The sequence below is a fragment of the Candidatus Baltobacteraceae bacterium genome, from assembly GCA_035502855.1.
In the GTDB taxonomy this organism is placed as follows: domain Bacteria; phylum Vulcanimicrobiota; class Vulcanimicrobiia; order Vulcanimicrobiales; family Vulcanimicrobiaceae; genus Aquilonibacter.
This window is the reverse complement of sequence record DATJTX010000022.1, coordinates 56,828-107,925: the sequence shown is the minus strand read 5'-3', so window position 1 is coordinate 107,925 and position 51,098 is coordinate 56,828. Positions and strand designations below refer to the sequence as shown.

Sequence of the window (51,098 nt, the reverse complement as noted above, 5' to 3'; positions counted from 1 at the left end):
GGGCATTTTCCGGTGCGGGTCTTCGTTGCATCCTCGGTCACAGAGCGCGTTGCTATGCTCCCTCGGATGCGCCTCGATTCGCACCGGAAAATGCTCCTTGCGATCGGTACAGCGACTTTTTCAGAGCTTCCCTCGTTTCCTCATAATCAGCCGTTAAGCAGCGTAGCGTACACCTCTGGGTAAGAGAAAGATACAGGAGCGCGAATAACTCGCTCCCGCCGTTTCTTACGAAGGAGCAGGCCGTGCCGAACACGCCAGCCGACGAGCAACGCATCAATACGATCCGGTTTCTGGCAGTCGACGCCGTCCAAAAGGCCAACTCGGGTCATCCGGGGATGCCGCTGGGAGCCGCCGCGATGGCGTACACGCTCTGGACCCGGCACCTGAAATTCAATCCGAAGGATCCGCACTGGTTCGATCGCGATCGCTTCATTCTCTCAGCCGGACACGGATCGATGCTGCTCTATGCGCTCCTCTACCTGACCGGCTACGATCTCACGCTCGACGACCTCAAGTCGTTTCGCCAGCTCGGCAGCAAGACGCCGGGGCATCCGGAAGCCAATCACACGCCCGGCGTCGAGGCCACGACCGGACCGCTCGGTCAGGGATTCGGTAATTCCGTCGGCTTTGCAATCGCCGAAGCGCATCTGAGCGCCGTCTACAATCGCACCGACGCGAAGATCGTCGATCACTACACGTACTGTATCGCCGGCGACGGCGATCTGATGGAAGGCATAAGCCAAGAAGCTCTTTCGTTGGCGGGGCACCTCCAGCTCGGCAGATTGATCGTGCTCTACGACGACAACCGCGTTTCGCTGGCCGGTCCGACCGACGTCACCTATACCGATGACGCGTGCGCGCGATTCGACGCGAGCGGCTGGCATACGCAACGCGTCACCGTCGATCACAGCAACGACGTGGCCGCCATCGATGAAGCGATCGGCATCGCCAAAGGCGTCACCGACCGGCCCTCGCTCATTGCGGTGCGTACGCACATCGGTTTTGGATCGCCCCTGCAAGACACGTTCAAGGCGCACGGCGAACCTCTCGGCGCCGACAACGTCAAGAAGACGAAAACCGAACTCGGCTGGCCGCTCGAGCCTGATTTCTACGTCCCCGACGACGTGCTGAAATTTTTCCGGGAATGCGGCGCGCGCGGTGCGCAACTCCAAGCCCAGTGGCAGACCCGTTACGATTCGTGGAAGGCGGCCAATCCGAAAGCGGCTGCGCAGCTCGAGCGCGCGCTCGCGGGCAAACTGCCGGAGAATCTGCCGTGGCCGACGTTCAACGCCGAGAACGGTGCGGTTGCGACCCGCGATGCCGGTGGGACGACGATGAACGCGATCGCCGGCGCGCTTCCGGAACTGGTCGGCGGCTCGGCTGATCTCGATCCCTCGACCAAGACCTATCTCAAGGATCAGGGCGATTTCCAACCCGGAAACTACGCCGGGCGCAACATCCATTACGGCGTTCGCGAGCACGGCATGGCGGCGGCGACCAACGGCATCGCGCTGCACGGCGGCTTGATGCCGTTCTGCGCCACCTTCTTCAATTTCGTCGACTATATGAAACCGTCGCTGCGTTTGGCCGCGCTGACGCGTCTGCACGCGATCTACGTCTTCACCCACGATTCCGTGTTCCTCGGCGAAGATGGTCCGACGCACGAGCCGATCGAGCAGCTCGCTCAACTCCGTGCGATGCCGAACATTCGCGTCGTGCGGCCCGCCGATTCGCTCGAAACGTGTGAAGCATGGAAGCTGGCGATCGATCCAACCAGCGGGTGTCCCTGGGCGTTGGTTCTAACGCGGCAAAAACTGCCGTTCCTCGGCGACCGCGTGGCCCACGTCGGCCGCGGCGCCTACGTGCTCGCGGAAGCGTCGGGCACGCCCGACTTGATTCTGATCGCAACCGGTTCGGAGGTATCGCTCGCGGTCGAGGCGCGCAAAGTGCTCGAAGCAAAGGGCGTGCGAACGCGCGTGGTCTCGATGCCCTGCTGGGAACTCTTCGAAGCCCAGCCGCAAGCCTATCGCGACGACGTGCTTCCGCCGAACGTGACCGCACGAATGTCGATCGAAGCCGCATCGACCTTCGGCTGGGAGCGCTGGACCGGCGATCGCGGCGTGACCTACGGCATCGATCGCTTCGGCGAATCGGCGCCGATGGCGGCGATCGCCGCGAGCCTCGGCTTCACGCCCGAGCGCGTCGCGCAAGCCGCACTCGACGAATTCGCACTCGCATCGCGTTAATCGCTCAACATCCTGCAGGAGAGACACGTGAGTAACCAATTGCAACAACTGCTCGAGGCCGGTCAGAGCGTGTGGCTCGACAACCTTCGCCGCGGCATGTTCGCATCCGGCGAACTGAAACGGCTGATCGATCAAGGGCTGCGCGGGATGACGAGCAATCCGACGATCTTCGAAAAGGCGATCGGCACCGGAGACGATTACGACGAACAACTGCGCTCGCTGATCGGCACCGAGAAAGACCCGGACGCGCTCTTCTGGGATCTGGCCGTGGCGGACATTCAGCAAGCGTGCGACGCGTTCCGCGGCGTCTACGATTCTTCGGGCGGCAACGACGGCTTCGTCAGCCTCGAGGTCTCGCCGCTTCTCGCGCACGATACGGCGGGCACGATCGAAAATGCCAAAGCGCTCTGGACGCGCGTCGATCGCCCGAACCTGATGGTGAAGATCCCGGGGACCAACGAAGGCATTCCCGCCATCGAAGAGTGCATCTACAGCGGTCTCAACATCAACGTCACGCTGATCTTCTCGATCGAGATGTACGAAAAGACGGCCGGCGCCTACATTGCCGGCCTGAAACGCCGCCTCCTCGAGGGCAAGCCGATCGATCGTATTCGTTCGGTCAATTCGGTCTTCGTCAGCCGCATCGACACCGCCATCGATCGGCTCCTACAGGCGAAGATCGCCAAGGGCGAAACCACATTGCAATCGCTGCTGGGCAAAACCGGCATCGCCAACCTCAAACTCACCTACCAAAAATTCGAGGAACTCTTTGAGGGCGATGAGTTCGCTCCGATCGTCAAAGCCGGGGGCGCGGTGCAGCGGCCGCTGTGGGCCAGCACCTCGACGAAGAATCCGGCCTACCCGGACTTGATGTACGTCGAGACGGTCGTCGGCAAACACACCGTCAACACGATGCCGCCGAACACGCTCGAAGCGCTGCTCGACCACGGCAGGGTGACGCCCGACACGGTCGAGACCGGCTTGGATGAGGCGCGCGCCACGATGCGTGCGCTTCAAGAGGCGAAGATCTCCCTCTTCGAGGTGACGCACGACCTCCAGGTCGAGGGCGTTTCGTCCTTCTCGGATTCGTTCGCCGCACTGATGGGCGCGATCGTCTACAAACAGAAACAACTCGCCGACGGCCGCGAGCGCGTCGCGATCTCGTCCGCGCCGCCGGGAGCACTCGAGAAACTCGCAAGCGCCGACTTCCTCAAGAAGCTCTGGGCCAAAGATCCATCACTCTGGACGAGCGATCCCCAAGCAGCCGACATCGTGAAGCATGCGCTGGGATGGCTCGACGTTCCGCAGCACCTGATGGAACACGTGCCCGATCTGCTCGCGTTCGCCCGTGAGATCACGGACGAGTTCGATCACGTGGTCGTTTTGGGTATGGGGGGCAGTTCGCTCGCACCCGACATCATGGCCGAAACCTTCGATGAGGCCACCGACTACCCGACGCTCCACGTGCTCGACTCCACCGATCCGGCGCAGATCCAGGAACTCGACGACGCGATCGAACTCGACACGACGCTTTTCATCGTGGCAAGCAAGAGCGGCTCGACCACCGAGCCGAACGCGTTCTTCGCCTACTACTACGAACGGGTCGCCAAATCGGTCGGCACGACGCACGCCGGACGGCAATTCATCGCGATCACCGATCCCGGCACCCACATGGTAGAGGTCGCCAAGGCGCACAACTTCCGGCGTATCTTCGAGAACGATCCGAACATCGGTGGACGCTATTCCGCGCTCTCATACTTCGGGATGGTTCCCGCGGCGCTGGCCGGCTACGACGTGCAGCTTCTTCTCGACCGTGCGCTCGGCGCGATGCACGCCAATGACAAGACGGTGGATCCGCGCGTCGCGCCCGGCGTGCGATTCGGCGCGGCGATCGGCGGCTACGCGCTGGCGGGACGCGACAAGCTCACGATCGTCACCCATCCCGACGTCGCCGCGTTCGGCGCGTGGGCCGAGCAATTGATCGCCGAGTCGACCGGCAAAGAGGGTAAAGGCATCATCCCGATCGAGGGCGAGGCGCTCGGTCCGCCGGCGGACTACGGCAACGACCGCGTCTTCGTGTACGTCGGCGCAAATCTGCCGGACCCGGCAGGCGGCGTCACGCAGGGGCTGCAAGCACTCCAAGACGCGGGTCATCCGATCGTTCGTTTAGCGATGAACGACGAGTACGATCTAGGCGAGCAGTTCTACCTGTGGGAGATTGCGACGGCGGCGGCAGGCAGCTTGCTCGGAATAAACGCCTTCGATCAGCCCAACGTCCAGGAGTCGAAGGACAACACCAAGGCGCTGCTTGCGCAGTATGAGGCGAAGGGTACGATCGACGAACCGGCAGCCGACGTCGAAGGCGCGTCCTTCGATATCACCTATCTGTCCGGCTCGAAGGATTGTGCCGGCGCGCACACCGACGTCGGGGCGCTGGCAGCGGTCTTCAAGCAGCTCGTTCCGGGCGACTACGTCGCGATCTGCGCGTACATCGCGCGCGATCCCGCGCACATCGCCATACTCGACGAGCTGCGCCTGAAGATCCGCGACGCAAGCGACGTCGCAACGACGGTCGGCTTCGGGCCGCGCTTCTTGCACTCGACCGGTCAGCTGCACAAAGGCGGACCGGATTCGGCCGTGATGCTCCAGATCGTCGGCGACGAACCCAGCGATATGCCGATTCCCGGTATGAATGTGGGCTTCCGCACGCTGCTCGCGGCGCAGGCGCTCGGCGACTGGCAATCACTCGACAAGCGTCATCGTCGCGGCGTTCGCGTTCATCTCAAGGGCGATATCGACGAGGCGCTGCGCGCATTGATTGCCGCCGTCGACGACGCGATCTCGGCACGCGCATAGTTCGGCCGCCCTGCGGGCGGATCGCACATCCTGTGCTCCGAACCAGCAGCTGCATCGTGCAGCTGCGCATGGTTTACGATATTGGGGGATTTGAATGAAACTCGGGATGGTTGGACTGGGCAAGATGGGCGCGAACATGACGACGCGTCTGATCGAAGGGGGACACGAGGTCGTCGTCTATGACCGCAGCGCGGACGCGGTGGCGCAAGCGGCCTCGGGCGGCGCGGTGCGCGCGAGCGGTTTGGCCGACCTGTGCGCCAAGCTGAGCGCACCCAAGATCGTGTGGATCATGGTGCCCTCGGGCAAACCGACCGACGACACGATCGACGAACTAGCCGGCATCCTGAGCAAGGGTGACATCATCGTCGACGGCGGGAACACGAATTGGAAGGACGGCCTGGCTGCCTACGATCGCTGCAAAGCCAAAGGCGTCTCGCTGATCGATGCCGGAACGAGCGGCGGCATTTGGGGTCTCAAGGAAGGCTACTGCCTGATGGTCGGGGGCGACGATTCCGCCGTGAAGACGTGCGAGCCGATCTTCCGGACGCTCGCGCCGCCCAACGGATACGCGCACGTCGGCCGCGCCGGCGCCGGCCATTTCTCGAAGATGGTGCACAATGGGGTCGAGTACGGCATGATGGAGTCCTACGGAGAGGGCTTTGAAATCCTCGAGAAGTCGCCGTTCGATTTCGACCTCGAACAGGTCGCCGACGTCTGGTGCTACGGCAGCGTCGTGCGCTCGTGGCTGCTCGAACTCGCGGTGCTGGCCTTCAAAGCCGACCCGGGCCTCAAAGACATCCGCGGCTACGTCGACGACACCGGCGAAGGACGCTGGACCGTGCAGGCTGCGATCGACGAGAACGTGCCGGCACCGGTCATCACGCTTTCGCTGATGCAGCGCTTCGTGTCGCGCCAACAGGAATCGTTCAGCGCCAAGGTGATCGCCGCGCTGCGCAATCAATTCGGCGGCCACGCCGTGAAGACGGAGACGCATGCCTGACGCAGTTGCCACCGTCTCGGTCGACGGAAAAGCGGAGAACCCGCTGCGCGCGGGCCTCCAAAGCGAACGGATCGGCGATCCGTGTTCGCTCGTGTTCTTCGGCGCGAGCGGCGATCTGTTCAAGCGCATGCTCCTGCCGGCGATATACTCGTTGCGGCTGCACGGTATTCTGCCCAACGACTTTGCCGTCGTCGGGTTCTCGCGCTCGGAATACACCGACGACGAATTTCGCGCGTACTGCAAGGAGCAGCTCGACCAATTCGCACCCTCCGATCAAAAACCGCAAGGCGCGATGTGGGACGACTTCGCGAAACGCCTGAGTTACGTCAGCGGCGATTTCGACAACAACAAGTGCTACGGTCTCCTGGCCAAGCGGATCGCGCAGAACGACAAGGAATTGGGCACCAAGGGAAACCGGCTCTTCTACCTCTCGACCCCGCCCTCGGTCTTTCCCACGATCATCAATGCGCTCGGTGAAGTCAATCTCAACGCGCAGCAAAACGGTTGGGCACGCATCGTCGTCGAAAAGCCGTTCGGCACGGACCTGGCGTCGGCGCGGGCGCTGCAAGCGGCAGTCGATCGCGTCTTTCGCGAGAGCGAAGTTTACCGCATCGACCATTACCTGGGCAAAGAGCCGGTGCAGGACATCATGGCGTTGCGCTTTGCAAATACGATCTTCGAACCGGTCTGGAACCGCAACTACGTGCAATCGGTGCAGATCACCGCGGCCGAACAGCTCGGCGTCGAGCTTCGCGGCGGGTACTACGATCACGCCGGCGCGCTACGCGACATGATTCAGAATCACGTGATGAATTTGCTCGCGCTGGTCGCGATGGAGCCGCCGTCGAGTTCGGATGCCGACGCGATCCGTACGGAAAAGTTCAAGGTACTGCAGTCGATCGAGCCGCCGCAGCTCAGCAAGGTGCTCGAGATGGCGGCGCGCGGACAGTACGGCGCCGGATCGATCAACGGCAAACCCGTTCCCCCCTATCGCCAAGAGCCCGACGTGAACCCGCAGTCCAATACCGAAACGTTCGCGGCGGTACGCCTCGAGATCGAGAATTGGCGCTGGGCCGGCGTCCCGTTTTATCTGCGTTCCGGCAAACGGCTCGCCAAGAAGACTTCCGAGATCGCGGTAACGTTCAAACCGATCCCGCACCGCATCTACGGCGAACGGACCGACACGATCGAGCCCGACGTGCTCGTGATGAAGATTCAGCCGGAGGAAGGCGTGGCAATGCGCTTTTCCGCCAAAGTTCCCGGGATGAAGGCGCATATCCGCAGCGTCTTCATGGATTTCAATTACGGCACGGGTTTCGGCGTGCAGTCGCCGCCTGCGTACGAACGCTTGATCGGCGATGCGATGCGCGGCGATCAGACCCTCTTCACGCGCTGGGACGCGGTGGAACGCGCATGGGAGATCGTCATGCCGGTGCTCGAGGTGTGGCAGAACACCAAGGATTTCACGTTTCCGAATTATCCGTCCGGTTCCCAAGGTCCGCAGTCGGCGTTCACGCTCTTCGCGGATTGGCGTCCGTTGTGAGCCTCGACATCCATCCGATCGTCGACGCGCTCGCCGCCGCTCGCCACGAACCCGGCTCCATGAAGGCCGCGACGATGACGTTCGCGGTCTTTTTGGGCGACGCGGCTTCGTCGGGCTGGGTACGCGACCGCACGCGCGCGCTCGCCGACAAACATCCTTCGCGGGTCGTGATCTTCGATGCGAGCAAGGACGGCCGCGAGCGATTGGTTGAGCCTTCCGGATCGCGCGGCGAGTGGATCGAGATCGGCGTGAAGGAAGCCGACGCGAGCGAACTCGGCGCGGCGCTTGCCATGCTGGAGCTTCCCGAGGCGCCGGTCATTCTGCTTTGGATCGCCGACGGGCTTTCGACCGACGAGCGCTTTCTCGCGCTGGCGCGACGGGCAAATGCTACGATCTGCAGCAGCTCGGTGACGCATACCGACGAGCGTCCCTTGCGCGATCTCATCGGATTCATCGATCTGCATCCGGAGATCGTCATTCACGACATCTCATATCTGCGGCTTGTCTCGTGGCAAGAGCTGATCGCGGAATTCTTCGATGAACCCGAGTGCCGCCGGGAACTCGCGGTGCTGCGCAGCATCGAGGTCACGGCCGGTTCGGACGCGGAGATGTACTACCTGCTCGGGTGGCTCGCCAGCCGTTTGGCCTGGACGCCGGCCGCAAGCGGAGTGTTGGCATCGTCCAGCGGCCCGGTGAAGTTCGAATTGGTCCACGATGGCCCACCGCGCCGTCTCTCGAAGGTGGTGCTCGCGTCCGAGCACGCGACGTTCAGCGCCGCCGTACAAGCGAACGATCTGAACGCGATCTGCCTGGACGTAACCGGGACGACGACGTGTGGTTCGCGCTGCACGCCGGTCCACACCGTCGACCTCGCCTCGTTGGTCGAGCGCGCGATCTTGAGCCGCACGCGCGATGAAGTTTTCATCGAATCGCTGACGATGGCCAAGCACATCATCGATCGCCAGGCCGTATGACGCGCGAGCAGGGACATCTGCTGATCTCCGATACGCCCGCGCAGGTTGCGCGCGCGCTGGCCGAAACCTTCGTCGGTCGCGGCCGCGGCGCGATCGAGGAACGCGGGCGCTTCGCGGTATCGCTCGCCGGCGGAACCACGCCGAAAGCCGCGTATGCGTTGCTTGCGCAGCCCCCGTACGCGAACGCGCTCGACTGGAAGGCGATTGAGGTCTTCTTCGGCGACGAGCGCTGCGTACCGCCCGACCACGATCAATCGAATTACAAGATGGCGAACGACGCCTTCATTCAGCCGCTGCACATTCCGCCGGAGCGCGTGCATCGCATGCGCGGCGAAGACGACCCGCGCCGCGCCGCCGCCGCGTACCGCGTCGAGTTGATCGGCACGCTCGGACCGCAGCCGCGCTTCGATTTGGTGATGCTCGGCATGGGTCCCGACGGTCACACCGCCTCGCTCTTCCCCGGAACCGATCCGCTCACCCACGACGAAGAGCTGGTGCGCGCGGTCTACTCGCAGTCCCAAGCGCAGTGGCGCATCACGCTGACCCCGCAGGTGCTCAATGGCGCGCGCACGGTCGTCTTCGCGGTCGAAGGCGCCGCCAAAGCCGCCACCCTGGCCGCCGTCCGCGAGGGTCCCTACGACCCGACGACCTATCCGGCGCAGATCATCGCGCCCGCCGACGGCGAACTCATCTGGCTCGTCGACAAAGCGGCGGCGGGGGTTTCGTGAATTGAGCCGCCGGTTTATCGACTCGCTTCTTTGGTCGTCTTGGCGTGATGCGGCGGTCGGAGCGGGCCTTGCGAAGCGAACGTAACAAGCAAAAGCGAGCGGAGCAAGGCCCCTCCGAGCCGACGCGACGCCGTAAAGCAACCAGTGCGCGCGGGAGTTGAGGCGGATCAGTGAGCGATCACGGTGTGATCGCTCCCGTTCCGAGCGTATTCAGCGAGACGCCGTTCCGGCTGAGAATCGAGCCGTCGACGCGTTGCAGCTCGACGACGGCTTTGTTGAGCGAGGTCTGCGCTTGGAGTTCGAGCCCCTCGTTTTGCACGAACGTGATCTGGCGCTGGTCGACCAGAAACGTCGTCGACTCGCCGTTGCGGTACTTGCGAATCTCGCTCGCCAGCACTTGTTCGGCCGTTTCCCGCGCTTGCCGCGCCGCAAAGAGCTGGGCGAGCGCGGCCTGGTAGTTTTGGACGGCGTTGCGCACTTCGTATTGGATGCGCTCGGCCGTGCTCATCGATTGGATCTTCGCGATGCGTTCCTGTTCGTTCGCGACCGCGAGCGCGCCCTTCGCGGTGTTGTTCCCGATCGGGTATGAGATCTGGATCCCGGCGCTGTATGTCGGGAAGCGGCCAATGTTGCCGTACGCTTGCGGGAACGTACCGCCGTAGTACGGCGGCGGGGTCGCCGTGCCGAAAACACCGCCGAGCGGCGGCAGCGCGTTCCCCGCGAAGCCGTTGCCGTTGTAGGTCAACTGGAGATCGGCCTGCGGCAACATCTGATTCTTCGCGTACGCGAGGTTGACGTTGGCTTGCCGTTGCGCGTCGAACGCCTGGCGGACCTCGGGCCGGTTCTTCATCGCCGTATCGAGGAGCGATTGAAGCGTCGGCGGCGGCGGAAGCTGCAAGGCGGGTGAAGTGGGGACCAGATTTGCGCGCCAGATCGGATCGCCCGGGTCGGTGACGATCATGCTCTTGAGCTGATTTTGCAGTTGCGAGACGGTCTGCAGCGCGGTAAAGACGTTCTCCTGATAGATCGCGACTTGAGTCGAGGACTCCACCGCGTCGATTGGAGCGGCCGCACCTTGCTTGGCCTGACGGACGTTGCTCTGCTGTTGCAGCACGCTCTGGCGTAGTGCGTCTTCCTGAATCGCCACGTTGCGCCAAGCTGCCAGCAAATCCCAATACGCGTCCTCGACGCTCGAGATCGTCGTCGAAACCGAGGCGAGCGTGGAAGCCTGCGTCGCGTCCGCGTTGACGACCGAGAGTTCGAGCTGGCGTTTGGTGTCGTTCATCGCCAGGCCCTTGAGCAACGGCTGAGTGATCGAGACGTTGAGCGAGGCCAGGTAAAACGGATTGAACGCATCGATAAACGTGTTGTCGTTCACTTTGGTCTGCGAAAGGTTGATGTTGTACTGCGTTCCGATCGGCGACTGCCCTTGCACGCCGGCTTGCGCCGTTTGATAATTTTGCACGATCGGCTGAAAGTCGGTGCCGCCCGAGAAAAATGCGTTCTCGGCCGCCGTCGTATCGTGCTTGACCGAGGGCTGGACGAAGAAGTGGACGTCGTACGCGCCCTTGGCTTCGCGCACTTGATAACTCGCGACGTGCGTATTTGCGGCCGCAACCGAAAGATCGGGGTTCTTGAGCAGCGCCATGCCGATCGCGTCTTCGAGTGAGATCCCCACGAAGGGCTGCTGAGTGACGCCGACGATATTGGCCGAGGTCGGCGGGATGTCCGGCGCCTTGTAACCCGGCGCAACCGTCGGCACCGGCGGCGTGATCGGCGTCGGAACCGGCGTCGGAATGCTCGCGGCCGCCGGCAGCCTCGGTTTGGCCGACGCGGCTGCGAGCGGCGTCGCAGCGATCATCGCACCGAGCGCAAGAGAGGAAAGAATACGTACGTTCACGTGAGCGCTCCTATTCGACCGCGACTGCACCTTGTAGGCGCGGCTTGTTGAGTAGCAGGACCAGCGGCGCGAGCGCGATCGTAATAATCGCGGTCCAGCGCGAGGTATCGGCATATGAGAGCACCGCCGCCTGCGCTTGCACCAATCCGTCGAGATTATTCAGTGCCGACGTCGAATGCTCGCCGCCGTTCTGCTGAAGATAGATCGCGGTCGGCGCGCTGTGGAGGTTGACGGTCGCCGCGAGCTCCGTTTGGTGGACCGTTATTCCGCGCACCAAGAGCGTGACCAGGATCGCGGTCGCGATGCTGCCGCCGACTTGACGCGAGAGATTGAAAAATGCCGAGGTCGAGGGCACTTCCCGGTCCGGCACGCCGCCGAGCACGGCAATCGAGAGCGGCACGAAGATCTGCGAGAGGCCGATGCCGCTTATGACCAGGCAGAGAATGAAACTCCCGAATTCCGAGTTTGGCGTGGTAACCCCGGCGAGAAGCCAGTTCGAGACGCCGAGCAAGACGAAGCCGATCGCGGTCGAGAGCCGCACGTCGATTATGCCTCGGGTCGCGAGCATCGCCGTGATCGGCGTGAACGTCATGACGGCGAGCGCCCGCACGAAGACCGTCAACCCCGAGAGCGTCGCGGTGAAGCCGAGCGAGTTCTGCAGATATTGCGGTAAGACGAGAATCGAGCCGTAGAGGCTGATGCCAAGTACTGCACCCAGGATGCTCCCGGCCGCGACTTGACGCAGCCGCAACACGTGCAAATCGACGACCGGAATGCCCGAACGCAGCGTCCACCACACGAATCCGCCGATTCCCGCGGTCGCAAGTGCGGTGAAGAGCCGGATGTTCGTATCGCTGAACCAGTCGTACTGCTGCCCTTGGTCGAGCACGTATTGCATCGATCCAAGGCCGATCGCGAGCAGCGCCAAGCCGACCCAATCGAGTTTCTTCGCTTGCGGTTTGATCGGATTGCGCAAGAAGTTCCAAATCAGGGTGGCCGCAGCGATCCCGACGGGCAAGTTGATGAAAAACGCCCAGCGCCAGGTGAGATTATCGGTGATCCATCCGCCCAGGACCGGCCCGAGCGCCGGACCGACGATGACGCCCATCGCGAAGATGCCTTGCGCTTTACCCTGCTCCGAGAGCGTGTACGTGTCGCGCAGAATCGCCTGCGAGGTGGAAATGAGACCGCCGCCCCCCAGCCCTTGGACGATGCGCCAGAACACCAGCGAGCCGAAGCTCGGCGCAAGCCCGCACATCAGCGAGGCGATCGTGAATATCACGATCGACGCGAAGAAGTATTGCCGGCGTCCGAAGCGAGCCGCGAGCCAGGGCGTAATCGGAATCACGACCACGTTGGCGATGATGTACCCGGTCACGATCCACGCGCCTTGATCGACGGGCACGCCGAAGTTGCCTTGAATGTTCGGAAGCGCCACGTTGACGATCGTCGTGTCGATGATTTCGAGGAGCGTGGCCGCAATGACCGCGGCGCTCACGATTCCCCGACGTAGGCCGTGTTCGACTACGTTTCTTGGTTCCATGATCTCTACGCGTTTAGTGAACTTTTACGTAGGTTTCGACGCTCATACCCGGCCGCAGAGGGAGACTGGGATTGGGGTCGTCGATCGAGATACGGACGGGGATTCGTTGCGTGACCTTCACGAAGTTGCCGGTCGCGTTTTGTGCGGGTACCAGCGCGTAGGTATTCTGCGAAGCCGGATTGATCGACATGACGTGCCCGTGGAACGTATGGCCGGGGTACGCGTCGACGTTGATGTCGGCCGGCTGTCCCACGTGCATGTTCCCCATCTGGGTTTCTTTGTAATTAGCCGTGATGTAGATCTGGCCCGGACCGCTCGGAATCAACGTCATGATCGTCAATCCGGCCGAAACGGTCTGCCCGACTTCTGCGCTCTTCTCGCCGACGTACCCCTCGATCGGCGAATAGATGTGCGTATACGCCAGATTCTTCTTGGCGATCGCAAGCTGCGCGGCGGCCGCTTCGACTTGGCTCGGGTCCGAGGACTGGGCGAGTTTGCCTTGCGCCGTCGTGACGCCGCCTTGCGCCGCCGCAACGGAGGCTTGCGCGGCGTCGACTTTTTGCTCGGCGGCGTTGAGGTTGGCATCGGCCGAGGTCACGTTGTCGCGGGCGCTTTGAAGCTGCGCAGCGGCCGCGCGATAGGTTGCGCGATCGGCATCGAGCTGCGAGCGAGCGACGTCGCCGGTCGAAACGAGCGACTGCGTGCGGCGAAAATCCGCGAGCGCGCGCTGATACGCAGCCTGCGCCGCGGGCACTTGCGCGTCGGCAGCACGCAACGATGCCTCGGCCTGCGCGACGCCCGCCTGCGCCACCGGCACATTAGCCGCATCGCTTTGCGTCTGGGCCAGCGCTTGCGTGACGCCGCCCCGTCCCTGCTGCACGTTGGTGCGCTGGTTGGCGACGGCGAGATCGTATTGGGCACGCGCGTTGCGGACTTGATCCTGCTCGACCGCATTATCGAGTACGACCAGAAGCTGGCCCTTGTGGACCGGGTCATTCGTATCGACCAGAATCTTGTCGATGCGCTCGTTGATTTTGCTGGTCACCGCCACCGGATCGGCGTCGACCCGCGCGTCGTCGGTGCCTTCGTGCACGCGTGCGTACAGGAACCACTTCACCCCCCATATCAGGAGGAGGATGACGACGATCGCTCCGAGGACCCCGAAGATCACCCGCTTGCGCGGACCGGTGCGCCCGTTCAGTTCGGTCGCGTTTTCGCTCCGCCCGTTGTGGGCTTGGCCGGCACTGCCTTGCTGTGCCTCGCGCGTGTCCATTATTTGCTCCTTACGCCGTTGAGGAAGACGTCGACGATGAATGAAAGTGCGTAGTCGGGATCCGAGGAGAGCCGGCTGTCGGGGAACTTCTCGCGCGAGATGACCCGCGCGAAGACTATACCTAGGAAAAACGCCGCCAGGTCCGCAGGGTTGCCGTTGAGGGCACCGGAGGCCGTCTGGGCGGCCATGTACTCGATGACAGCCGCGCGCACGGCCGTCTGGGGGCGCCAGGTCTCGCGGGCAAAGATGCTGTTTTCGTAGTCGGTCTCGACCAGCGACCAACGGATCATGTCGATCATCGACTCCATGTGCTCGTTGATCGATCTCGCGATGACCAGCAAGTCCGCTTCGACCGGGCCCTGCAGGGTGGCGATGACCTCGCGTAGTTTGGTGTCGGGGCACGAGTGCTTGGCGACCGCGATGATCAGCGCGTCCTTGTTGCCGAAGTGGCGAAAGAGCGTGGCTTCGTTGACGCCCGCGACGTCGGCGATCTCACGCGTCGTCGCTCCACGCTTGCCCTTGCGCTTGATGACCTCGCGCGCGGCAAGGATGATACGTTCGCGCGTATCTTCTGGTGCGGCTTTATCGGCAGCTGCGTGCTTCTGTGCTTCTATCATCATGGTGTTTTCGTAAAGACCGAGTTACTGACGGCGACGTTGGTTTGATACGGGCCGAACTGCGAATCGCCTATGGCATGTACGTGCGGAATATCGATCGTCACGTGCTGCGACCCGACGAACGCATAGCCGTCCTGCTCGCGATATTGCTGCGTCATGACGATGCTTCCGCCGCTGGTGTAATGCCACTCCATTTGCGTCAGCTCGTAATTTTGCGGATCGACGTAGACCAGTGTGTGGTCGAGAATGTCGCTATGAATCTTCTTCGTCAGCCAAAGCACGTACATGGGATGGCCGTCGAGCGGCTGCAGGCCCTTGAACTCGATGTTCTGATCTTTCGACCAGCTCTGCGGGTCGCCGACGTCGTTGAAGATCTTCTCGAAACCCTTGGCGTAGCTCGGTACGCGATCGAAGACGATCTCGTATTTGTCGGGCCGCTTGTAATAGTAGGTGCCGTCGAGCACCGGCGCCAGGAACGGGAAGTTGAGCATGCGCAAACTCACGTGCACGCGCGATTCGTACGAGGCAAGCGATGTGTCGCGTGCGAGCATCCGTGCGATCACCTCTTGCGCGCTCGTCGGAGCCGAGGCACTGCTTTGGGCACTCGCGTACGAAACGCAGAGCACGGCTGCGAGCGCAGCCAGGATCAAAGCACGCCAGCTCATGCCGCGATATCCCTCACCATCGGGAACAGCCGATCGAGCGCCATCACCTGAAGGGAGCGCAGCAACTCGGGCCGCGTGACCTTGAGGGCGAGCTCGCCGCCGACTTCGCGCGAGCGGCGCAGCAGCGTGATCAGGCCGCGTACGCCCTCGGTATCGAGGCGGGTGAGCGTGTCGAGATCGAGCACGACCCGGTGCGCGCCGTCCGCAAAGGCAGCAAGCATCGTGCTGCGCACGGAGTCGAGCGTATCGGGCCGGTAGACGAGCGTTGGCGGATGCATGATCTTCCTTGGTGCAAGTGGGTACTTGCACGCAGGATACCACACCCCGGCCCCGTTGTGCAAGTGGGTACTTGCACGCGTCTTTTCCCTAATCCGAAGGGATCGGAGCCGGCGCCCGATGATGCCGGCGCGGCTTGGCCAAGCGATACCCCTCACGCAGCGCGTCGGCGACGCACATGTAGTGGCCGTGATGGGTCCGCCCATAGAGCGGATCGGACGGGAGGTGATAGACCCGCGAATGGGGATTGGCCCAGACCGGCGCCGCCGTGCCGCAATTGAGTTTCGGCGGCACGGTCGCAAACGTGCCGGGCGCCATCGCCTCGCCGTTCGCCTTCATCCCTCCGGCGGGCGGATAAGCCGCGGCGCTCCCCGAGGGCTCGACGCTTTGGTTGGTCATGATGCCGTTGGTGCTCGCCGTCGCGCTCGCACTTTGGCTGCCACGCGAGCAGGCCGCGAGCACGATCGCCAAGACCGTCGCGGCGATGAGCAATTTATGGAATGACACGGTCGCTTATCTCCTTGAGTTTTTCGCGCGCCAGCCGAGCCGCCGGGGCGGGCTCGCCCGTGTAGACGCGCGTGCCGCCGACAAAGCTTGCTTGCACCCACGCATCTTCTCCCCGGTAGACTACCCCATTTACCTCCGGCGTCCACGGATCGATCGCACTCGCGTCGAGCACGACGTAGTCGGCAGCGTTGCCGGAGACGAGATCGCCGGTCTGCAATCCCAGCGCGAGCGCGCCCTGAGCCGTTCCGAGATCGAAGGCCGCGCGCGCACCGAACGCGCTCCCGTCGGTTCGTGCGATCTTTTGCAGGAGCGTGGCCGCGCGCATTTCGTCGATCAGCGACGGCTTCACGTCGGCGTCGGTGCCCAATCCCATCGGCACGCCGAGCGCCTGCAGTCCGCTCGCGTCGCAGATGCCGTCACCCAAATACTGGTTGGTCATCGGATTGTGAATCACGCGCGCGCCGCGGTCAGCCAGCAAACGCTTCTCGTCCTCGGTAACGTAGATCGCATGCACGGCGATCGTGCGCCGGTCGAGTGCGTCGAGCCGGTCGAGAAGGCCGACCGGTGTCGTGCCGAAGCGTTCCGAGGTTTGTTCGCCCTCATACACCGCCTCGGCGACGTGAACGTGCATCATGCAGTCGTAGGAGCGCGCAAAATTCGCTGCCGCGCGAATCATCTCGGGTGAGGCCGCGTGCAGGGAATGCGGCGCCACGCAGACGTTGGCCCACGGATACTTCTCCATCAACTCGAGCGTGCGCGATTGGGCCAGATCGATGCTCTCCCGAAACTGCGGCGGTGCGTACGGAGCGTCCATCCACGTGCGCGCGAGGACCAGGCGAATTCCGGTTTCCTGCGCGGCCGCGATCGCCGCCTCGGCGTGAGCGTTGCCGCCGCCGTTGAGATAGAAGAATTCGGCAACCGTGGTTATGCCGGCCGCCAGCATTTCGGAGAACGCGGCGACGAACGTCCAATACACGTCCTCGGGCGTCAGCCGCGGAACCACGCGATAGAGCGCGTCGCTGCGCCAGCGTGCGAACGTCCGATCGTCGGCCCATCCGCGGAGCAAAATCTGATACCCGTGGCTATGACCGTTCACGAAACCGGGGACGACGAGTCGGTCTTGCGGAAAGGCGCGTACCGGACGATCGCCCGCGTTTTCCCGAACGATCGAGTAGTCCCCGGCAAAGGTGATCGTTCCGTCGTCGACCACGAACGCGTAATCGCGGCGAACCTCTCCACCGATCAGCGCGCGCGCGCAGCGCACCACTTCGTTCGCTCCCGGCTTCATTCGATCAGCATGCCGCGATGCACGACCGCGGCCGCCAGGTTGCCGCCGAACAGCCAACCGAATTCGTCGGGTGATTCGAGCGCAAGCGCCACGAAGTCGGCGGCGCCGCCGGCGCGAAGCACGCCCGCGTTCCGCCGCAGCGAGCGCGCGGGGGCGCGCGTCACGCCGTAGAGCGCCTCGGGAGCCGAGAGTCCGAAGAGCGCGCGGCCGAAATACGCAACCGTCTGCACGTTGAAGCACGGCGAGGTGCCGGGATTGTAGTCGCTGGCGAGCGCGACGTCACCGCCGCGCTCGAGGAGGGCACGCACCGGCGTGCGGTTTGCCAATCCGAGATATGCGATCGTCGCGGGGCAGGCGACGGTGACGATGCCCGCTTCAGCGATCGCCCGCACGTCCTGCTCGCGGATGTAGTTGCAATGATCGACGGCGTCGACCCCGAGGCCAACCGCCATCTCGGCGGCGGCGCCAAAGCTCATCTCGTCGCAATGCACGCGCAGTCGCATGCCCGCCGCCGCACACGCTTCCAGATAGCGCCGTGTCGCATCGGGCGAGAAGAAACCGGGCTCGCAGAACGCGTCGGCGTAGACGGCTCCGTGGGCCGCGGCGGTCGGAACGATCTGGTCGATCAAGTAGTCGACGTAGTCCCCTTCTCGGGTGAACTCCGGCGGCAGCGCATGCGCGCCCAAAAACGTACCGATCATCGCGGGAACGTCGGCATCGTCCCGGTGCGCGGCGATCAGGTCGAGCAGTGCGTCTTCGCCCGGCTTGTGCAGCGCGTAGCCGGTCTTCGTTTCGAGCGTCGTCGTTCCGTGCGCGAGCATCGTTTGCAGGCGCGGCCGCACGACGCCGTCGTAGAATGATTCGGGATCGAGCAGCGCATCACGCGTGCGCTCGACCGTGTAGAGCATGCCGAGCTGCGGTGTATCGCCGCGCAGGCGCGAGGCAAAGTCGGGTTCGCGGTCGCCGGCGAAGAGCGGATGCGCATGCGCGTCGACGAAGCCCGGTACGATCACGCAATCGCGCAGATCGAGTTCTTCGACCCCACCGTGTACCGAGCGTTCGATCTGCGCGCGCGGACCGACGGCGGCGATGCGTTCGCCCTCGATCAACAGCGCCGCGTCGTCAATGCGCCCCAAATCGGCAAAGGTGACGCCGTTTTGAGGGGCGTCACCGTCACATGGAACGATCGTCCTGGCGCGAACGAGCGTCAGCACGCAAGTGCGCGGCTTAGAGGCGCCAATCGATGCCTTTTTCGTCGGCCGTTTCGATTGCGAGTTCGTAACCGGCGTCGGCGTGGCGCACGACGCCCATGCCGCAATCGGTCGTGAGCACGGTCTGCAGGCGCTCCCGCGCGTCGGCCGACCCGTCGGCAACCACGACCATCCCCGCATGCAAACTGTAGCCGATGCCGACACCGCCGCCGTGATGGAAGCTGACCCAGTGCGCGCCGGCCGCCGTGTTGAGCAGCGCGTTGAGGATCGGCCAGTCGGCGATCGCGTCACTTCCGTCTCTCATCGCTTCGGTTTCCCGATAGGGCGAAGCGACGCTGCCCGTATCGAGATGATCGCGTCCGATCACGATCGGGGCTTTGATCTCGCCTGCACGCACGAGCTCGTTGAACCGTACGCCGGCCTTCGCGCGGTCTCCGTATCCGAGCCAACAGATCCTGGCCGGCAAGCCTTGAAACGCAATGCGTTCGCGAGCGAGCGTGATCCAGCGTTGCAACCCGGCATCGTGCGGAAAGAGTGCCAGCAGTTCGCGATCCAGCCGCGCGATGTCCGCCGGATCGCCCGAAAGCGCCGCAAACCGGAACGGCCCGGAGCCTTTGCAAAACAGCGGCCGGATGAAGGCGGGCACGAACCCGGGAAAATCGAACGCGCGCGCGTATCCGGCGCGCTGTGCCTGCGCGCGCAGGTTATTGCCATAATCGAAGACCACGGCGCCGGCGTCGAGAAAGCGCACCATTCCCTCGACGTGTTTACCGCAGCTCTCGAGCGCGCGGCGTTCGTACTCTTGGGGTGCGCTCTTCCGCAGCGCGGCGGCGTCATCCAACGAGAGGCCCTCGGGAACGTATCCGTCGATCAGATCGTGCGCCGACGTTTGATCGGTCACGGCATCCGGCCTGAATCCAAGATCGTAGAGCGCCCAAAATTCGGTCGCGGCGTTGCCTTCGTAGCCGATCGAGAGCGCGGACCCCGCTTTGCGCGCGCGCTCGACCTCGCGCAGCGCCGCCTCGCGCGAGTCGGCAACGGCGTCGAGATAGCGCAGCTCGCGCCGTCGTTCCAAACGCGCGCGATCGACGTCGACCAGCAGCGCGACGCCCTCGTTCATCGTGATCGCGAGCGGCTGCGCGCCGCCCATGCCGCCGACCCCTGCGGTCAAACACACCCGGCCGCGCAAGCTGCCGCCGAAGTGCTGCCGCGCGAGCTCCGCAAAGGTCTCGTAGGTCCCTTGCACGATGCCTTGCGTGCCGATATAAATCCACGAACCGGCCGTCATCTGTCCATACATGGTGAGCCCTTGCGCTTCCAACTCGCGGAAGGTTTTCCAATCGGCCCACTTCGGCACGAGATTCGAATTTGCGATCAGCACGCGCGGTGCGCGTTCATGCGTGCGCCAGACGGCGACGGGTTTGCCGCTCTGCACGATCATCGTCTCGTCGTTCTTCAGACGCTGCAGCGTTCGCACCAGCGAATCGAACGCCGCCCACGAGCGCGCGGCCTTGCCGTTGCCGCCGTAGACCACGAGATCGTTCGGGCGTTCGGCCACTTCCGGATCGAGATTGTTGCAGAGCATGCGCAGCGCAGCTTCTTGCGGCCAGCCTTGCGCGGTCAACGTGGTTCCGCGCGCCGCGCGCACGATTCGCGGGCCGGAGATCGTGGTAGCCATACCGGAATGTTATGGAATGGGCCGCATCGCTCTTGCTCGGCTCGGACGCTCCTCGCGGCGCCTCCTGCGCCGCTCCTGCTGCGCGAGTTTTGCGCCACGCCCAAAGGAAGTTCGCCTCCTGCGAATGGCGCAAAACTTCGAGCCCTCGCTCACAAGAGCGATCCAGCCCATTCCACGCCGTCCGGCCTTAGGTGGTCAGGGGGTCTTGCAGTTATTCGATATATCGAGTAAATTACTCGTAAGCACGACGACATACTCGAAAGGACCCTCCCATGGACTACGCCATCTTGGCAACCCTCTGGAACGGACCGGCTACGTTGCCCGAACTCGTCGGTGCCGTTTCCGACCGCACCGGACGCCCCGTCACCCCGTCCCTCGTCGATAGCTATCTACGGCTGCTCGAGCGATTTGGGTTCGTGGAGCGCGCCGACGACGGGGAATCTCCCTACACACTCGCGGAGCGCGGCTCGGTCTATTTGGCGTACGCCGCCACCGCATAGGACAATGTTTATGAACTTCCATTTCAGACCCGGACGCGAAGGCTTCGAAGGCCACTTTGGTATGGGCTTCGGCCCGGGCCGGCGCGGACGCCGCGGATTCGGCGGCGGCTGGGGCGGCCGCGGACGCGGCGATCTCAAGTATGAGATCCTCGAAGCGCTGCTCGAGGGACCGCGTCACGGGTATGACATCATGCTCACGATCGAGAGCAAGCGCGGGCTGCGTCCCAGTCCCGGATCGATCTACCCCGCGTTGCAGATGCTCGAGGACGGCGACTTCGTGCGCAGTCAAGAGCGCGACGGCAAGCGCACGTACGAAATCACCGATAAAGGGCGCGAGCTCTACGCGCAACGCGAACCCGCCGGCGAAGAAGGCATGCCGTGGGGCGACCCGGCGTTCTACGCGACGGTCGCTGAAGCGATGCGGCAAGTGCACGGCATCAAAGACGCCGCCAAACGCATCGCGAAGAGCGGCAACATCGAACTCTACAAGAAGGCGATCGAGGTACTCGATCGAGCCCGCCGCGAACTCTTCGATATTCTCGCCGACCACATCTAGTGTAGTGTCTCGTAAATTAGTTGAATAATTCTGCACATCGTGTTAGAGTTACATCATGGGTCGTCCTCTTCGTGATCTGAACATGACGGATGCAGAGCGCGCGACATTGCAGAGCTGGGCGCGTCGGCCGAAGACATCGCAACGCCTGGCGCATCGAGCGCGCATCTTGCTGCAATGCGATCGTGGTTTGCCGAACGACGTTGTCGCCGAACGCGTCGGGACGAGCAAGCAGGCAGTCTGTAAGTGGCGAGAGCGCTTCCGCCTCGATCGCCTCCAAGGGCTGAGCGATGCTCCTCGCTCGGGCCCTCCGCGCCAAATCACCGATGACCGGGTCGATGAGGTCGTCCGGAAAACACTCACGGCTCGCCCAAAGGGTGCGACGCATTGGAGCGTGCGCGAGATGGCCGCGGAGACCGGCCTTTCCCGCGCCGCGATTCATCGAATTTGGCAGACGTTCGGACTGCAGCCGCATCGCGTCGAAACGTTCAAGCTTTCTACGGATCCGCTCTTCGTAGAGAAAGTTCGTGACGTTGTTGGACTGTACATGGCGCCGCCTGAACGCGCGATCGTTCTGTGCGTTGACGAGAAATCTCAAGTGCAGGCGTTGGACCGAACGCAGCCGATCTTTCCGATGCGACCCGGCGTGCCAGAACGGCAGACGCATGACTACACGCGACACGGCGTGACATCGTTATTTGCCGCGCTCAATGTCGCGACCGGAAAGATCATCGGGGCTTGTCATCGCCGTCACCGGCATCAAGAGTTTCTGCGATTTCTGCGACGCATCGATGCGGAAGTTCCCAAAGCGCTGACCGTGCATCTCGTACTCGATAACTACGGAACCCATAAGACGCCGGCGGTTCGTCGCTGGTTTGCCGCACATCCCCGTTTTGAACTCCATTTCACACCGACGAGCGCCAGTTGGCTCAACCAAGTCGAGCGATTCTTCGGGGAGATCACGAGACGCCGGATTCGTCGTGGAACGTTCACGAGCGTCGCGGCACTTGAACGAGCCATTATGGAATATCTCAACGCTCACAACGCCAAAGCCAAGCCATTTGTCTGGACCGCGACCGCCGACACCATCTTCGACAAAATCACTCGCGGTTATTCGCGCAACTCGTGAGACACAACACTAGATCGGCAGCTGCCAGATTCCGCGGCCGTTCGTTGCGGCGAGTATGACATGGTTCGCTTCATCGAGCAGCAACTGGTTGATTCCGGCGTTCGGTAACCCGTCGGAATTGCGCGACCAGGTCGCTCCGCCGTCCGTGGTCGTGTAGATGCCCAAGTCCGTTCCGGCAAAGATGGTTCGACCATCGACGGCAAGGGCGGTGGCGGGAGAGTTCGGCAAAGCTCCGGGACCAACGCCGCTGATATTGCTCCATTTCGCCGTTACCGGCGGCGGCGTGATATCTGCGCGCCATACGTGCGGAGTGTCGTATCCGGAAAGCGCGATGATGAACGAACTTCCGTCCGGCGTGAGCGGCTTGATGTCGCAAACCCAATTTGACACCGGATTCAGCGGCGGGGAAACCGCGAGCGCGTCCCACTTACCGGCATTCTGGTTCACGTAGTACACTTCGCACGCCGAGGTGCCGACGAGAATCAAATTCGAGTTCACGAACGTGAGCGCAGTGATGTCGCCCGTGATACCGTCAAGCTCGATGTTCGTTGGCCACGAATTTGCGCCCTTCGCGGGATCGACATTGACAAATGGTGCAGCGCCGAACGCGATGTTGTTCGAGTTTGTTGGATCGATATCGAACGGCGGGTAGAAAGCCGTTTTCCCTTTGAGCCCGTCTTTTAGGGCGACGAACGAATCCCAGGCAACACCCGCATTCGTAGACTTGTACGGTACGTCCAAGACTACGTAAGCGAGTTGGGCGTCGTACGGATCGACGGCTACGGCTCCGAAGTCGCCGTCGCCGACCGCGTTGGCAGTCACCCCTTGCAGCAGTTGCGCGCCGTTGTCATGTGTGCCGAGAATGATCGTCTGCGCCTTTGGAAAGCGCGCAACCGACGTGACTTCCAACGTACACAGCCCCTTGTTGATAGAATCATTGGTCGTCTTTCCGCCGTCCGTCGAGCGAAAGATTCCGCCGTCGTTTCCGAAATAGATCGTGCGCTGGTCATGTGGGTCGAAGACAACCGCGTGGTGATCCTCGTGCAAGTCGTTTCCGATGTCACCGGATGTCCACGTATTATGCGCCGGGTCAAACGAGAAGCTGCGTAGGTTTACCGCGCCCGCATAGATCGTGTTGGGATCTCTCGGATCTGGGGCGAGGACAAGGCAATAGTATGCGAAATCTTCGAGAAAAGGCATCGCCTTCGGTAGCACCGACGTCCACGTGCCGGGACTCGCCTTCGGCGTATGCAGGAGTGCCGCGACGTTCCCGCCCTCGGAATCGGCGAGCAGGCACCACAACCGATCCTGGCGCGGCGTGGCTGCAAGCGCAATCCGGCCGAAACCACCGCGCACAGCGCCTGGCCCGAGGATGCATTCCCATTGCGGCGCGTCGTCATACGCGTTCGTCGTTCGGTAGATTCCGTTGGTCCAAAAAGCAGCGTACAGCGTGTGCGAATCGTCGGGATCGATGAGAATATCCGTCGCGGCCGGAGTCGTCGTTGAAATGTCGGGCAGTCCGCCCATCGGCAGCCATGTCTCTCCGCCGTCGCTGGAGCGGTGAATGCCCAGCGTGCTCGCCGCATAGACGAGCGCGGAGTTATCGGGGTCGACCGCGAGCCTAAAGAACGCGCCGCGGGTGAAGACATCAGCGGCGTATTCGGTCCACGTATCACCCGCGTCACGGCTTACGAGCAGTCCGTTCCCGTAAAGACTTTCCGGCCGGACAAATGAGTCGTTCGCGCCCTTTGTGGCGAGCTGACAGGAGACGCACAGGTTGCCTTCGCCGGTTCCCGCGTAGAGGGTGTGCGGGTCCGATGGGGCTGCGGCCAGCGCTCCGATTGCAAGCGATGTGTGACCGTCGCTCGTGGGCTCCCACGTGGCGCCACGGTCTTTCGATCGCCAGACGCCGCCGCGCGCGGTGCCCACGAAAAGAGTGTTTGCGTCATCGCCTTTCACGACGATCGCCGTCACTCTCCCGGTAACGTTGACGCGCTTTTCGCCGGCGAAGGTCTTGCCGCCGGTGGTCGCTGACGGGCCGACTTGCTGCCAGCGCACGGGATTAGGGTTCTAGCTTACGGTCCGGGCAAGGATCGTTTTGTATCTGGGTCGCGAGCACTCCGTTGAGAAGATCGCGAAATTCGAGCGTTTCTTTGTCGGTGGCTCCTTTGAAGTTGCTGACCACCTGGTCCACGTCGTCGGCGTGAATCGTAATAGCCATCTCGGCGTCAGGCCCGAGTTCGAGCACCGCGAACACCATGCGTTTCGCGCCGATCTTGCGCAGCGCAGCTCTTAGCAGTTTGTTCTCGGATGTTCCGCGGTCGTTGAGGTCTTCGCAAAGCCTCTTTGCGTTCCTGACACTATTCGGCGCCTTAGAAATATTCAAATACTTGGTGTCCGTCTTCATAATCGCCTCGCTTTCAGAAAGCAAACAAATGTTCGCTTAGGAATTGACGATGGTTCCTGGGGAGGCTATGATGCAACCACGCAAAGACTGGAACAGGCGCGTCAGATATGAAATCACCCGATGACACGCTGCGTGTTCATCTTTTCAAGGCGCTGCGTATTTCCTTTGGTGGACACGAAGTTCGCTTCGCTGCGCCTCGGAAGACGCAGGCGCTTCTGGCCTACCTCCTGCTCAATCGCGCTGTCGCGCTTTCGCGCGACGCCGTTGCCTTCGACCTGTGGACAGATGAACTGGAGACGGCCGCGCGGGCGAATCTTCGGCGGCACGTCCATCTGCTGACGCGCGCGCTTCCCTCTGCGCAGATTCCTTGGATTCTCAGCGGGATGAAGAGCATCCAATGGAACCCGCAGGCTCCGGCCTGGGTCGACGCCGGCACGTTCGAGGACGCGTGCGTGACGGGTGAGGCGGACTCTGACACTCTCCGCCTCTACTCCGGCGATTTGCTGGCCGATCTCGACGAAGAATGGCTCGCCCCGCTGCGCGACCGGTTTCGCGAGATGTACGTAGCAGCAGCTCTAAGCGCCCTCCAGCGGTACCAGTCTGCGGGGCGTCCGCGAGAGGCCATTGCGCTGGCCCAGGAATTGCTTCGCCGCGACCCACTGCAGGAGGAAGCGATTCGTGAGCTACTGCGAGCCCGCGTGGAGACCGGCGACCGCGCCGGCGCTATTCAAGATTACCGGAAATTCGAGCTGCTCTTGCGTGCGGAACTCGGCGTGACGCCGGACCGCGAGACGGCCGCTGTGTTCGAGGCGATAACCCGACTGCCCGAGTCGCCACGTCAGCCGGCTGCGGTTTCACCGCTGGTCGTTCCGCAGCGGCGCACGCACTTCGTCGACCGTGACGTTGAGCTGGAAGTTGCCCGCGACGCCTGCCGGCGTTCCGCCGGCGGCAGCGGCGGAGCGTTGTTGATCAGCGGGATGTCCGGTATCGGGAAATCGTCGCTGTTGAAAACGATCCTGACTGACGCGAAGGCCGACGGATTCGAGACAATAACGACGACGTGCTTCCGATACACGCGCTCGCCGCTCGCACCGCTACGCGACGCCCTTGCCCTCCTGAGCGAGGCGCTGCCGGATGCATTTCACGCGGCTCCGCGCTTGAAAGAGGAGCTTTCGTTCTTTTTGGACGATCCTCGCGCCCGCTCGCATGCGACAAAATCCCTCGTAACCGATCAGCGTTCGCAGTTTCATATGATCGCGCTAGCCATTCAAACGCTTTCGGCGGCGCAACCGCTCGTGATTGCTATCGAGGACATTCAATGGGCGGACCTCTCCACACTCGAGTGTCTTCGCTACGTCGTCGGCGCGATCGAACGCGCGCGCGTCATTATTGCCTTGTCCTACCGGTCGGATGCGGTTACGTATCAGCAGCCGGTGGCAACGTTGATCGGGGCCTTGAGGCGCATGGAACAGGTCGCAGAACTTGCGCTCGAGCCCCTCACCGACACCGAAGTTCGCTCGATGATCGATCAGGCGATCGGCGAAACTTTGCCCAGCCGGGAAATCGCGGATCGCATCATCCTGCTCGCCGAGGGCAATCCGCTCTTTGCCGATGAGCTGATTGGTTACGCGGCAAGCGGCAGAGGGCCGGCCGCTGATCCTATCGAGACTTTGCCGGCGACACTCAAGGCCGCTGTCTTGGAGCGTTTCGACGAATTCGATGATGGCGATCGCACGCTGCTGACGCAGGCTGCGGTTTTCGGACGCTCGTTCAATAGCGAGTTTCTTGCGGCGGTTAGCGAAACGGACCCAAAGCACGTCGCGTCGACCTTGCGTCGGGCGCGTGACCGGCAACTCGTTATTCCACTGCGCGAATCGCGCGGAAGTTACGAATTTCGCCATGCGTTGACCCAAGAAGTCTTGTACGCCGAGCTCTTGCCGGAAGAGGCGCGCATCTTACACCGGGCGGCAGCGATCGTGCTCGAGTCCGCAACGCTCGCATCGATCAGTGCGAGCGAGCTGGCAGCGCATTGGCTGCGAGCGAACGAGTTGGAAAAAGCCGGCCATTACTTCGAACTCGCCGGCGATCAGGCGATGCAGCTCTTCGCGCACCGCGATGCAGTGCAGAATTATTCACGAGCGCGTGAGTTCGCGCTATCCGACGATAAGACCGCGACGCTGGACGACAAGCTCGCGAGCGCATACCTTGCTGGCGGCGACCTCGCGCGAGCGAAGGAGTGCTTGAACCGTGCTATCGCACATTACGAGATTTCAGACCAAGGGCGTCTTGCCGAACTGTATTTGAAGATGTCTGTTGCTTCAGGGTACGGAGTGGAACCCGGGACGGCCCTCACATGGGCGCAGCGAGCACTCGAACAGAGCAGCGCACGCGGCGAAGCGCGCCTGAGCGCCGAAGCATCGCTGTACCTGGCGCGGATATCGTTTATGCGCGGCGAGCCGGTCGACGCTATCCGCTATCTGAGGAAGATGCCGCGATCGGCGCTGACGGCGGGGTCGTTGCGACTGCAAGCACGGCGATTGCTCTTCCTCGCTGTGGCTCAAGCAGAACTCGGCCGGCGTCCCAGGGCATTTGCGAACGTCGAGGCTGCGCGCTCGATTTTACGGGGCGAGAGCGATCCTGCGGTGCTTCGCGATCTTTATCACAACCACGCCGCAATCAGCGCATGGTTTGGCAAAATGCAAGCTTCAATTAGTACGTACCATCTGGCCATCGAAAACGGCCGCAGAGCGCTCAATTCCATCTACGAGTCGTACGCGCTCGCCTCCACGGCCTACATGCACATGTTCGCTGATGACGTCGATGTGGCTCGAAGCCTGCTCGATCAAGCGATCGAGGTTGGAAGAGGTGACCCACACGCTGCGATGCTGATCGCTGGTGCCGGCATTCCTATTGCTTTGCGCCAGCAAGATGACGCACTGCTCGCACGGGTTGCTTCGGTCGATGCGCTGAACGCTGCGCTGGCATCCGGTGACGCGTTGTTCACCAGCCCCATCTGGACCGCTTTCATCGAATACTATGTGTCGATCGGGGAGATAGGCCGAGCCACAGAGCTGATTCACCGGCTGGTTGCCGGCGCCGGATGCGGCATCGTCGTCCTGCAACCGGCGTTCCTGATCGCGTCTCACGGCGCGGCTGACAACGTTGCCGCGGCCCGGACGGTGTTGGCGGCGTGGGGAAATCAGCGCGACAACGTGTTCGGTCGCGGCGTTCTTGCTCTCTTCGAAGCGATTGCTGCATCGCGCTTTGAGCAAGCAAATGCTGTGGGCTTTGCAAGCGAGGCATGTGCGATTCTCGCAGATTGCGAGGTTCGCTATTTCTACGCGCTCGCACTCGAGCAAGCCGGGCGCGTCGCCGAAGCGCTCGAGATCCATCGCGGTATGCATAACCGCCGCGACGCGGAGCGGTTGGAGCGCAGGCCGCCTACGCGCAGCACGACTCGCGCAAAGCGATAGCGAAAGCGCGTCCACCAGCCGTCTCTTTCGAGACGATGAGGTAGTCGCCGCGCGGCGCGTCGTAGATCGTGAATCCTTCGGCAAGCGCGTCGGCGACGTTCTTGAACACCAATATGCCTTTCATCCCGCTGCCTCCGCTGTTTGGCAAAGCTGCGATCCGTTGAAGATCGATTGGAAGCACTTCGCCGTTTCCGGCATCGGCTCGACGCCGAACTCCGCGCGCAGGTTCGCAGCAAAGGCTTGATAGTAACGCAGCGCGCCGGCGCGGTCGCCGCACAGATATCGCAAGATCATCAGTTCGCGCACCGCGTCTTCCCGCCACGGATCGACGCTCAACAGGCGTTCGATGTAATGCTGCCGCCGGTGTACGTCGTTGCGGATTCGAGATTGCGCGATCAGCCGATCCAAGACGCCGCACATTTGGCGGCGGAGCCGGTCGCGGACTGAGAGAACCCACTCGTGATCGAGGTAGGGTGCGAAATCGCCGCCGTACAGGGCGGCGGCCTCCTCGAGACCGTCCTCGCGTCCGCAGAGCCGGTTGAATTCCGAAGCATCGACGAACACTTCGAGGTGTTCGGCCCACGAAACGATCCTGGCTTTGCGGGCGAATACGGAACGCTCGCCGGCGCCGAGAGCCTGATCGATCACGTAGAGCTGGCGGCGAAGCGTCGCGCGCGCCTCGTTTTCGGATAGATCGGGCCAAAGGGTAAAGGCGAGTTCCTCGCGGTTGATGGCATCGCCGCCGCGAACGGCGAGTGCGGCGAGCACCAAGAACGCTCGCGAGGAGAGTCGCGATTCCACCCGCGCGTTGTCGATTGCGGTACGCTGATTTCCCAGAAGCGTGATCTGGAGGGACCGCGTTTCCCGAGGGGTCGTTGCGCTCATGTTTTTAAGGCCTCCATTCGAAGGGTTGCTTCCGTTCGTTAGGATAGGCCCGGGCGAGTCCGAAAAGCGTCCGACGATTCTGAGCGAGGCTGGTGGGCCAAAGAGGGCCGCTAACAGTCGCTTCCGTAGGGTCCTGGCATGGACCGTGCCTGTTACCTAACGCGCTACTCGCCTATGTTCAAGAAGGCCTTTGGCACTGGCACGGCGCTCCTGTGGGAGATCCTATTCTCAGATTCTATCGGAGGCGACTTCAATCCGAAGAGCGAGGATTTCATTTACATCACGGCATGGAATCGCGCGTCGTTCGGCTGCGAGGCACTCTTGTCATATCACCATAGCGACGCCCCCGCTTTAGCGGTCTACGACCATGTTTACGGGGCGTTCACTTGCCCTCCGCAACCGATCTCCTTGTTCCAACAATATGTCGTAAACAAGGTCGTTGGGGGAATCGATGTGCGATCCATCACCTTGTTAAACGTTACATACAGAGAGGAGGATGGTTGGGTGAACGACGTGTCTCTGATATCGGAACGAAAGGGTCAATCCTTTCGTTTGTACAGATCCCCCAAGCCCTGCCGGGTGAGCGCATCTGCGCAGAAGACCGAATTCTGGTTCGACGGGTCATGCGGGCCGACGGTAGAGCCAAGCCGCATCTTTACGGGCACCTCACCCATTGGGTGGGCGAACGCGCGTCTCTCTAGGCGTGATGAAGCTGGCAAATGGACCGAATACCAACTTCTGAGCGAGGGTCAATCAACGATCGAGCCGGGCTGCGGTTGCTTTAGGCCGCGGTACGTTGAACCTAACCATACCGCGCTATTAACAAGTTAGATGGGCCTTTAGACCTATAGGTTTGGCACACAGCGCGAAGTGGCTAGGATAACCCCCGTGACCCTGAGAACTTTTTCAAAGCGTCGGGCCTTCCGTCGAATGCGACGAGTTGGTTGACATTCCCCTCTAGGAACTTCGCGCTCCAAAATCTGGAGGTATCATGGTTAGCTCGGTTTCGAAAGGCAGAGCAACGTTTTTGGCAATTGATCCCAACAAGGTTCAGGAAACATTCGAATTGCTCGATACTATGGTTTGGTCAAAGGCTCGGTCAGAATGGACCGATCTTTGCGCGCAGATCTCAGCGAAGCGTTTGGAATTCTCAATCGTTTTGTGCGAGGACCGCGTGCCACGCTTAAAAGTCAAGCTTGCGGCTTTTGGAAACACAAAGGCCGTTCGCGACAATTATCTCGGGGCGAGGACCGGCTTCTGGAAGCAATTTCGCGAACAGCTCGACCGGGTTCTTCCCGTTCCCCTTGCGCAACAGCCCTGTATCTTATAGGGGCAAACTGTGGGGAACCGCGTTGCGGCTCCCCACCAAGGGTCCCGAAACAGGTGATCTTTTCGCCGCGCTACTGGGCGAAAATCACCTTATAGAGGAAGCTGTCGCCGGCGGGTTGGCAGTCCCAGCTTGCGGCCGCGTACCGGGAAGCCCGGGCCACCCGCATCGCGGCGAAGTCGAGCGCGGAGTCTCCCGAGCTCTGCGCGACCGCGATGTTACTGATCTCTCCGGAGGCGGCGAGGTCGACGCGCAGAATGGTCGTGCCCGTTCCGTTGACGCCGTCCGGCAACATGACATCCGGGTGGCTCAACAGTGCGGCGCCGTGATTCGGCGTGCTGCACGCGGATGCGAGAATGACCTTCGTGGCCGCCGAGGCCGGCACACTTGCGCAGAGCAAGGCAAAGAGCGTCACGGCGCCGGTCAAAAGGGCCGGTCCCCAGCCGGCGAAGAGCTTTTGCGAAGTCCGGATCGGACGCGCGATGCCGGTGCTTTGCTCGGTGCGTTCGGGGTTCCGCAGGTTCTTGGGATGTTCGTCGTTGGTATTGAACATGATGGTGTCCTCACTAGCGTAGAGCGGTAACACCATGAGGCTAATCTTCTCGGCGTCCGCCGATCGTCCGAAAATCGGCGCGAAAACGTCCGAAAAACGTCCCGATTTCCCGCCCCCAGGCCCTTTCAACCCGCGTCCCGAACACCAAGCCAGTGAAAATAGAAGAAGAAGTCCCCGTTTCGGTTCCCATGCGCGCCGTCAAAGCGGTCGTGAAAAAAACGGCGAAGGTCTATCCGCCGCACGAACACTTCGGCAGCCCCCTCAATATTTGCCGCGTCTGCGGCGAGAAGTACACGTATACGCCGAAGCCGTACGGCATCGGCGAAAAGAAATAGCCCTAGCTAGTTACAGTGCGTCCAGCTCGGGTCGGCCGGCGGCGCGAGTTCGATCGGCGCATCGCTCGACCGCGTCCAGTCGCGCTGCACGAACCCCTCCCGCTCGAGCGCGTGTGCGAGCGTGACGAACCGCGCGAGCGGCGCACTGCAATCGCGACCGGTGCAGCCGGCGAAGTATACCGGGCTGAACGCGATCCCGCTCGGCAAAGCGTCCTTGCTGCGGAATTGCGCGAGCGTTTCGTACGCAAATCGAAGGCGCACGCGATAGGCGCCCGCGGCGGTGCGGTAGAGTTCGAAGATCAGGGCGCCGCCCGGCGGCATATCATCCGCGACCAGTCCGTTTCCGAGCGGCCAGTGCGCATCGAGGATTCCGCCGAGCGCACCCAGCTGCGTATCGTGGCCGGAGATGAACGCGACGTTGTCGTGCATGACGTTCGGTACGGTGACGCCGGGATGCGCGATGCCTGCCTTCTCTTCCAAGAGACCGACGATGTGCGCGAACAGATTGCCGCCTCGCGCGTGCGAATCTTTCGGCGGTCGAGAATTGACGTCATATTCGAGGACGTGAACGCGCATGGCGCCGGCGAGCTTCCGGCGATCGAATGCCGGGCCACACTGCGCGTATTCGAGAAACAGCGATTCCGCATAGGTCGAGCCGGTGTCGATCGGATTCGGCTCGCTCGTCACCGGCGGGCAGGTTCCGTTGCATTGCGCATCGAGCAGCGACTGAAGCGCCGCGAAGTCGGCGGCATGCTGCGCGACGAGCGCGGACGGCGGCGCCGCCTTTCTCGAACGCGGTCGTTTGAGGCCCTCAAAGAGCGGATCGCGCGCGCCCGGCCCGGTCTGGGCATCGTGATACATCGGCAGCGCGCCGGGTGAACCGCATGCGCCCGCGATCAACGCGCGTGCCGTTTCCAGCGTTCGCTGGTCTAAATCGGCGTAGACATATGTCGCACGCGAACGGCAGTCGAGCGGCAACCCGATCGAGGCGAAGTACGCGTGATAGAAACGGCCGAGGTGCGTGATCTCGCGGTAGCCGTGCTCGGTTAGATATCCGGGCTGGACGGGCGCCCAGTCCGGCCAGGTGTAGCCGGCCGGCGTGTGCGTGAAGCTGCGCACGCCGTGGCGCGTCACGACAATCGCGAAGACCGGTGTATCCCGGGCCGTGCTCGCGGTCAACAGGGTCATGAGAACGAGATGCAGCATGAGTTCCATTCAATCAATTCGGAATGACGTGCAGATGAATTTTCTGGCTCATGCGCTGGTCGCCGGGCTGGTGCAAACGCTCAGGCTTGTGTGGGACAGCCTCTTCGGGCTGATCTTCGGATTCCTTATCTCCGCGATCGTACAAGTCGTGCTCACGCCGGCCGAGATGGAGCGCTATCTGGGGCCGAAGCTTCGCAACATCGTCGCCGCTGCCGGCTTCGGCATCATCGCCTCGGCGTGCTCGTACGGGGCTGCCGCCGCGGCGCGCGGCTTCTACCAGAAGGGCGCCGACGTGCGCTCGATCTTCGCGTTCTTGATCTCCTCGACCAACATGAACGTGGCAATCCTGATCCTCTTTTGGTCGTTACTCGGGTGGAAGTTCGCGTTCGCCGAGTTCTTCGGCGGCGTGATCATCATCGCGGTCGTCGCAACCGGCTTCACGCTGCTCTTCGGCGCGGATGAGCTCGAGCGCTTGCGGCGCGAGCACCCCTCGCCGCTGCCGGCCGAAGCAGATGGCGCCGAATGTTCGCACTGCCACGATCACCGCAAACGCCCGAAGTTGGTTGCGATTGCCCAGACGGCAATCGGCGACGTGCAGATGCTGCACACCGAGCTGATCGTCGGCTACCTCATCGCCGGATTCGCCTCGGCGCTGATCCCGGCGGCGTGGTTCGCGCACGTGCTGCAAGCCGTCGGCTCGGTGCCGGTGATCGGCTACGTGCTGCTCCTGCTCGTCGGACTCGCGCTGGCCGTGGTGACCTTCGTGTGCTCGATGGGCAACGTGCCGGTGGCGCGCTTTCTGGCGAACGCGCGCATCCCGCTCGGCGCGAACACGGCGTTCATCTACGGCGACCTGCTGATCCCGCCGCTGGTCGCCATTTATCGCAAATCATTTCCCGAGCGCGTCACCTGGACGTTCGTCGGGCTCTTTATCGTCGGCGCGATGATCGCCGGCGCAGCCATGGAATGGGCGATCGGCAATGTGTTCGGCGGCGTGACGATGGGCTCGATGGCGATCAACGATCGCTTCACGCTCGTCTCCAACGTACTGGCCATCATCGCCGTCGGGGTCATCGCGGCGTTCGTGACGCGAGAATGGCGAGCGCAACCCTCCTGAGAGCGCTCGAATTCTTCCGCTACGCGATGAGATCTTCGATGCTGACGGGGAGATCCCGAACGCGCACGCCGGTAGCGTGATAGACCGCGGCGGTAATCGCTGGCGCCACGCCCGCCAGGCCGATCTCGCCGACACCGCGCGCGCCGAGCGGGTTCAAATCATAGTCGGGATAATCGAGGAAGGTGACGTCCATCGCCGGGTGATCGGCGTTCGAAGCGACGACGTAATCGGCAAAGTTGCGATTGAGCGGTGCCGCCGTTTGCGGATCGTAGCGCGTCTCCTCGAACAGCGCCATGCCCACGCCCATCACGATCGCGCCCTCGATTTGGTTGCGCGCCGTTTTCGGGTTGATGATTCTCCCGCCGTCGATCACGGTAACCACGCGCCGAACGCGCAATCGCGCGATCTCCGGTCGCCAGCTCACCTCGACGAAGTGCGCGCCGAACGAGTGGCTCGATTTCGCTTTGTTTTCGGCGAAGAACGTCGCCTCGGATTTTCCGTACCCGACGCCTTTCTCGAGCGCTTCTTTACACGCCGCGACCGCGGCCGGAATGACCGATGCGGTTACCATCGAGCCGCCGGAGATCGGGCCGGGCGGCAGCGAGCTGTCGCCGAGCGAGACCGTGATTCGGCCGACCGGAATTCCGAGCGCGTCGCTCGCGATCTGCGCGAGCATCGTGTAGGTGCCGGTCCCGATGTCTTGCGTCCCGCAAAAGACCTGCGCGTGCCCGTCGTGCAATTCCACCCGGACCTCGCAGGCGAAGCGTTCGGCGATCCACGCGCACCCGGCAACACCCCAGCCGACGATCGCGCCGTCGCGCTTCATCGAGCCGACGGCGGCGGTGCGGTCGCGCCACCCGAATCTCTGCGCGCCCAGCTCGTAACATTCAGCGACGTGGCACGAACTGAACGGCAGGTCGAGGCCCTCGTCGCGGGTGGGCGCGTTGCGCAAGCGCAGCGCGACGGGATCCATGTTCAACGCGATCGCTAGCTCGTCGAGCGCCGATTCGGTGGCAAACAGGCCGGGGACGGCGCCCGGGCCGCGCATCGAGGTCGGCGACCCGACGCTGCGTTTCGCGAGGCCGCGGGTCACGCGCAGATTCGGTACGCTATAGAAGTACGGCGTTGCCTCGGCGCAATTCTCGTCGTAATCGTCGAGCATATTCGTGTGGTTGGTGTAGTCGTGTTGCAGCGAGGTGAGGCGCCCATCGGCATCGGCGCTTACGCGAACGCGCTGCACCGTCACCGGCCGGTGGCCGACGGCCGTGAACATTTGTTCGCGCGTGACGACGATCTTCACAGGCGCGCCGAGCGTGCGCGCGGCGGCGGCGGCGAGCGGCGACTGCGTCCACGGCCACAATTTGCCGCCGAAGCCGGAACCCAAGTAGCGGGTGATGACGCGGACGTTTTCGACCGGAATGGCGAGCATCGCCGCCAAGACGTTGCGATGGTTCACCACCGCCTGCGAGGTCTCGTAGAGCGTGACGGTGTCGCCGTTCCACGACGCGACCGTCGCGTGCAGCTCGATCGGATTGTGCGTCTCGACCGGCGTGCGGTAGACCTGGTCGAGTTTGATCGGCGATGCGGCGAAGGCGGCATCGGGATCGCCGCGGTGGCTCCCAAGGTCACGCTCGCCTTCCTCGGCGCGGACCGGATCGGTGCTCGGCATCTCGGACGCGTACGTGACGCGTACGCGGGCCGCGCCCTCCTGCGCCGATTCGAGCGTGCGCGCGACCACCAGCGCAACGTATTGCCCGTAATACGTCACGGCGTCGTCGCTCAGCGGCGCGCGATGCTCGTCGGCGATGCAGAGCGCGCTGAACGGCAGGGTGGGGTCGATCGAGTGCAGCGTGCGCAGGTTGGTGTGATCGAACGCCGCGACGACGCCGGGCACCGCGAGCGCATCGGTCGCGTCGACGCGCAGCACGCGTCCGGCGGCGATCGTGCTGCCGACCGGAACGCCGTAGAGCATGCCGTCGAGAATGCGATCCGAGGCGTAATCCGCGCCACCGGTCACTTTGAGCCGGCCCTCGACGCGATCGATGGGCGTTCCGACGCTCACGCCGTCACCTCGATCAGCGCCTGCGTCAAGGCGCGTCTGGCGAGTTCGATTTTGAAACCGTTCTGACTCTGCGGACGCGCATCGCGAAGTGCGATTACCGCCGCCTCGCGAAAAACCTCGCGCGAGACGCCTTTGCCGCGCAGCACCGCTTCGGCCTCGCGCGCGCGCCACGGAATCGTGCCGACACCGCCGAGCGCGACGCGCGCGTCGGCAATCGTGGAGCCGTCGAGCCGCACCGCGACCGCCGCGGACGCGAGCGCGAATTCGTACGATTGGCGATCGCGCAGCTTGAGATAATGCGAGCGCCAGCCCTTCATCGGCGGCAGCATGACCGCGACGATCAGCTCGCCGGGTTCGAGCGTGGTCTCACGTTCGGGCGCATCGCCGGGGAGACGGTAGAACCGGTCGATCGGAATCGTGCGCCCGCCCGAGGTGCTGCGCACCTCGATCGTCGCTTCGAGTGCCGTCAACGCGACGTTCTGATCGGAGGGATTGGTCGCGATGCAGTGCTCGCTGGTCCCCAGCACGGCGAGATTGCGGTTATATCCGGTGATCGCCGGACAGCCGCTGCCCGGCTCGCGCTTGTTGCACGCCGAGTTCGGATCGCGAAAGTAGATGCAGCGGGTGCGCTGCAAGAGATTGCCGCCGGTCGTCGCCATGTTGCGAATCTGCGTCGTCGCGCCGGAGAGAATCGCTTCGGAGAGCACGGGGTAGCCGGCGCGCACGCGCGGATGGTGCGCCACCTCGCTATTGGTCGCGAGCGCGCCGAGGACGAGACCGCCGCCGGGCGCGTCCTCGATCGTCGTCAGCGGCAGGCGATTGATGGCGATGACGCGCTCCGGGCGTTCGACGTCCTGCCGCATCAGGTCGATCAGCGTGGTGCCGCCCGCGCAGTATCGCGACGATGCGCCCTGCGCCGTGCGCAGCGCGTCGCCGGCGTCGATCGCGCGCGCCATCGCGAAGCGTCTCATGACATCGACTTCGACCGGCGAACCGATTGGATCGCCGCAACGATGCGCTGATAGGCGCCGCAGCGGCAGATGTTGCCGCTCATGGCTTCGGCTACGTCGGCGTCGCCCGGACCCCACGGTTCGTCGATCATCGCCGCCGCCGACATGAGCTGCCCCGACGTGCAGTAGCCGCATTGGTATCCGTCGTGCTCGAGAAACGCGGCCTGGACGGGGTGCAGGTCTTCTCCGCTCGCAAGCCCTTCGATCGTCGTGATCGTATCGCCGTCATGCATCGCGACGAAGGTGAGGCACGAGAGCGCGCGTTTGCCGTTGACGTGGATCGTGCAGGCGCCGCACTGCCCGTGATCGCAGCCTTTTTTCGTCCCGGTCAGCCCCAGCGTCTCGCGCAGGAAGTCGAGCAGCGACGTGCGCGGATCGACCTCGACCCGGTACCGTTTTCCATTGACGGTGAGGGAGGCCGGGAGGGTTTCAACGGCGGTCGTGTCGGGACTCTTCACGGTCATGCGAGTAATTTAAGCACATTTTTTGCGGCCGCGGTGAACCGCTTCTGACCTAGCCGGGTTATGCAAGCCACACTGACGAGTGAGCGACGCGAAGTGAACGAGCGCCTGCAAGACTATGGGGAGAAGACATGTTAGCTACGCGTAACCTTGGCATCGACGGGCTGGCGGTTTCCGACATCGGGTTGGGCTGCATGGGCATGAGCTTTGCCTACGGCCCGGGCGAACGCGACGACAACGAGTCGATCCGCACGATCCAACGTGCGCTCGAGCTTGGGTGCACGTTCTTCGATACCGCTGAAGCCTACGGCCCGTACACCAACGAGGAGCTGCTCGGCCGCGCGCTGGCGGGCAAGCGCGACCAAGCGGTGATCGCGACGAAATTCGGGTTCACCTTTGGACGCGACGGCGCGGTAAACGGTACCGACAGCCGGCCCGAGCACGTGCGCGAAGCGGTCGAGGGATCGCTGCGCCGGCTGAAGACGGATCGCATCGATCTGCTCTATCAGCATCGCTTGGATCCGAACGTGCCGATCCAAGAAACGATCGGTGCGATGGCCGAACTCGTGCGCGAAGGAAAAGTGCTTTATCTCGGGCTCTCGGAAGTCGGCGAAGAGACGATTCGCCGGGCGCAGGCCACGCATCCGATCGCCGCGCTGCAGAGCGAATATTCGCTGTGGGAGCGCAATCTGGAGCCGAAGATCATTCCGCTGCTGCGTCACCTCGCCATCGGGCTGGTGCCCTTTGCACCGCTCCGGCGCGGGTTTTTGACCGGCAACGTGAAGCGCGCGGAGGAGTATCCCGAAGGCGATTATCGCCGCGGCGATCCGCGGTACCAAGGCGCGAATTTCGATGCGAACATGCGCGCCGCGTCGATCGTGCGCGAGGTGGCGGCGCGTCACGATGCCACGCCGGGACAGATCGCGCTCGCGTGGCTCTTGCACAAAGGGCCGGACGTCGTGCCGATCCCGGGCACCAAACACGTGCGCTACTTAGAGGAGAATCTCGGCGCATCGCAGGTGCATCTCAGCGCCGAAGACATGGCCACGCTCGACGCGTCGCTCACGCCGGAGAAAATTTCCGGTCCGCGTTATAACGAACGGCAGGCGGCGCTGATCAACCGATGATTCCGTTGGTGCACCAAGCATCACGGTGCAGGCCGCGTATCCCAGGGGCATCGGGCCGGAACAAGAAATAGGGGTTGCGTTTTATGTACACAACCGCAGCGACCGCGTACGGCATTGCCGTTACCGTCGAAGGAAGGCCGACGCCCGAGGAACTGAAGGTGGTGAATGCGGCCCTGATGGATGCCGCGCGCACCAAGCCGGGCTTCAGCTTGCTCATGGACCTTTCGAAAGCCAAGATCGCGACCGACGCCGATTCGCAAGCGATGATCTCCGAGCGCTACGGAAAGCTCTTTGGCCACGGTATGCACCGGCTTGCCATCGTGGTGTCGAGCCCCACCGTGGGTATCCAAGTGCGGCGGTTGATTACACAGGCCGTCGGCGATACGGTCACCAAAGAACGCGTGCGCATGATCGACCCGACGGTGCCGAATTGGCGCGCCGATGTTGAACGGTGGCTCGCGGAGAAAACGCCCTAGCGCACCGCGCTGCTATGCGGAAGCTTCCAGTCCTTGCGGACAAAGTGGCAGGTATAACCGTTCGGAATTTTCTGGAGGTAATCCTGATGCTCGGGCTCGGCTTCCCAGAACGGGCCCGCCGGCGCGACTTCGGTTACGACCTTGCCGGGCCACAGTCCTGACGCGTCGACGTCGGCAATCGTCTGCTCGGCGATGCGGCGTTGTTCGTCGGTGGTGTAGTAGATCGCCGAGCGATAGCTCGTGCCGCGATCGTTGCCCTGGCGATTGAGCGTCGTCGGGTCGTGGATTTGAAAGAAGAACTCGAGCAATTGCCGGTAGCTGATTTGCGCCGGATCGAAAACGATCTCGATCGCCTCCGCGTGGTTGCCGTGATTGCGATAGGTCGCGTTCGGCACCTCGCCGCCGGTATAGCCCACGCGTGTCGAGATGACGCCGGGGTACGTGCGCAGCAGCTCCTGCATGCCCCAGAAGCAGCCGCCGGCCAGAACTGCGCGCTCGGTAGATGATGTCATAATTCTCTATTCGCGGATGCGCAAAACGATCTTGCCTTCGACGTGACCCTGTTCGATTCGCCGGTGCGCATCGACCACACGATCGAGCGGAAACTCTTCCGTCTTCAGCGGAATCGTCTGCGTGCCGATCGCTCGGTTCAAGCGCTCGAAGGCTTCGTGCGACATATCCCCATCGAACGGCACCGACGGGTGGCCGCCGACTTTCGGTGCCGGCTCGATGCCGTTCGGGAATGCGATCGGTGCGTTCGGGCGCAGACGCGAGGCGAGGGGCGGAAGATCGGAGCCGTTCGCGGTGGCGAGCATCGCGTCGAACACGGTCGTCGCATCCTGCGTGATCGGCGTGCCCCCGAGCGCGCGAAGGTAGTCCTGCGCGTCGGGTCGTGCGGTTCCGGACACGATTGCGCCGATGGTCTTCGCCGCGAGCCAAACTGCCAGCGACCCGACGCCGCCGGTGGCGCCGAAGACGAGCAGCGTCTCGCCGCGCTTCATCTTTAAGGAGTGCAGCCCCGCGTGCGCCGTCAGCGCAACGCACGGCATCGCGCCGGCGACTTTTTGATCGAGCTGATCCGGCACGCGCGCGACGCGATCTGCCGGGAGGCCTATGTATTCGGCGTAGAAGCCGCCGTGCGGATTACCGTAGCTATAGGAATACACACGCTCGCCGACGCGCAGGTGCTTCACGTCGGAAGCAACCGCAACCACAACGCCGCTTCCGTCCGCACCTAAAATGGTGCCGGGCTTGATCGCGCCCCACGCGCCGGAGCGCTGCTTCGCATCCCAAATGCCCACGCTGGCATAATCGAGCGCCAGAATCACATGGCCTCGGGCAAGCTTCGGTACGGGCACGGACGTTACGCGAATGGCGTCGGGCGGACCCGCTTTGTCGAGGACGGCGGCTTTCATCGTCGTCGGGAGAGTAGACGACTTCACGGTCGTCGCGTGGCTCTTCACAGTCATGCCTCGATTCAACCACTCAATGTCGCGATCTGTTACAGCCGAGCACCAGCATGCTCTGCCGCTTCGAGCACCGCGCGTACCGGACCGAAGCGGGCTCGGATTCCGAAAAAGGCGAAGCGCAGGCCATGGTGAATCGGCGGGTGTTTCTCCAGAGCGCCGCTGCCGCTGCGCTCGGCACTTCGGCGCTCGGGCTTCTGGGCGCGCGTCGCACCATTCCGTGGGCGGAGCTTGCGCGTCGTCTCCGGGGGAAGCTCGTACTTCCCGGGGACCGATGGTATGCGGCCTACGCGCAACCGAATAACCTGCGCTACGACGCGATTCTTCCGCAAGCGATTGCGGTGTGCAGCGACGCTCGCGACGTGAGCACGTCGATTCTCTTCGCGCGTGAATACGGGGTGCCGCTCGTCGCGCGGTCGGGCGGCCATTCGTACGCGGGATATTCGACGACGCCCGGGCTGATGATCGATCTGCGGACGATGAATAACGTTGCGTTCGACGAGTCGACCGGCATCGCCACGCTCGGCGGCGGCGCACGAAACTCGAATGTGTACTCGGCATTTCGCAATCGTAATCTTGCGATCACCCACGGACGCTGCCCGTCGGTCGGCGTGGCCGGCCTCGTGCTCGGCGGCGGCATCGGTTTCAATATGCGCGCGCATGGCCTGACCTGCGATCACCTGATTGCGACGGAAATCGTCACCGCCGACGGCACGACTCGCGCCGTGCACGGCAACGACGAATTGTTTTGGGCCTGCCGTGGCGCTGGCGGGGGAAATTTCGGGATCAACACGTCGTTCGCGTTTCAAACCTACGAGGTCGGACCGCTGACGGTCTTCGACTTGACGTGGAAACGGCAACCGGAGCGCGTCTTCGAACGACTGATCGGCGTCCTCGATCGTGCGCCGGCGACGCTCGGCTCGAAAGTATCGGCGATTGCACCCGACGCAACGACGCCCGATATTACGATCCAACTGCTCGGGCAATATTCGGGCACGCCGGCGCAACTGCGCGAGATGCTCGCGCCGGTGTACGCGATCGCCGAACCCGAGGGCATCGTCAAGCACGATTCCTATTGGGCCGCGCAAGACGTGCTCGCCGAACCGGGCCGTCCGGCGTACTGGCAGGAGCGCTCGCGCTTCTTCAATGCGCCGTTCGATCACAACGCTAATGCGGTTGTGTTCGAGTGGCTTCGGCGCTATCCGCGCACGGCAAAAAGCGCGGCGTTCAAGGTGTTTCAAACCGGCGCGCATGTGAACGATCGCGGACCGCACGAGATGGCGTTTGCCCATCGCTTCAGCTCGTGGCTGAGTTCGATCGAGCTGTATTGGACCCAGACGACGCCACCCGACGCGCTCGCGCGCAATCTGGCCTGGCTCGACGCGTTTTACGAGGCGATCGTTCCGCTCGCCAAGGGCGGCGCCTACCAGAACTTCATCGATCCGTCACTGCGCGATTGGCAGCTTGCCTACCACGACGGGAACTTTCAACGCCTACGCAAGATCAAGACGAAATACGACCCCACGAACGTCTTTCATTTCGCGGAAGGCATCCCGCCGGGTTGAAACGCGCTCGTTAGTTCGGGAGCATTTCTTGCACGTGCTTGCGAAATTCGAGCGGCGCCGCGATCGCGGGGAAGCTCTCCTCCGTGCCGCCGATTCCCCGCACGCCAATCGTGCCGTAGTCGAAGAGGCGGCCAAATGCCGTCTGCTCGACGTCGATACCCTCGATCCGGTTCAGCTCGAGTTCGAGCAATCTGCTGCCAAGTGCCCCAACCTTGATAACGACGCGACGGTTCGTGACCGCAAATTCGGACGAGTTGTACCGAATGAGGGCAATCGTGCCCATCCCAACGCCGACGATGCCGACGAGCAGCCCAAGGATTTGGGACCACGTCATCGCGATGATGATTCCCAACAGCACCACGACTCCAGCGGGCACAGCGATGATTGGATGCAGCTTCGCTTGATACACGACCTCTTCGCCGGGGAGCAGAGTGTTGTCGATGTAGCCCACGCATGGCTCGTTCGTGCGCGGCTAGATTTTCCCGCTCCTCGTGATTAACGGGTGACTTCCGGGACCGACGATCCCCCGCCGGCGCTTAGGCGCGTTCCCAAACCGTCTTGACACCTTTCGCATCGGAACGGCCGAGTTCAAACGCTTCGTCAATTGCGGGTTGATCATTGAATCCCAGGACGGAAAGTGCCAACGGCTGTACCGGCCGTACCTGCCGAAGGCTCACTTCTACTTTGCCTTGCAGCCCGAGCTTGTCATTCGCGGCGGTCCTCCCCGCAACAGCCTGATTCGTCATAAGCGCCAGCTTCATATCGTCTTCAAGAATCTTTTGCTGCATGACGGTATAGCAAGCCAGACCGAGCACTGCAACATTGGGGACCGCGGCGAGTGGCGCGTTACTCGCGGGTGTCATGAAAATTACAGTGATATCGGTCGCGCCCGCATTGATCGCAAGCCCGATCGGCGAATTGTTCGCGACTCCTCCGTCAACGTAGAGATAGGTAGTAGATGAACCTAGGTTCTCGCTCATTGGCGGAAAGGCAAAGGGCAGCGAACCCGAGGCCTCGACCGCGACGAGGTAGTTTTCGGCTGTAATCGGATGCGCTGATTTAGCGTTCGCGAGAAATGCTTTTTGCAGGTCGACGGCGGTAGGCGTACCACCGGCGGGAGCCGCGAACGCGAAGAACGATTCCGATGTTTGCAAATTCACATTAGTCCCGGTGACGACGAGCGAACAGCGGATGTTGTCGAAGTTGAGAACTGGTTGCAGCAGTGCTGTCACGGGGGAGCGGTCGAGGGCTCCAAGCATCGCCATCAGTTCGGGCAACGGGCCCATTGCCTTGTACTTCTTAATCAGGCCGAGAACGTGGAATGCCCAGAGCGCTGGGTTTAGCTTCAGGACGGCCTCGAGTTCGCTCACGAAGTCCATTACCCGCTGTGCTGTGGGCGAAAGCGTGACAATGTTCTTGCCCGCGATCGTCTTCCAGAGCCCTTCGAGTTCTTCGATGAGCCCCTGAGCGTAGAACGCCGCATTGATGGCACCGATCGAGGTGCCACAAACTAGGTCGAAATGCTGACCGGTCTCGGCAAGACCGCAAATGACCCCGGCCTCGTAGGCACCGAGGGCGCCACCGCCGGTCAACACCAAAGCTCGCACGATAAATCAACCTCCTGAGGGAAGGTTCCTTCGCAATCGTACCTTAGCTCGGCGTAACATGCAGTAGTTCAATCGGCCTATGCTGCATCGACTACGCGCTCTCCGCGCGGCCGTTGGCTTCGAGAACCTCGTCGACGATGCCGTAGTCGCGTGCCTGCCCGGGCGTCATGAAGAAATCGCGATCGAGGTCGCGCAAGATTTGCTCTTCGGCTTTTCCCGTCGTTTTCGCGTAGATGTCGGCGAGCGTCTTGCGCGTGGCGACGAGTTCGCGCGCGTGCAATTCGATGTCGGTGGCTTGGCCGCCGATCTGCCCGATCGACGGCTGGTGGATGAGGATCTTGCTGTAGGGCAGCGCCGCGCGTTTGCCCGGCGCGCCGCCGGTCAAGAGCACCGAGGCCATCGAGGCCGCAAACCCCACGCAGATCGTCGCGACCGCCGGCTTGATGAACTGCATCGTATCGTAAATCCCAAGCGCCGCGGTGACGCTGCCGCCGGGGCTGTTGATGTAGAGATCGACGTCTTTGTCGGGATCTTCTTTCTCGAGGAAGAGCAGCTGCGCGACGGCAAGGCTAGCGAGCTGATCCGTGATCTCGCCGCTGATGAAGACGATGCGGTCTTTGAGGAGGCGCGAGTAGATGTCGAAGGCGCGCTCGCCGCGCGCGGTGTTCTCGACGACGGTCGGCACGAGGTAACTCATGGCCCGTTTTATAGCAGAGCCGGTGTGCGCTGGGAATGTTTTCCGGCTCAAAAGCGGACACCGCCGGCAGGGCCGCGGCCGCCGATCGTCTGAGTATCACCCATGAACACGCTAACCGTCGAGCAGCAACAACGTATCGTGGAACTTTTGCGCGAAGGCATGAGCGCCCGCGAGGTCGAGCGCATTACGGGGCATCGGCGAGAGACGGTTGTATTGTACGGTCGCCTCGCGGGGGTGCTGCCTTCGCGAGTTTCACCGGAACCCACGCAGGCGCGAGCCGCCTAGCAACGTTCGGCGACGGGGTCAACTCACCATGAAGTCGTCGTCGTGAGCATGATCTCCAACTGATTCGAAAGAATCCTCAGAACAGGGCTCGATGGCGTTCGAGTCGGCTTTGGAAAGGGGATCCTATCGATGCTTGGACGGCTCCGTTTTCTTCTCATTGCCGCCTTTGTTGTGGCCTCAACCGCCGTAGCCGCAGCGCGATTGCCGTACGACCTCTACATCGTAAATCCGCTGCCAAATCCGGTCTGGGTCACGGTGTACGCGAACGGCCGCATCCAAAACGCCTTTATGGTCCGCCCGAATTATCGCTGGCACTGGGACAGCGCCCAAGGGAACATGAAGATCATGGCGGAGATCAAAACGCTCGACGGCGTTCGCAACATTTGTAAAACGGATATGCAGGTGCCCAAGAACTCGGGCGACGTCACGATCCATCTCAACAAGGCCAACAATACCTGTTGGTGGAGTCGTTAGCCGGCGATAGCGGCGAAGAGTCCTGAGCCGTTGGGCGTTTTCGGCTTGCATACGCGAGTATAAGCCTTCTTTGCATGGACTCGCTGACCGATGAGCAGCGATGGCGCGATGGTGGAACTCTTGGGCGAAGGCATGAGCGCCCCCGAGGTCGAGCCATCACCGGCCACCGCCGAGAGACGGTTATTCTGTATGGGCGTTTGGCCGGAGCGGTTCCGCCGCGCAATGTGTCCAAGACGGTGGGCTCCTTGGCGGCCTGAGCGAGCGAGTGTTCCGGTGCTCCCGGCTTCTGCTAGGCGTGTTTTGATTCTGCAACGGGATCGTAGTCCCCGATCTTGATCCCCGCACTGCGAAAGGCCTCGAGACTCTGCTTGTCCCGGCTATCCTCGACGTACCAGGGCTGCGTGGCGAATATGTGACGTTGAATGTACCGCTCACCCATTGAGGCTAGTAGCATTAGCTCAAATCGGGTAGTCTGGCCTTGTCGAGTGGAATAAGCAACATCGGAAACCCAATTATCATCGTAACCGCTGATGCAGCGATCGACCTGGCCCATCGTGCTAAAGCCAAGATTGCGCAGTAATCTTGCCGTCCAGTTGTAGGAGAACTCGGATATTCGGCGATCGGGACCTAAGCGCCGATCGAGATATTCCTTAAGGGCATCGGGCGTGACTTCGACTTCGTCTAAGTTGCCGCTGGCGATTTGTTCACGCGCGCGGGCGGTCACGCTTGCGTCGGCATCTTGGATCGCCTGGAATTCTCGATCAGCTATTTCAAGTAAACCCGCCAGGGACATGAATCGTCTTCGAATCTCAGTTGGGATCACCGAGGCCGATTTGTATTGAATATCGTGTTCGATTTCGGCCCATGCGTGTTGCAAAATGGTGCGGACCTGGATTTCAACACTCGCGCCCTTGAAGTCTTGGTACTCCGGTAAGGTTCCCCGCTTTCGATCTAGTCGCACGAGGTAGTGAATACTTTGATAACCGAATCGCTGCTCAGCTATCAGCGCCGCTCCCTTGTCAGATCGCTCAATGATTTCAAATTCATCGCCGATCAATACGTCGATATCATCGAGAGTGCTCGGGAAGAACGTGATGACTCTTACTCCGGCGAGATCGGTAATTTGCTCCAGTGGATTCGGGTATTTGGGAATGTTCGGATCAGCGTCGGAAGGGGTGCCCGCTTTCTCTTCAAAGCTGGCCGCGTCCTTAGCCCTGCTATCTACTGAGTTGACCTTGATGCCACGTTGAACTAGGCACTCGCGAACTATTCGCTCAACCATGTGGGCAAGCGCAACAAAATAGTCTCGTCGCTTTAAGTACTCCGAGACGGCGCGCTGTTTGTGCGCCGTGAAATCAAATGCGTTTCCTGACGCCATAGCGCCGGCGCTCTGTTGTTCGTCCATTAGATGACTCCAGGGGCTGTCCGCGGGGAGACCCAGCGCGCGTGCTCGTGCTAATGCGGATTACGCTTATTCGTTCATCCTGCGGTTTCGCCACTCCGCGCTTCTCACATAACTTGTCGCCGTATAAATCACGCTGGCGTTTGATCGGCTCGACCCGCCGGACGTGATTCTGCGCCAGCCGCTGAGATCAGGGGCTTCCTTTCGCCTTGCCGTTGCGCCGCGGTTCTTTGTGGCCACGAACACGTGTTCGCCTTTGACCCTCCCCGTCGTAAACCTTATAGTGGTGTGAAGTGGTGCTGAGTGGTGGCTGGGGGAGGGACCTTGCACGCGGAGCTGCCGCGCTTTACGGGTTCGGTGGAGCATGCCCTCGATGAGAAGGGGCGCCTCATCGTCCCCGCGCGCTTTCGGGAACGGCTTGGAGCGGGCTTCGTCATCACGATTGCCCAGCCCGAGCCATGCCTCGCGCTCTACCCCAGCGTCACCTGGGCCGAGTTCTGCACGCGCCTGGAGGAGGCTCCGCGCAAGGATGAGCGCTTCCGCCGCATCGTGCGCAACATCTTCGCACATACAGAGGAAGTGGCGTGCGATGCGCAAGGGCGCCTGCTGATCCCAGCCGCACAGCGCGGCTACGCGTCGATCGATCGCGACGTCGTCTCCATCGGCGCGCTCACCCGCGTCGAGATCTGGGCGAAAGAACAATATTCCGCGCACGCCGCGCCGGAGGGCGAGGTCGCCGATTTCATGGCCGACCTCGGGCTCTTCTGATGGGATGCCTCCATGAGTCACGTCTCGGTCTTGCTCGATGCGGCGATCGATTATTTGGCGATCCGGCCGGATGGGACGTACGTCGATGCGACCTTCGGTGCGGGTGGGCACTCGCGAGCGATCCTCTCGCGTTTGCAGACCGGCCGATTGATCGCGCTCGATGCCGATCCGGACGCGATTGCGCGAGCGCACACCATCACGCATCCATCGTTTACCTTCGTCCATGCGAATTTCTCGGAACTTCGTCGCGTCTTGGCCGACTGCGGGGTGGCGCAGATCGACGGAGTGCTCTTCGATTTGGGAGTTTCGTCGATGCAGCTCGATAATGCGCAGCGCGGCTTCTCGTTTCGTGAGTCGGCGCCGCTCGATATGCGAATGAATCCGTACGAAGGCCGCAGCGCCTACGACGTCCTCGCTACCGCCAGCGAACGCGAACTCGCCGACATCTTCTTCAACTACGGCGAAGAGCGCGCGGCGCGCCGCATCGCGCACGCGCTCGTCGAACGGCGCAGCGCCGGCCGCCTGCCGAAAACCACCCTCGAATTCGCACAGTTCGTGGCGGGCGTGATGCGCCGGCCTGGGAAGAGGGAGCGCATCCATCCCGCCACGCGCGTCTTCCAAGCGCTGCGCATCGCGGTCAACGACGAACTCGGCGCGCTGCGCGAGGGTCTGGCCGGCGCGATCGACTCGCTGCGCGACGCCGGTCGCATCGTCGTCATCAGCTTCCACTCGCTCGAGGATCGCATCGTGAAGCAAACCTTTCGCGACGACGAGCGCCTCGAGGTTCTCACGCGCAAGCCGCTCGTGCCCGATGAGCACGAGACGGCCGAGAATCCCCGCGCCCGCAGCGCCAAGCTGCGCGCCGCCCAACGGAAAGCAAGCTAATGGTAGCGCCACAACGCATCCGCAATCCGCGCAGCGCCCGCACCGCCACCCAAACGCGCATCGTCAAGAACACCCGCGCGCGCTACGGCGCGATCGTGCGCATCGCCGGCGGCCTCTCGATCGCGCTGGTTGCGCTGATGGGCTATCTGGCGCTGCTCTCCAACGTCACCAGTCTCAGCTACGCGCTCGATAAGGCGCAGCACCAGCGCGACGTGCTGCAAGAACAGACCGCGCGGCTCGATGATGCGATCGCGCAAGCCAGCTCCGAAGAACGGCTCGCCGCGATCGCGGCCAAGCTCAACATGCACGATGCGCAAACCTTCGCCGTGGTGCGGATCGAACCGCCGGCCACGGTCGCGAAATCGAAGATCCCGCTCTTCGACACGATCGCCGCTTGGTTCTAAGGAGCTAACGCGTGGCGCGCACGGTGCTCCACAACCGGGCCTTCGCGCGTATCGCTCCGATGCGCGCGAAGCTGTTTTTCTATCTCTGTCTCGCGATGGCGGGTTACCTCGGCATCCGTCTCTATCTCGTACAAGTCATCGACGGACCCAAGCTCGCTCGCGAAGCGCTCGCGCAAGACTCCAACACGGTCGAAGTCTTCGCGCGCCGCGGTTTCATTGCCGATCGAAACGGCACGGTGCTGGTGCGCTCTCTCCCCTCCGAGAGCGTCTACGCCGTGCCGCGCGACCTCACCGATCCCGACGCCACCGTTGCCAAGCTCGAAGCGATCTTCGGCAAACTCGATCCCTCGATCGTCGCCGACCTGCACGATAAATCGCTTTGGTTCGTGTGGATCGCGCGCAAGATTCCGGTCGAGCTGGCGCAGCGGGTCCGCGCGGCAAATCTCGGCGGCGGCGTTCAGCTCAAAGAAGAAGTCACCGGCAAGCGCATCGACATGGTCGGCGACATGCTCTCCACCATTCTCGGCTTCGTCGGCACCGACGAGAACGGCCTCGACGGCCTCGAATACGAATTCGATTCGCTCTTGCGCGGACAGTCCGGGCAGGTCACGCTCGAAACCGACGATTTCGGCCGGCCGATTCCCTTCGGTCACGAGCACGTGATCACGCCGGCGCAGCCCGGTCTCTCCCTTGAACTCACCGTCGACTCGTACTTGCAGTTCGTCACCGAAGAAGCGCTCGATCAAGAAGTCGCGAAGTCGCACGCGAAGGACGGTACCGCGATCGTGATGGATCCGTGGACCGGCGAGATCTTGGCGATGGCCAACATCCCGCACTTCGATCCGAACCATTTCTGGAAGTACCCGGCGCGCGATTACGAAGACCGCGCCGTCGTCGACACCTACGAGCCGGGCTCCACCTACAAGCTGGTCACCGCGGCGGCGGCGCTCACCTCGGGCCGCGTCACCCTGCAGACGCGCTTCCCGGCCCGCGACGCCATCACCATCGACGGCCACACGATCCACAACGCCGACGACGACATGCCGATAACCGGCGACACCGAAACGTTGGGCGAGATCGTCGAGTATTCCCACAACGTGGGCGCGGCCGAAGTGGGCCTCGCGACCGGAGCACAGAACTTCTATAGTATGGAACGCAAGGCGGGATTCGGCTCGCCGACCGATATCGAACTCCCAGGTGAGAGCCCCGGCATCGTCCCCTCGCCCGATCAGTGGAGCGAACTCTCGCTGCCCACGATGTCGTTCGGCCAAGGCGTTTCGGTCACGCCGATCGCAATGGCGCGTTACTACTGCGCGATCGCGAACGGCGGCTTGCTGATGCGCCCGCGCATCGTGCGTGCCATCGAAGATCAGCGGGGCAAGATCATCTACCAATATCCGCCCGAGGTCGAACACCGCGTCTTCTCCGAAAAGATCGCCGCCGAGCTGCGCGCGATGCTGCGTTCGGTCGTCACCCACGGAACCGGCCGTTTCGTCGCGCAGATTCCCGGCTACACCACCGCCGGCAAGACCGGCACCGCGCAGATGGTCGTCGATGGGCAATACGCGCCCGGTCACTACGCCGCATCGTTCATCGGCATGATTCCCTACCAGCATCCGCGTTACGTCATCTACGTCAAGATCGAAGATCCGCAGGGCATGTACTACGGCAGCGAGATCGCGGGCCCGGTCTTCGCACGGATCGCGCGCGAAGCGATGCTGCACGCGGGTGTCTTGCCATGACGCTCGATCGTATCGTCGCGCGCTTACCCGCGAGCACGCAGGTCATCGGCGAACGCTCGCGCGAGATCAGCAGCATCGAGATCGATTCGCGCCGGGTCACGCCCGGCGCGTTGTTCGTCGCGATGCCCGGCGAACACACCGACGGTCACGCGTTCGTGCAGCGCGCGATCGCTGCCGGCGCGGTCGCGGTCGTGGTTGAAGCGGCGCACGCGCTCGCCGTGCCGGTGAGCGTCAGCGCAATTCACGTCCCCGATACGCGCCGCGCGCTCTCGACGATCGCCGCTGCTTTCTTCGACGACCCCTCGCGCGCGCTCGACGTGCTCGGCGTTACCGGTACCAACGGCAAGACCACCACCACGCGCATGATCGCGGCGATCCTCGAAGCCTCGGGCCGTCCGTGCGGCGTGATCGGCACGGTCGGCGCGCAGTTTCGCGAGCACAACTGGACGCTCGAGAATACGACACCGCTGCCGCCCGAGCTGCACGGCTTGCTCGCGCAGATGCGCGAACTCGGAGCGTGGGCGGTCGCGATGGAGGTCAGCTCGCACGCGCTGGCACTCGATCGCGTCGAAGACGTGCGTTTCAAAGTCGCCGCGTTGACCAACATTACCCGCGATCACCTCGATTTTCATCAAACGCTCGAAGCCTACGCGGCGGCGAAGCGGCGGCTCTTCACCATGGCGGCGGCCGCGGTGCTCAACGTTGACGATGAGTACGGCGCGCGCTGGCTGCCCGACGTGCGCCGCCGTATTCCCACCCTCAGCTACTCGCTGCACGGCAACGCGGATATTACGGCGCGCACGATCGAACCGAGCGCATCGGGCAGCACATTCGACGTCGACGGCGTGCCGATGCGGGTTCACCTTCCCGGCATGTT

At 62.8% G+C, this 51,098-nt stretch carries 47 protein-coding genes (1 of these 47 cut by a window edge); 22 read left to right on the top strand and 25 right to left on the bottom strand.

Going from position 1 to position 51,098, the window contains the following annotated elements; translation table 11 throughout:
- The first annotated feature begins 242 nt into the window (after window positions 1-242).
- The 6 genes from tkt to pgl all read left to right on the top strand — a co-directional run bounded on the left by tkt (window position 243) and on the right by pgl (window position 9,347).
- Entirely contained in the window at window positions 243-2,246 is a 2,004-nt protein-coding gene (gene tkt, locus VMF11_08375; protein HTU70327.1) for a transketolase, read from the top strand.
- Between the two features lie 27 nt (window positions 2,247-2,273).
- Complete coding sequence (locus tag VMF11_08370; GenBank protein ID HTU70326.1) at window positions 2,274-5,102, top strand: bifunctional transaldolase/phosoglucose isomerase; 2,829 nt, start codon at window positions 2,274-2,276, stop codon at window positions 5,100-5,102.
- Window positions 5,103-5,208: 106 nt separating this feature from the next.
- Window positions 5,209-6,102, top strand: a complete 894-nt coding sequence (gene gnd / locus VMF11_08365; GenBank protein HTU70325.1) for a decarboxylating 6-phosphogluconate dehydrogenase — start codon at window positions 5,209-5,211, stop codon at window positions 6,100-6,102.
- Complete coding sequence (gene zwf / locus VMF11_08360) at window positions 6,095-7,645, top strand: glucose-6-phosphate dehydrogenase (protein HTU70324.1); 1,551 nt, start codon at window positions 6,095-6,097, stop codon at window positions 7,643-7,645. Before gnd ends, zwf begins: the two co-directional genes overlap by 8 nt.
- Window positions 7,642-8,619: an OpcA/G6PD domain-containing protein gene (locus VMF11_08355; GenBank protein ID HTU70323.1), complete on the top strand. Its 978-nt coding sequence runs from the start codon at window positions 7,642-7,644 to the stop codon at window positions 8,617-8,619. The genes zwf and VMF11_08355 overlap by 4 nt, the downstream gene beginning before the upstream one ends.
- On the top strand, window positions 8,616-9,347 hold the full coding sequence (gene pgl, locus VMF11_08350; protein ID HTU70322.1) for a 6-phosphogluconolactonase: 732 nt from the start codon (window positions 8,616-8,618) through the stop codon (window positions 9,345-9,347). The genes VMF11_08355 and pgl overlap by 4 nt, the downstream gene beginning before the upstream one ends.
- 178 nt (window positions 9,348-9,525) lie before the next feature.
- Here the strand turns inward: pgl and VMF11_08345 are convergent, their stop codons facing one another.
- The 10 genes from VMF11_08345 to hutU form a co-directional block, all read right to left on the bottom strand.
- Window positions 9,526-11,247 (bottom strand): TolC family protein, encoded by a 1,722-nt coding sequence (locus VMF11_08345; GenBank protein ID HTU70321.1) that lies wholly within the window; start codon window positions 11,245-11,247, stop codon window positions 9,526-9,528.
- 10 nt (window positions 11,248-11,257) lie between these two features.
- Window positions 11,258-12,745 (bottom strand): DHA2 family efflux MFS transporter permease subunit, encoded by a 1,488-nt coding sequence (locus VMF11_08340; GenBank protein HTU70320.1) that lies wholly within the window; start codon window positions 12,743-12,745, stop codon window positions 11,258-11,260.
- A 58-nt stretch (window positions 12,746-12,803) separates the two neighbouring features.
- Window positions 12,804-14,063, bottom strand: coding sequence for an HlyD family secretion protein (locus tag VMF11_08335; protein HTU70319.1), 1,260 nt, complete (start codon window positions 14,061-14,063; stop codon window positions 12,804-12,806).
- Window positions 14,063-14,683 carry a TetR/AcrR family transcriptional regulator gene (locus VMF11_08330; protein HTU70318.1) on the bottom strand — a complete coding sequence of 207 codons (621 nt, stop codon included), beginning with the start codon at window positions 14,681-14,683 and terminating at the stop codon, window positions 14,063-14,065. The genes VMF11_08335 and VMF11_08330 overlap by 1 nt, the downstream gene beginning before the upstream one ends.
- Complete coding sequence (locus VMF11_08325) at window positions 14,680-15,345, bottom strand: hypothetical protein (protein ID HTU70317.1); 666 nt, start codon at window positions 15,343-15,345, stop codon at window positions 14,680-14,682. The genes VMF11_08330 and VMF11_08325 overlap by 4 nt, the downstream gene beginning before the upstream one ends.
- The gene (locus tag VMF11_08320) at window positions 15,342-15,623 is read right to left on the bottom strand and encodes an STAS domain-containing protein (GenBank protein HTU70316.1); all 282 of its coding nucleotides are present in this window, start codon (window positions 15,621-15,623) and stop codon (window positions 15,342-15,344) included. The genes VMF11_08325 and VMF11_08320 overlap by 4 nt, the downstream gene beginning before the upstream one ends.
- 88 nt (window positions 15,624-15,711) lie before the next feature.
- Entirely contained in the window at window positions 15,712-16,128 is a 417-nt protein-coding gene (locus VMF11_08315) for a hypothetical protein (protein ID HTU70315.1), read from the bottom strand.
- Window positions 16,115-17,395, bottom strand: a complete 1,281-nt coding sequence (locus VMF11_08310) for an amidohydrolase family protein (protein HTU70314.1) — start codon at window positions 17,393-17,395, stop codon at window positions 16,115-16,117. The genes VMF11_08315 and VMF11_08310 overlap by 14 nt, the downstream gene beginning before the upstream one ends.
- 17 nt (window positions 17,396-17,412) lie before the next feature.
- Window positions 17,413-18,630, bottom strand: coding sequence for an amidohydrolase family protein (locus VMF11_08305; protein HTU70313.1), 1,218 nt, complete (start codon window positions 18,628-18,630; stop codon window positions 17,413-17,415).
- Between the two features lie 13 nt (window positions 18,631-18,643).
- Window positions 18,644-20,305, bottom strand: coding sequence for a urocanate hydratase (gene hutU, locus VMF11_08300; GenBank protein HTU70312.1), 1,662 nt, complete (start codon window positions 20,303-20,305; stop codon window positions 18,644-18,646).
- A 272-nt stretch (window positions 20,306-20,577) separates the two neighbouring features.
- On the opposite strand from hutU, the gene VMF11_08295 reads away from it, so the two are divergent.
- The 3 genes from VMF11_08295 to VMF11_08285 are packed head-to-tail and all read left to right on the top strand — an operon-like array spanning window position 20,578 to window position 22,487.
- Window positions 20,578-20,805 carry a hypothetical protein gene (locus VMF11_08295; protein ID HTU70311.1) on the top strand — a complete coding sequence of 76 codons (228 nt, stop codon included), beginning with the start codon at window positions 20,578-20,580 and terminating at the stop codon, window positions 20,803-20,805.
- A 10-nt stretch (window positions 20,806-20,815) separates the two neighbouring features.
- Window positions 20,816-21,361: a PadR family transcriptional regulator gene (locus VMF11_08290; protein ID HTU70310.1), complete on the top strand. Its 546-nt coding sequence runs from the start codon at window positions 20,816-20,818 to the stop codon at window positions 21,359-21,361.
- A 55-nt stretch (window positions 21,362-21,416) separates the two neighbouring features.
- Complete coding sequence (locus VMF11_08285) at window positions 21,417-22,487, top strand: IS630 family transposase (GenBank protein ID HTU70309.1); 1,071 nt, start codon at window positions 21,417-21,419, stop codon at window positions 22,485-22,487.
- A 9-nt stretch (window positions 22,488-22,496) separates the two neighbouring features.
- Here the strand turns inward: VMF11_08285 and VMF11_08280 are convergent, their stop codons facing one another.
- Together VMF11_08280 and VMF11_08275 are read right to left on the bottom strand one after the other, a co-directional pair.
- Entirely contained in the window at window positions 22,497-24,545 is a 2,049-nt protein-coding gene (locus VMF11_08280) for a sialidase family protein (protein HTU70308.1), read from the bottom strand.
- A 4-nt stretch (window positions 24,546-24,549) separates the two neighbouring features.
- Window positions 24,550-24,894 carry a hypothetical protein gene (locus VMF11_08275; protein ID HTU70307.1) on the bottom strand — a complete coding sequence of 115 codons (345 nt, stop codon included), beginning with the start codon at window positions 24,892-24,894 and terminating at the stop codon, window positions 24,550-24,552.
- Between the two features lie 107 nt (window positions 24,895-25,001).
- Between VMF11_08275 and VMF11_08270 the strand changes: the two genes are divergently transcribed.
- Window positions 25,002-28,367 carry an AAA family ATPase gene (locus tag VMF11_08270; protein HTU70306.1) on the top strand — a complete coding sequence of 1,122 codons (3,366 nt, stop codon included), beginning with the start codon at window positions 25,002-25,004 and terminating at the stop codon, window positions 28,365-28,367.
- Here VMF11_08270 and VMF11_08265 read toward each other — a convergent pair.
- Both VMF11_08265 and VMF11_08260 read right to left on the bottom strand, forming a co-directional pair.
- The gene (locus VMF11_08265) at window positions 28,336-28,491 is read right to left on the bottom strand and encodes a hypothetical protein (GenBank protein ID HTU70305.1); all 156 of its coding nucleotides are present in this window, start codon (window positions 28,489-28,491) and stop codon (window positions 28,336-28,338) included. The genes VMF11_08270 and VMF11_08265 overlap by 32 nt on opposite strands.
- Window positions 28,488-29,252: a BTAD domain-containing putative transcriptional regulator gene (locus VMF11_08260; GenBank protein ID HTU70304.1), complete on the bottom strand. Its 765-nt coding sequence runs from the start codon at window positions 29,250-29,252 to the stop codon at window positions 28,488-28,490. Before VMF11_08260 ends, VMF11_08265 begins: the two co-directional genes overlap by 4 nt.
- 991 nt (window positions 29,253-30,243) lie before the next feature.
- Here VMF11_08260 and VMF11_08255 point away from each other — a divergent pair.
- Window positions 30,244-30,582 carry a hypothetical protein gene (locus VMF11_08255; protein HTU70303.1) on the top strand — a complete coding sequence of 113 codons (339 nt, stop codon included), beginning with the start codon at window positions 30,244-30,246 and terminating at the stop codon, window positions 30,580-30,582.
- A gap of 70 nt (window positions 30,583-30,652) precedes the next feature.
- Here VMF11_08255 and VMF11_08250 read toward each other — a convergent pair whose 3' ends face one another.
- Window positions 30,653-31,168: an energy transducer TonB gene (locus VMF11_08250; protein ID HTU70302.1), complete on the bottom strand. Its 516-nt coding sequence runs from the start codon at window positions 31,166-31,168 to the stop codon at window positions 30,653-30,655.
- 116 nt (window positions 31,169-31,284) lie between these two features.
- Between VMF11_08250 and VMF11_08245 the strand changes: the two genes are divergently transcribed.
- Window positions 31,285-31,467: a hypothetical protein gene (locus VMF11_08245; GenBank protein ID HTU70301.1), complete on the top strand. Its 183-nt coding sequence runs from the start codon at window positions 31,285-31,287 to the stop codon at window positions 31,465-31,467.
- A gap of 6 nt (window positions 31,468-31,473) precedes the next feature.
- Here VMF11_08245 and VMF11_08240 read toward each other — a convergent pair whose 3' ends face one another.
- A complete protein-coding gene (locus tag VMF11_08240) occupies window positions 31,474-32,673 on the bottom strand; it encodes a hypothetical protein (protein ID HTU70300.1) in 1,200 nt (399 codons plus the stop codon).
- A gap of 34 nt (window positions 32,674-32,707) precedes the next feature.
- Here VMF11_08240 and VMF11_08235 point away from each other — a divergent pair, with 34 nt between their 5' ends.
- Window positions 32,708-33,790 carry a permease gene (locus VMF11_08235; protein HTU70299.1) on the top strand — a complete coding sequence of 361 codons (1,083 nt, stop codon included), beginning with the start codon at window positions 32,708-32,710 and terminating at the stop codon, window positions 33,788-33,790.
- 19 nt (window positions 33,791-33,809) lie between these two features.
- Here VMF11_08235 and VMF11_08230 read toward each other — a convergent pair whose 3' ends face one another.
- From VMF11_08230 to VMF11_08220, 3 genes are read right to left on the bottom strand one after another with little or no spacing between them, the layout of a single operon-like run.
- Complete coding sequence (locus VMF11_08230) at window positions 33,810-35,852, bottom strand: xanthine dehydrogenase family protein molybdopterin-binding subunit (protein HTU70298.1); 2,043 nt, start codon at window positions 35,850-35,852, stop codon at window positions 33,810-33,812.
- On the bottom strand, window positions 35,849-36,823 hold the full coding sequence (locus VMF11_08225; GenBank protein HTU70297.1) for a xanthine dehydrogenase family protein subunit M: 975 nt from the start codon (window positions 36,821-36,823) through the stop codon (window positions 35,849-35,851). The genes VMF11_08230 and VMF11_08225 overlap by 4 nt, the downstream gene beginning before the upstream one ends.
- Window positions 36,820-37,326: a (2Fe-2S)-binding protein gene (locus VMF11_08220; GenBank protein HTU70296.1), complete on the bottom strand. Its 507-nt coding sequence runs from the start codon at window positions 37,324-37,326 to the stop codon at window positions 36,820-36,822. Before VMF11_08220 ends, VMF11_08225 begins: the two co-directional genes overlap by 4 nt.
- Window positions 37,327-37,454: 128 nt before the next feature.
- On the opposite strand from VMF11_08220, the gene VMF11_08215 reads away from it, so the two are divergent.
- Together VMF11_08215 and VMF11_08210 are read left to right on the top strand one after the other, a co-directional pair.
- Window positions 37,455-38,450: an aldo/keto reductase gene (locus VMF11_08215; protein ID HTU70295.1), complete on the top strand. Its 996-nt coding sequence runs from the start codon at window positions 37,455-37,457 to the stop codon at window positions 38,448-38,450.
- Window positions 38,451-38,533: 83 nt separating this feature from the next.
- A complete protein-coding gene (locus VMF11_08210) occupies window positions 38,534-38,926 on the top strand; it encodes a hypothetical protein (GenBank protein HTU70294.1) in 393 nt (130 codons plus the stop codon).
- Here the strand turns inward: VMF11_08210 and msrA are convergent.
- Window positions 38,923-39,438 (bottom strand): peptide-methionine (S)-S-oxide reductase MsrA, encoded by a 516-nt coding sequence (msrA, locus tag VMF11_08205; GenBank protein ID HTU70293.1) that lies wholly within the window; start codon window positions 39,436-39,438, stop codon window positions 38,923-38,925. The two genes, VMF11_08210 and msrA, sit on opposite strands and share 4 nt — an antisense overlap.
- 6 nt (window positions 39,439-39,444) lie before the next feature.
- Complete coding sequence (locus tag VMF11_08200) at window positions 39,445-40,395, bottom strand: NADP-dependent oxidoreductase (GenBank protein ID HTU70292.1); 951 nt, start codon at window positions 40,393-40,395, stop codon at window positions 39,445-39,447.
- A gap of 50 nt (window positions 40,396-40,445) precedes the next feature.
- Here VMF11_08200 and VMF11_08195 point away from each other — a divergent pair, with 50 nt between their 5' ends.
- On the top strand, window positions 40,446-41,957 hold the full coding sequence (locus VMF11_08195) for an FAD-binding oxidoreductase (GenBank protein ID HTU70291.1): 1,512 nt from the start codon (window positions 40,446-40,448) through the stop codon (window positions 41,955-41,957).
- A 10-nt stretch (window positions 41,958-41,967) separates the two neighbouring features.
- On the opposite strand, the gene VMF11_08190 is transcribed toward VMF11_08195, so the two are convergent.
- From VMF11_08190 to VMF11_08180, 3 genes are all read right to left on the bottom strand, one after another.
- Window positions 41,968-42,408: a PH domain-containing protein gene (locus tag VMF11_08190; GenBank protein HTU70290.1), complete on the bottom strand. Its 441-nt coding sequence runs from the start codon at window positions 42,406-42,408 to the stop codon at window positions 41,968-41,970.
- Between the two features lie 85 nt (window positions 42,409-42,493).
- A complete protein-coding gene (locus VMF11_08185) occupies window positions 42,494-43,564 on the bottom strand; it encodes a patatin-like phospholipase family protein (protein HTU70289.1) in 1,071 nt (356 codons plus the stop codon).
- 91 nt (window positions 43,565-43,655) lie between these two features.
- Window positions 43,656-44,261: an ATP-dependent Clp protease proteolytic subunit gene (locus VMF11_08180; protein ID HTU70288.1), complete on the bottom strand. Its 606-nt coding sequence runs from the start codon at window positions 44,259-44,261 to the stop codon at window positions 43,656-43,658.
- A gap of 414 nt (window positions 44,262-44,675) precedes the next feature.
- On the opposite strand from VMF11_08180, the gene VMF11_08175 reads away from it, so the two are divergent.
- On the top strand, window positions 44,676-45,020 hold the full coding sequence (locus VMF11_08175) for a hypothetical protein (GenBank protein HTU70287.1): 345 nt from the start codon (window positions 44,676-44,678) through the stop codon (window positions 45,018-45,020).
- Between the two features lie 289 nt (window positions 45,021-45,309).
- Here the strand turns inward: VMF11_08175 and VMF11_08170 are convergent, their stop codons facing one another.
- Window positions 45,310-46,425: a hypothetical protein gene (locus VMF11_08170; GenBank protein HTU70286.1), complete on the bottom strand. Its 1,116-nt coding sequence runs from the start codon at window positions 46,423-46,425 to the stop codon at window positions 45,310-45,312.
- A 321-nt stretch (window positions 46,426-46,746) separates the two neighbouring features.
- Between VMF11_08170 and mraZ the strand changes: the two genes are divergently transcribed.
- The 5 genes in view from mraZ to VMF11_08145 are tightly spaced (at most 12 nt apart) and all read left to right on the top strand, a layout consistent with a single transcriptional unit that may run on beyond the window.
- On the top strand, window positions 46,747-47,190 hold the full coding sequence (mraZ, locus tag VMF11_08165) for a division/cell wall cluster transcriptional repressor MraZ (protein ID HTU70285.1): 444 nt from the start codon (window positions 46,747-46,749) through the stop codon (window positions 47,188-47,190).
- 12 nt (window positions 47,191-47,202) lie between these two features.
- Window positions 47,203-48,075, top strand: coding sequence for a 16S rRNA (cytosine(1402)-N(4))-methyltransferase RsmH (rsmH, locus tag VMF11_08160; GenBank protein HTU70284.1), 873 nt, complete (start codon window positions 47,203-47,205; stop codon window positions 48,073-48,075).
- A complete protein-coding gene (locus tag VMF11_08155) occupies window positions 48,075-48,479 on the top strand; it encodes a hypothetical protein (protein ID HTU70283.1) in 405 nt (134 codons plus the stop codon). The genes rsmH and VMF11_08155 overlap by 1 nt, the downstream gene beginning before the upstream one ends.
- An 11-nt stretch (window positions 48,480-48,490) precedes the next feature.
- Entirely contained in the window at window positions 48,491-50,221 is a 1,731-nt protein-coding gene (locus tag VMF11_08150; GenBank protein HTU70282.1) for a penicillin-binding protein 2, read from the top strand.
- On the top strand, window positions 50,218-51,098 hold the 5' portion of the coding sequence (locus VMF11_08145) for a UDP-N-acetylmuramoyl-L-alanyl-D-glutamate--2,6-diaminopimelate ligase (protein ID HTU70281.1). 571 nt of this gene lie beyond the right edge of the window; 881 of the gene's 1,452 nt are visible here — the first part of the coding sequence; the start codon lies at window positions 50,218-50,220; its stop codon lies off the right edge, out of view. Before VMF11_08150 ends, VMF11_08145 begins: the two co-directional genes overlap by 4 nt.

Excerpts from the sequence above, each read along its gene's own strand:
- VMF11_08270 (HTU70306.1), top strand. The coding sequence starts at position 25,002 with ATGAAATCACCCGATGACACGCTGCGTGTTCATCTTTTCAAGGCGCTG.
- VMF11_08330 (HTU70318.1), bottom strand. The coding sequence starts at position 14,683 with ATGATGATAGAAGCACAGAAGCACGCAGCTGCCGATAAAGCCGCACCA.
- VMF11_08275 (HTU70307.1), bottom strand. The coding sequence starts at position 24,894 with ATGAAGACGGACACCAAGTATTTGAATATTTCTAAGGCGCCGAATAGT.
- msrA (HTU70293.1), bottom strand. The coding sequence starts at position 39,438 with ATGACATCATCTACCGAGCGCGCAGTTCTGGCCGGCGGCTGCTTCTGG.
- VMF11_08225 (HTU70297.1), bottom strand. The coding sequence starts at position 36,823 with ATGAGACGCTTCGCGATGGCGCGCGCGATCGACGCCGGCGACGCGCTG.
- VMF11_08325 (HTU70317.1), bottom strand. The coding sequence starts at position 15,345 with ATGAGCTGGCGTGCTTTGATCCTGGCTGCGCTCGCAGCCGTGCTCTGC.
- zwf (HTU70324.1), top strand. The coding sequence starts at position 6,095 with ATGCCTGACGCAGTTGCCACCGTCTCGGTCGACGGAAAAGCGGAGAAC.
- VMF11_08265 (HTU70305.1), bottom strand. The coding sequence starts at position 28,491 with ATGAAAGGCATATTGGTGTTCAAGAACGTCGCCGACGCGCTTGCCGAA.
- VMF11_08295 (HTU70311.1), top strand. The coding sequence starts at position 20,578 with ATGGACTACGCCATCTTGGCAACCCTCTGGAACGGACCGGCTACGTTG.
- gnd (HTU70325.1), top strand. The coding sequence starts at position 5,209 with ATGGTTGGACTGGGCAAGATGGGCGCGAACATGACGACGCGTCTGATC.
- hutU (HTU70312.1), bottom strand. The coding sequence starts at position 20,305 with ATGGCTACCACGATCTCCGGCCCGCGAATCGTGCGCGCGGCGCGCGGA.
- VMF11_08250 (HTU70302.1), bottom strand. The coding sequence starts at position 31,168 with ATGGTGTTACCGCTCTACGCTAGTGAGGACACCATCATGTTCAATACC.
- VMF11_08255 (HTU70303.1), top strand. The coding sequence starts at position 30,244 with ATGGTTAGCTCGGTTTCGAAAGGCAGAGCAACGTTTTTGGCAATTGAT.
- VMF11_08175 (HTU70287.1), top strand. The coding sequence starts at position 44,676 with ATGCTTGGACGGCTCCGTTTTCTTCTCATTGCCGCCTTTGTTGTGGCC.
- VMF11_08320 (HTU70316.1), bottom strand. The coding sequence starts at position 15,623 with ATGCATCCGCCAACGCTCGTCTACCGGCCCGATACGCTCGACTCCGTG.
- VMF11_08260 (HTU70304.1), bottom strand. The coding sequence starts at position 29,252 with ATGAGCGCAACGACCCCTCGGGAAACGCGGTCCCTCCAGATCACGCTT.
- VMF11_08180 (HTU70288.1), bottom strand. The coding sequence starts at position 44,261 with ATGAGTTACCTCGTGCCGACCGTCGTCGAGAACACCGCGCGCGGCGAG.
- pgl (HTU70322.1), top strand. The coding sequence starts at position 8,616 with ATGACGCGCGAGCAGGGACATCTGCTGATCTCCGATACGCCCGCGCAG.
- VMF11_08155 (HTU70283.1), top strand. The coding sequence starts at position 48,075 with ATGGTAGCGCCACAACGCATCCGCAATCCGCGCAGCGCCCGCACCGCC.
- VMF11_08285 (HTU70309.1), top strand. The coding sequence starts at position 21,417 with ATGGGTCGTCCTCTTCGTGATCTGAACATGACGGATGCAGAGCGCGCG.
- VMF11_08235 (HTU70299.1), top strand. The coding sequence starts at position 32,708 with ATGAATTTTCTGGCTCATGCGCTGGTCGCCGGGCTGGTGCAAACGCTC.
- VMF11_08215 (HTU70295.1), top strand. The coding sequence starts at position 37,455 with ATGTTAGCTACGCGTAACCTTGGCATCGACGGGCTGGCGGTTTCCGAC.
- VMF11_08195 (HTU70291.1), top strand. The coding sequence starts at position 40,446 with ATGCTCTGCCGCTTCGAGCACCGCGCGTACCGGACCGAAGCGGGCTCG.
- VMF11_08210 (HTU70294.1), top strand. The coding sequence starts at position 38,534 with ATGTACACAACCGCAGCGACCGCGTACGGCATTGCCGTTACCGTCGAA.
- VMF11_08290 (HTU70310.1), top strand. The coding sequence starts at position 20,816 with ATGAACTTCCATTTCAGACCCGGACGCGAAGGCTTCGAAGGCCACTTT.
- VMF11_08220 (HTU70296.1), bottom strand. The coding sequence starts at position 37,326 with ATGACCGTGAAGAGTCCCGACACGACCGCCGTTGAAACCCTCCCGGCC.
- rsmH (HTU70284.1), top strand. The coding sequence starts at position 47,203 with ATGAGTCACGTCTCGGTCTTGCTCGATGCGGCGATCGATTATTTGGCG.
- VMF11_08170 (HTU70286.1), bottom strand. The coding sequence starts at position 46,425 with ATGGACGAACAACAGAGCGCCGGCGCTATGGCGTCAGGAAACGCATTT.
- VMF11_08335 (HTU70319.1), bottom strand. The coding sequence starts at position 14,063 with ATGGACACGCGCGAGGCACAGCAAGGCAGTGCCGGCCAAGCCCACAAC.
- VMF11_08240 (HTU70300.1), bottom strand. The coding sequence starts at position 32,673 with ATGCTGCATCTCGTTCTCATGACCCTGTTGACCGCGAGCACGGCCCGG.
- VMF11_08200 (HTU70292.1), bottom strand. The coding sequence starts at position 40,395 with ATGACTGTGAAGAGCCACGCGACGACCGTGAAGTCGTCTACTCTCCCG.